Origin of the sequence: Caballeronia sp. Lep1P3 (assembly GCF_022879595.1) — a bacterium.
Lineage (GTDB): Bacteria > Pseudomonadota > Gammaproteobacteria > Burkholderiales > Burkholderiaceae > Caballeronia.
In genome coordinates, this window is record NZ_CP084269.1 from 57475 (window position 1) to 112470 (window position 54996).

General features: G+C 60.3%; 62 protein-coding genes (1 of these 62 only partly in view). 31 read left to right on the forward strand and 31 right to left on the reverse strand.

The genetic code is table 11. The annotated features are described in order from the left end of the window. Nucleotides 1–354: 354 nt before the first annotated feature. The 3 genes from flgM to LDZ27_RS28955 form a co-directional block, all read right to left on the reverse strand. On the reverse strand, nt 355–729 hold the full coding sequence (gene flgM / locus LDZ27_RS26750; protein WP_244818563.1) for a flagellar biosynthesis anti-sigma factor FlgM: 375 nt from the start codon (nt 727–729) through the stop codon (nt 355–357). A gap of 34 nt (nt 730–763) precedes the next feature. Beyond that, nucleotides 764–1210 carry a response regulator gene (locus LDZ27_RS26755; RefSeq protein ID WP_244818564.1) on the reverse strand — a complete coding sequence of 149 codons (447 nt, stop codon included), beginning with the start codon at nt 1208–1210 and terminating at the stop codon, nt 764–766. A gap of 579 nt (nt 1211–1789) precedes the next feature. Continuing rightward, nucleotides 1790–3493, reverse strand: coding sequence for a methyl-accepting chemotaxis protein (locus LDZ27_RS28955; RefSeq protein WP_304657621.1), 1704 nt, complete (start codon nt 3491–3493; stop codon nt 1790–1792). 366 nt (nt 3494–3859) lie between these two features. On the opposite strand from LDZ27_RS28955, the gene LDZ27_RS26770 reads away from it, so the two are divergent. Both LDZ27_RS26770 and LDZ27_RS26775 read left to right on the forward strand, forming a co-directional pair. Continuing rightward, the gene (locus LDZ27_RS26770; RefSeq protein WP_244818565.1) at nt 3860–4348 is read left to right on the forward strand and encodes a chemotaxis protein CheW; all 489 of its coding nucleotides are present in this window, start codon (nt 3860–3862) and stop codon (nt 4346–4348) included. A 34-nt stretch (nt 4349–4382) separates the two neighbouring features. Continuing rightward, nucleotides 4383–5924, forward strand: coding sequence for a methyl-accepting chemotaxis protein (locus LDZ27_RS26775; RefSeq protein WP_244818566.1), 1542 nt, complete (start codon nt 4383–4385; stop codon nt 5922–5924). Between the two features lie 70 nt (nt 5925–5994). Here the strand turns inward: LDZ27_RS26775 and LDZ27_RS26780 are convergent, their stop codons facing one another. After that, nucleotides 5995–6594 carry an H-NS histone family protein gene (locus LDZ27_RS26780; RefSeq protein ID WP_244818567.1) on the reverse strand — a complete coding sequence of 200 codons (600 nt, stop codon included), beginning with the start codon at nt 6592–6594 and terminating at the stop codon, nt 5995–5997. Between the two features lie 240 nt (nt 6595–6834). Here LDZ27_RS26780 and LDZ27_RS26785 point away from each other — a divergent pair, with 240 nt between their 5' ends. The 3 genes from LDZ27_RS26785 to LDZ27_RS26795 all read left to right on the forward strand — a co-directional run bounded on the left by LDZ27_RS26785 (nt 6835) and on the right by LDZ27_RS26795 (nt 9038). Further along, nucleotides 6835–7533: a nucleoside 2-deoxyribosyltransferase gene (locus LDZ27_RS26785; protein WP_370653505.1), complete on the forward strand. Its 699-nt coding sequence runs from the start codon at nt 6835–6837 to the stop codon at nt 7531–7533. Between the two features lie 48 nt (nt 7534–7581). After that, the gene (locus LDZ27_RS26790) at nt 7582–8502 is read left to right on the forward strand and encodes a site-specific integrase (RefSeq protein WP_244818568.1); all 921 of its coding nucleotides are present in this window, start codon (nt 7582–7584) and stop codon (nt 8500–8502) included. Nucleotides 8503–8594: 92 nt separating this feature from the next. Continuing rightward, entirely contained in the window at nt 8595–9038 is a 444-nt protein-coding gene (locus LDZ27_RS26795; protein ID WP_244818569.1) for a hypothetical protein, read from the forward strand. Nucleotides 9039–9170: 132 nt separating this feature from the next. On the opposite strand, the gene LDZ27_RS26800 is transcribed toward LDZ27_RS26795, so the two are convergent. After that, the gene (locus LDZ27_RS26800; protein WP_244818570.1) at nt 9171–9854 is read right to left on the reverse strand and encodes a hypothetical protein; all 684 of its coding nucleotides are present in this window, start codon (nt 9852–9854) and stop codon (nt 9171–9173) included. Between the two features lie 11 nt (nt 9855–9865). Then, a complete protein-coding gene (locus LDZ27_RS26805; protein ID WP_244818571.1) occupies nt 9866–10747 on the reverse strand; it encodes an abortive infection family protein in 882 nt (293 codons plus the stop codon). Between the two features lie 282 nt (nt 10748–11029). On the opposite strand from LDZ27_RS26805, the gene LDZ27_RS26810 reads away from it, so the two are divergent. The 3 genes from LDZ27_RS26810 (at nt 11030) to LDZ27_RS26820 (ending at nt 12357) form a co-directional block, all read left to right on the forward strand. Beyond that, nucleotides 11030–11476, forward strand: a complete 447-nt coding sequence (locus tag LDZ27_RS26810) for a hypothetical protein (RefSeq protein WP_244818572.1) — start codon at nt 11030–11032, stop codon at nt 11474–11476. An 84-nt stretch (nt 11477–11560) separates the two neighbouring features. Next, the gene (locus tag LDZ27_RS26815; RefSeq protein WP_244818573.1) at nt 11561–11965 is read left to right on the forward strand and encodes a hypothetical protein; all 405 of its coding nucleotides are present in this window, start codon (nt 11561–11563) and stop codon (nt 11963–11965) included. 53 nt (nt 11966–12018) lie between these two features. Further along, on the forward strand, nt 12019–12357 hold the full coding sequence (locus LDZ27_RS26820) for a hypothetical protein (RefSeq protein ID WP_244818574.1): 339 nt from the start codon (nt 12019–12021) through the stop codon (nt 12355–12357). Between the two features lie 78 nt (nt 12358–12435). Here the strand turns inward: LDZ27_RS26820 and flhC are convergent, their stop codons facing one another. Together flhC and LDZ27_RS26830 are read right to left on the reverse strand one after the other, a co-directional pair. Beyond that, nucleotides 12436–13020, reverse strand: a complete 585-nt coding sequence (flhC, locus tag LDZ27_RS26825) for a flagellar transcriptional regulator FlhC (RefSeq protein ID WP_244818575.1) — start codon at nt 13018–13020, stop codon at nt 12436–12438. Nucleotides 13021–13022: 2 nt separating this feature from the next. Next, nucleotides 13023–13277, reverse strand: a complete 255-nt coding sequence (locus LDZ27_RS26830; protein ID WP_244818576.1) for a flagellar transcriptional regulator FlhD — start codon at nt 13275–13277, stop codon at nt 13023–13025. Nucleotides 13278–13757: 480 nt separating this feature from the next. On the opposite strand from LDZ27_RS26830, the gene imuA reads away from it, so the two are divergent. Genes imuA through LDZ27_RS26845 form a run of 3 tightly spaced genes read left to right on the forward strand, consistent with a single transcriptional unit; the run spans nt 13758 to nt 19024 of the window. Further along, a complete protein-coding gene (imuA, locus tag LDZ27_RS26835) occupies nt 13758–14465 on the forward strand; it encodes a translesion DNA synthesis-associated protein ImuA (RefSeq protein ID WP_244818577.1) in 708 nt (235 codons plus the stop codon). Further along, a complete protein-coding gene (locus LDZ27_RS26840; protein ID WP_244818578.1) occupies nt 14389–15876 on the forward strand; it encodes a DNA polymerase Y family protein in 1488 nt (495 codons plus the stop codon). The genes imuA and LDZ27_RS26840 overlap by 77 nt, the downstream gene beginning before the upstream one ends. Before the next feature lie 4 nt (nt 15877–15880). Further along, complete coding sequence (locus LDZ27_RS26845; protein ID WP_244818579.1) at nt 15881–19024, forward strand: error-prone DNA polymerase; 3144 nt, start codon at nt 15881–15883, stop codon at nt 19022–19024. Between the two features lie 64 nt (nt 19025–19088). Here the strand turns inward: LDZ27_RS26845 and LDZ27_RS26850 are convergent, their stop codons facing one another. The 5 genes from LDZ27_RS26850 to LDZ27_RS26870 all read right to left on the reverse strand — a co-directional run bounded on the left by LDZ27_RS26850 (nt 19089) and on the right by LDZ27_RS26870 (nt 22569). Beyond that, nucleotides 19089–19658: a hypothetical protein gene (locus LDZ27_RS26850; RefSeq protein WP_244818580.1), complete on the reverse strand. Its 570-nt coding sequence runs from the start codon at nt 19656–19658 to the stop codon at nt 19089–19091. Nucleotides 19659–19792: 134 nt separating this feature from the next. Then, nucleotides 19793–20194 carry a hypothetical protein gene (locus LDZ27_RS26855; protein ID WP_244818581.1) on the reverse strand — a complete coding sequence of 134 codons (402 nt, stop codon included), beginning with the start codon at nt 20192–20194 and terminating at the stop codon, nt 19793–19795. Nucleotides 20195–20464: 270 nt separating this feature from the next. Next, complete coding sequence (locus LDZ27_RS26860) at nt 20465–20998, reverse strand: DUF805 domain-containing protein (protein WP_244818582.1); 534 nt, start codon at nt 20996–20998, stop codon at nt 20465–20467. A gap of 118 nt (nt 20999–21116) precedes the next feature. Beyond that, nucleotides 21117–22271: a competence protein CoiA gene (locus tag LDZ27_RS26865; RefSeq protein WP_370653506.1), complete on the reverse strand. Its 1155-nt coding sequence runs from the start codon at nt 22269–22271 to the stop codon at nt 21117–21119. Nucleotides 22272–22278: 7 nt separating this feature from the next. Next, nucleotides 22279–22569, reverse strand: a complete 291-nt coding sequence (locus LDZ27_RS26870) for a hypothetical protein (protein ID WP_244818583.1) — start codon at nt 22567–22569, stop codon at nt 22279–22281. A gap of 494 nt (nt 22570–23063) precedes the next feature. Here LDZ27_RS26870 and LDZ27_RS26875 point away from each other — a divergent pair, with 494 nt between their 5' ends. After that, nucleotides 23064–23729 carry a hypothetical protein gene (locus tag LDZ27_RS26875; protein WP_244818584.1) on the forward strand — a complete coding sequence of 222 codons (666 nt, stop codon included), beginning with the start codon at nt 23064–23066 and terminating at the stop codon, nt 23727–23729. Nucleotides 23730–23985: 256 nt separating this feature from the next. Here the strand turns inward: LDZ27_RS26875 and LDZ27_RS26880 are convergent, their stop codons facing one another. Both LDZ27_RS26880 and LDZ27_RS26885 read right to left on the reverse strand, forming a co-directional pair. Next, nucleotides 23986–24453: an RES family NAD+ phosphorylase gene (locus LDZ27_RS26880; RefSeq protein ID WP_244818585.1), complete on the reverse strand. Its 468-nt coding sequence runs from the start codon at nt 24451–24453 to the stop codon at nt 23986–23988. Next, nucleotides 24450–24905 carry an antitoxin Xre/MbcA/ParS toxin-binding domain-containing protein gene (locus LDZ27_RS26885; protein ID WP_244818586.1) on the reverse strand — a complete coding sequence of 152 codons (456 nt, stop codon included), beginning with the start codon at nt 24903–24905 and terminating at the stop codon, nt 24450–24452. The genes LDZ27_RS26880 and LDZ27_RS26885 overlap by 4 nt, the downstream gene beginning before the upstream one ends. A gap of 73 nt (nt 24906–24978) precedes the next feature. Here LDZ27_RS26885 and LDZ27_RS26890 point away from each other — a divergent pair, with 73 nt between their 5' ends. The 8 genes from LDZ27_RS26890 (at nt 24979) to LDZ27_RS26925 (ending at nt 30422) form a co-directional block, all read left to right on the forward strand. After that, nucleotides 24979–25194 carry a hypothetical protein gene (locus tag LDZ27_RS26890; RefSeq protein ID WP_244818587.1) on the forward strand — a complete coding sequence of 72 codons (216 nt, stop codon included), beginning with the start codon at nt 24979–24981 and terminating at the stop codon, nt 25192–25194. An 86-nt stretch (nt 25195–25280) separates the two neighbouring features. Then, nucleotides 25281–26384, forward strand: coding sequence for a CAP domain-containing protein (locus LDZ27_RS26895; protein WP_244818588.1), 1104 nt, complete (start codon nt 25281–25283; stop codon nt 26382–26384). A gap of 92 nt (nt 26385–26476) precedes the next feature. Then, a complete protein-coding gene (locus LDZ27_RS26900) occupies nt 26477–26977 on the forward strand; it encodes a DUF2726 domain-containing protein (protein WP_244818589.1) in 501 nt (166 codons plus the stop codon). Between the two features lie 95 nt (nt 26978–27072). Beyond that, entirely contained in the window at nt 27073–28014 is a 942-nt protein-coding gene (locus LDZ27_RS26905; RefSeq protein ID WP_244818590.1) for a hypothetical protein, read from the forward strand. Beyond that, nucleotides 28011–28193, forward strand: coding sequence for a hypothetical protein (locus tag LDZ27_RS26910; RefSeq protein WP_008343302.1), 183 nt, complete (start codon nt 28011–28013; stop codon nt 28191–28193). The genes LDZ27_RS26905 and LDZ27_RS26910 overlap by 4 nt, the downstream gene beginning before the upstream one ends. 381 nt (nt 28194–28574) lie before the next feature. After that, nucleotides 28575–29396, forward strand: coding sequence for a CsgG/HfaB family protein (locus tag LDZ27_RS26915; protein WP_244818591.1), 822 nt, complete (start codon nt 28575–28577; stop codon nt 29394–29396). Nucleotides 29397–29494: 98 nt separating this feature from the next. Next, nucleotides 29495–29689 (forward strand): YqaE/Pmp3 family membrane protein, encoded by a 195-nt coding sequence (locus tag LDZ27_RS26920; RefSeq protein WP_244818592.1) that lies wholly within the window; start codon nt 29495–29497, stop codon nt 29687–29689. Between the two features lie 79 nt (nt 29690–29768). Continuing rightward, nucleotides 29769–30422, forward strand: coding sequence for a hypothetical protein (locus tag LDZ27_RS26925; RefSeq protein WP_244818593.1), 654 nt, complete (start codon nt 29769–29771; stop codon nt 30420–30422). Nucleotides 30423–31082: 660 nt separating this feature from the next. Here the strand turns inward: LDZ27_RS26925 and LDZ27_RS26930 are convergent. Then, nucleotides 31083–31793 carry an SOS response-associated peptidase gene (locus tag LDZ27_RS26930; RefSeq protein ID WP_244818594.1) on the reverse strand — a complete coding sequence of 237 codons (711 nt, stop codon included), beginning with the start codon at nt 31791–31793 and terminating at the stop codon, nt 31083–31085. 190 nt (nt 31794–31983) lie between these two features. Between LDZ27_RS26930 and LDZ27_RS26935 the strand changes: the two genes are divergently transcribed. Continuing rightward, on the forward strand, nt 31984–32934 hold the full coding sequence (locus tag LDZ27_RS26935) for a Ku protein (protein ID WP_244818595.1): 951 nt from the start codon (nt 31984–31986) through the stop codon (nt 32932–32934). A 1-nt stretch (nt 32935) separates the two neighbouring features. Beyond that, nucleotides 32936–33763, forward strand: a complete 828-nt coding sequence (locus LDZ27_RS26940; protein ID WP_244818596.1) for a helix-turn-helix domain-containing protein — start codon at nt 32936–32938, stop codon at nt 33761–33763. 27 nt (nt 33764–33790) lie between these two features. On the opposite strand, the gene LDZ27_RS26945 is transcribed toward LDZ27_RS26940, so the two are convergent. After that, on the reverse strand, nt 33791–34351 hold the full coding sequence (locus tag LDZ27_RS26945; protein WP_244818597.1) for a hypothetical protein: 561 nt from the start codon (nt 34349–34351) through the stop codon (nt 33791–33793). A 161-nt stretch (nt 34352–34512) separates the two neighbouring features. Here LDZ27_RS26945 and LDZ27_RS26950 point away from each other — a divergent pair, with 161 nt between their 5' ends. From LDZ27_RS26950 to LDZ27_RS26970, 6 genes are all read left to right on the forward strand, one after another. Beyond that, a complete protein-coding gene (locus LDZ27_RS26950) occupies nt 34513–34722 on the forward strand; it encodes a hypothetical protein (RefSeq protein ID WP_244818598.1) in 210 nt (69 codons plus the stop codon). A gap of 36 nt (nt 34723–34758) precedes the next feature. After that, on the forward strand, nt 34759–35049 hold the full coding sequence (locus LDZ27_RS26955) for a DUF4148 domain-containing protein (RefSeq protein ID WP_244818630.1): 291 nt from the start codon (nt 34759–34761) through the stop codon (nt 35047–35049). Nucleotides 35050–35142: 93 nt separating this feature from the next. Then, entirely contained in the window at nt 35143–36252 is a 1110-nt protein-coding gene (locus LDZ27_RS26960) for a patatin-like phospholipase family protein (protein ID WP_244818599.1), read from the forward strand. A gap of 4 nt (nt 36253–36256) precedes the next feature. Further along, nucleotides 36257–36652 carry a hypothetical protein gene (locus LDZ27_RS26965; RefSeq protein ID WP_244818600.1) on the forward strand — a complete coding sequence of 132 codons (396 nt, stop codon included), beginning with the start codon at nt 36257–36259 and terminating at the stop codon, nt 36650–36652. A gap of 99 nt (nt 36653–36751) precedes the next feature. Next, nucleotides 36752–37012: a DUF4148 domain-containing protein gene (locus tag LDZ27_RS29165; RefSeq protein WP_370653507.1), complete on the forward strand. Its 261-nt coding sequence runs from the start codon at nt 36752–36754 to the stop codon at nt 37010–37012. Between the two features lie 801 nt (nt 37013–37813). Continuing rightward, nucleotides 37814–38101: a hypothetical protein gene (locus tag LDZ27_RS26970; protein ID WP_244818601.1), complete on the forward strand. Its 288-nt coding sequence runs from the start codon at nt 37814–37816 to the stop codon at nt 38099–38101. Here the strand turns inward: LDZ27_RS26970 and ligD are convergent. Then, nucleotides 38064–40010 (reverse strand): DNA ligase D, encoded by a 1947-nt coding sequence (gene ligD, locus LDZ27_RS26975; protein ID WP_244818631.1) that lies wholly within the window; start codon nt 40008–40010, stop codon nt 38064–38066. The genes LDZ27_RS26970 and ligD overlap by 38 nt on opposite strands. A 96-nt stretch (nt 40011–40106) precedes the next feature. Here ligD and LDZ27_RS26980 point away from each other — a divergent pair, with 96 nt between their 5' ends. After that, nucleotides 40107–40550, forward strand: coding sequence for a hypothetical protein (locus LDZ27_RS26980; RefSeq protein ID WP_244818602.1), 444 nt, complete (start codon nt 40107–40109; stop codon nt 40548–40550). Between the two features lie 39 nt (nt 40551–40589). Here LDZ27_RS26980 and LDZ27_RS26985 read toward each other — a convergent pair whose 3' ends face one another. Together LDZ27_RS26985 and LDZ27_RS26990 are read right to left on the reverse strand one after the other, a co-directional pair. Next, complete coding sequence (locus LDZ27_RS26985; protein ID WP_244818603.1) at nt 40590–40805, reverse strand: hypothetical protein; 216 nt, start codon at nt 40803–40805, stop codon at nt 40590–40592. Further along, nucleotides 40795–41100, reverse strand: coding sequence for a hypothetical protein (locus LDZ27_RS26990; RefSeq protein ID WP_244818604.1), 306 nt, complete (start codon nt 41098–41100; stop codon nt 40795–40797). Before LDZ27_RS26990 ends, LDZ27_RS26985 begins: the two co-directional genes overlap by 11 nt. Nucleotides 41101–41375: 275 nt before the next feature. Here LDZ27_RS26990 and LDZ27_RS28910 point away from each other — a divergent pair, with 275 nt between their 5' ends. Together LDZ27_RS28910 and LDZ27_RS28915 are read left to right on the forward strand one after the other, a co-directional pair. After that, the gene (locus tag LDZ27_RS28910; RefSeq protein ID WP_255751476.1) at nt 41376–41780 is read left to right on the forward strand and encodes an MASE4 domain-containing protein; all 405 of its coding nucleotides are present in this window, start codon (nt 41376–41378) and stop codon (nt 41778–41780) included. Next, nucleotides 41735–42793, forward strand: coding sequence for a sensor domain-containing diguanylate cyclase (locus LDZ27_RS28915; protein WP_255751477.1), 1059 nt, complete (start codon nt 41735–41737; stop codon nt 42791–42793). Before LDZ27_RS28910 ends, LDZ27_RS28915 begins: the two co-directional genes overlap by 46 nt. Here LDZ27_RS28915 and LDZ27_RS27005 read toward each other — a convergent pair. The 11 genes from LDZ27_RS27005 to LDZ27_RS27055 all read right to left on the reverse strand — a co-directional run. After that, the gene (locus LDZ27_RS27005; RefSeq protein ID WP_244818605.1) at nt 42790–43065 is read right to left on the reverse strand and encodes a hypothetical protein; all 276 of its coding nucleotides are present in this window, start codon (nt 43063–43065) and stop codon (nt 42790–42792) included. The genes LDZ27_RS28915 and LDZ27_RS27005 overlap by 4 nt on opposite strands. Before the next feature lie 453 nt (nt 43066–43518). After that, nucleotides 43519–45423, reverse strand: a complete 1905-nt coding sequence (locus tag LDZ27_RS27010) for an ATP-binding protein (protein WP_244818606.1) — start codon at nt 45421–45423, stop codon at nt 43519–43521. Nucleotides 45424–45567: 144 nt separating this feature from the next. Continuing rightward, nucleotides 45568–47376 (reverse strand): phosphoadenosine phosphosulfate reductase family protein, encoded by a 1809-nt coding sequence (locus LDZ27_RS27015; protein ID WP_370653508.1) that lies wholly within the window; start codon nt 47374–47376, stop codon nt 45568–45570. Nucleotides 47377–47450: 74 nt separating this feature from the next. Further along, nucleotides 47451–48266, reverse strand: coding sequence for a hypothetical protein (locus tag LDZ27_RS27020; protein ID WP_244818607.1), 816 nt, complete (start codon nt 48264–48266; stop codon nt 47451–47453). Further along, nucleotides 48263–48448: a hypothetical protein gene (locus LDZ27_RS27025; RefSeq protein ID WP_244818608.1), complete on the reverse strand. Its 186-nt coding sequence runs from the start codon at nt 48446–48448 to the stop codon at nt 48263–48265. Before LDZ27_RS27025 ends, LDZ27_RS27020 begins: the two co-directional genes overlap by 4 nt. A 91-nt stretch (nt 48449–48539) precedes the next feature. Continuing rightward, nucleotides 48540–48785, reverse strand: a complete 246-nt coding sequence (locus LDZ27_RS27030) for a hypothetical protein (RefSeq protein WP_244818609.1) — start codon at nt 48783–48785, stop codon at nt 48540–48542. A 452-nt stretch (nt 48786–49237) separates the two neighbouring features. Continuing rightward, nucleotides 49238–51559 carry an SMC family ATPase gene (locus tag LDZ27_RS27035; protein WP_244818610.1) on the reverse strand — a complete coding sequence of 774 codons (2322 nt, stop codon included), beginning with the start codon at nt 51557–51559 and terminating at the stop codon, nt 49238–49240. Next, complete coding sequence (locus LDZ27_RS27040; RefSeq protein ID WP_244818611.1) at nt 51547–52095, reverse strand: hypothetical protein; 549 nt, start codon at nt 52093–52095, stop codon at nt 51547–51549. Before LDZ27_RS27040 ends, LDZ27_RS27035 begins: the two co-directional genes overlap by 13 nt. A gap of 227 nt (nt 52096–52322) precedes the next feature. Continuing rightward, entirely contained in the window at nt 52323–53747 is a 1425-nt protein-coding gene (locus LDZ27_RS27045) for a metallophosphatase family protein (protein ID WP_244818612.1), read from the reverse strand. 81 nt (nt 53748–53828) lie between these two features. Continuing rightward, complete coding sequence (locus LDZ27_RS27050) at nt 53829–54311, reverse strand: NADAR family protein (RefSeq protein WP_244818613.1); 483 nt, start codon at nt 54309–54311, stop codon at nt 53829–53831. A gap of 165 nt (nt 54312–54476) precedes the next feature. Then, a protein-coding gene (locus tag LDZ27_RS27055; RefSeq protein ID WP_244818614.1) for a hypothetical protein crosses the window boundary here: on the reverse strand, nt 54477–54996 show its 3' end. The gene runs 806 nt beyond the window's last position; the window shows 520 of its 1326 coding nt (coding positions 807–1326); its start codon lies beyond the right edge, outside the window; the stop codon is at nt 54477–54479.

Here is a 54996-nt window from a genome sequence, read left to right on the forward strand (position 1 = left end):
GCACACGGGCCCGTTGTGGCGTTATCCGTCCACTGGGCGACCGGCTCAAACCAGTTCGACAGCGGCCGCTCGGCCGCAGACGATAGGCGACCGCAACTGGCCGGACTGAGACCTTGCTGCCCTGCTTGTCGCCCAACCCTGCCGAACTTAGCTTCGCTGGTGACACAATTATTTCGCTCCGGGAAACCTTTGTCTCGCAAGGCCGAGCGGGCACGGGCATCGGTTCCCACGGCGAGTTGACAAAATTATTGGCGCAAGAGTGACAGATTTAATACGGTCTACGGCATCTGACCGATCAAACGCAGCCTACACGTCGACACAGTCGAATGCATGTGGGCGTGCTTTCGCCGATGCTCAGCCTGCCGTCTTTTGCAGTAGATCGCGCGCCATGCCAAGCATTCCGTCGGCGATGCTGGCCGAATCGATACTGTAGGTGCCGTTGCGCAGCGCGGCTTTGATGGCTGCAACCTTGTCTGCGTCGATGTCGGTCGCGCTCGACGTGCCCAACGCGGAAGTCGACGAAAGCCTAACCGCCGAGCTAGCGGCGGCAACGGCGTCGAAGTGCTGCAGAGTGGCGGCGTAGTCTGTTTCTTTTGTCCCACGCCGGACGTTGATCGGTTCCGGCATGACGGAGTTGTTCGTCGACTGATCTTTATGGTTTCGTTTTTCGCTTGCATAAGTCCTTAACGGTGCGAGCGTTGAAATCTTCACCATGCGGGGGGCGGTCATTTGCAACAAATTGAAACAGTGTGAGCGGTAGACGTCACATGGTCCTTTCGAAGACCGCGGCGAATACGTTAGCGTCCTGATCTGTCGGGGCGGCGTCCACTGCAGGCGGTGAAATTTGAGCCAGCTTGTCTGCGAGCGCAGCCTCAGAAAACGGCTTCACGATATAGCCGTTAGCCCCGGCCTGAATCGCCGCAAGTACGTTTTCGCGCCTCTTCTCAGCGGTCACCATCAAGACCGGCAGTTCGGCAAAATCCTCCGACTTGCGAATCTCCTGCAGGAGCGTCAGCCCGTCCATATTCGGCATGTTCCAATCGGTGATGACCAGATCAAATTTCTGTGCGCGCAACTTCTCGAGCGCTGATACTCCGTCCTCTGCTTCGTCGACGGTCGTGTAACCGACCGCCCTCAGCATTTTGCGGATCAGATTGCGCATGGTGGCCATGTCATCGACCACCAACAAACGCGTTTGAGCAGTTACCATCGGTGAATCCTTCCTTCTTTCCCTTCTGCGCAAAAGCGCACTTCGTTCAGGCGGCTACTGCGCTTGCAAGCAACGCACGACACATCACCAAAATGCGTTGCGGTCGCGGTCTAATACGGCCCGCCGCGCCAGGCGGCTGACTGTCAGGCCGGGCCCGCCGGCGACAGAAGATATTGAGCGACCACCCATTGCAACGGCCGCTCCTCGAAACACCGCTGCTCCGCGAATCGCAAGATAGCGTCGAGTTGTTGCCCGGTGCAGCGAAACGCCTCGCGGCGCAGGGATGGGCTTTCGTCATTAGGCGTTTTCATTTCCTGGTCCTCTAGCGCGGGACATCCGACCGAAGGAACGCGTCGAGTTCGAGACAAGCTTTCACCACGGATTCAATCGCTTCCAGAGACGCACCGCTTTCTATACCTGCGAGTCGCCGACGAAGCTGGTGCAATTGGATGACCATATCGCTTACCTGCTTGCGAACTAAACGCTTTCCGTCCGTGCTGTCGGCGACCAACGCCGGTGACGTTCTGTCTGCTGTAGAGGGCAACGCGTTGACTGTCAAGGCCGGGCCTCCTGCCGCGATCAGAACGTCGACCAGTCGCCGTCAGCGGCCGCAACAACTGCTGCCTGCTTGGGCGCTACTGGCGGCTTCGATACACGCGTCGCTGCCCCACTCTTTTTGGCGACTTCATGTTGCGGCGTCGGGGGCGCGCGGTGATAAGTTGACTGGAGGGCGAGCGTCTGGCCGGTCCGGAACTCGCCGACGGCTGCCGTCAGTTGCTTCGCTTGGTCTTCCATCGAACCGGCTGCCGCCGCTGCTTCCTCAACAAGCGCCGCGTTCTGCTGCGTGACTTCGTCCATCTGCGAGATGGCTTGATTCACTTGCTCGATGCCACGGCTCTGTTCGTTGGACGCGGACGCGATTTCACCCATGATGTCCGTGACGCGCTGAATGGCCGTACCGACGCGCTGCATCGTCTCGCCTGCCCGCGCGACCAGTTCGGTCCCCGCCTGCACTCGCCCGCCGGACATTTCGATGAGCTCTCTGATCTCTTTGGCTGCAGTCGACGAGCGCTGTGCCAGGCTGCGGACCTCACTCGCAACGACCGCGAAGCCGCGACCCTGTTCTCCCGCGCGAGCCGCTTCAACGGCGGCGTTGAGGGCGAGGATGTTCGTCTGGAAAGCGATGCCTTCGATAATGCCGATGATCTCCGCGATCTTCGCAGAGCTATGCTCAATGCCGGTCATTGTGTCGACGACCTGACTGACAATCGCACTTCCCTCATTGGCGACTGCGCTCGCGTTGTCCGCAAGCCCGCTGGCCTGTTTCGCGTTCTCGGCATTCTGCTTGACCGTCGCGGTCAGCTCTTCCATGCTCGCCGCAGTTTCTTCCAACGATGCGGCCTGCTGCTCCGTGCGTGACGAAAGGTCCGTACTGCCCGCCGCGATCTCGCCCGACGCCGTTCTAATGACGTCCACCGACTCTTTGATGCCGTTCGCGAGCGAGGAAAGCTTCGCAAACGCGGCTTGCACTGCGAGCATCAACGTCGCGAGTTTATCGCGGCCATTTGCGTGCACTCGGTGCGTGAGGTCGCCTTGCTCCAGCGCCTTCATTGCCTCGAGCGCGCTACCCAAGGGCTTTGTCACCGAACGAGTGATGACAAGCATTGCCGCGATAGCGACGAGTACAGCCGCGATCGTCGCCGCCAACGAGAGAGCCACCGCGCGATCGTAGGCGGAATGCGCCTGCTTGGCGGATTCATCGACGAGCTCGAATTGGTATGCGAGAAGACCGTCAAGAGCCGCAAAGTATTTGGCCTGTGCGTCGGCAACAGGTCCCGTAATGTGCGCACGAGCCTCTTCGATCTTGCCCGCCGTCAGGAGAGTGATTGTCTCGTTACGGGCAGCGGTGTTGCGACCACGAGCTTCGACGAGCGCACTGAACATTTCCCGGCCCCGTGGCGACGTGATCATGCGATCGACACGTTCAAGGCGCTGCGATGTGGCCTTTGAGGCTTCAACGACACCGGCCTTCATTGTCTCGATATCTTCTGCCCGTCCGGTGATTGCGGCTCGCTGCAAGCGCAATACGGTGAGGCTTGCGGCGTCTTTCGCTTTGCTGACTTCGGCTGCCTTGACCAATCGGTCATCGGTGATCAGCGTGAGTTCGCTGTTCAGACCGCGCATGCTTAGGAAGTTGATCGCCGCGATCACGCGTAGCAGGACGACGACGATGCCAAAGCCGATAGTCAGCCGAGCGCCGACCTTGAGGTTGTGCAGGTTCATTAGGGATACGAGGGACCGGTTGTTATTGTTCAAGACGTGCATTTGGGAAGGCGTCGCTGTAAGTACTGCGGGCACGGCCGGTCGCCGGTTGCTTCATCTCCCAGGGATCGCCTGTGGAAATCGAATAGCTGCCTAATGTCACCTTCCTTCCCCGCTCTATGGGCAAAAAGCGGTCGACCTTAACGCGAGATACTGACTATTTCCCACTGCGATAGGTAGAACCTACCGGTATGGAGCTAAAGTCGGTCGACGACACCAAATACGTAATCCGCTGTTCAGTTTTTTTCCAAGCTGCCGTTCTATGCCGGGAACGCAACACGGCAGCTGTCCAGTTGCGAAGAAACGAACTACTGGTTTTGGAAAGAGATGAACCGCGAACAAAGACACGGCGCGCGTGAGGCCGGCAGCAAGGAATTCCTCGTCTTCACGTTGGGCGACGAGCACTACGGGATCGACATCCTGAAAGTCCAGGAGCTTCGAGGTTACGACGCAGTGACTCGCGTGGCCAGTGCGCCGGCGTTTATCAAAGGCGTGATCAACCTCCGCGGCGTGATCGTCCCGATCGCGGACATGCGGCTGAAGTTTCAACTGGAACGCGCGACGTATGACGACCAGACGGTCGTCGTCGTGCTCAACGTAGCAGGCCGTGTCGCCGGCATCGTCGTAGACGGTGTCTCAGACGTCCAGACGCTCGCTCCCGAGCAAATACGACCCGCCCCCAGCTTCAATTCGACGCTCGCCACGGACTACATCACGGGCATCGGGACAATCGACGACCGTATGTTGATCTTGATGGACATCGAGAAGCTCATGACGAGCGAGGAGATGGCGCTCATGGAAAGCGCCGCCGTTTAACGCACCGCCCGCCCAACACCGACTGAACAACGACATGACCTTTTCTCGAAAACTCTGGCTTCCTCTCCTGCTCAGCCTTGTATGCCTTGCAGGGATCTCCATCGGCGACGCCTATCGCATGCGCTCGATCCGAACAGAACAGACGCAGCTGGACCTCAGGCACGCGACCGAGGTCGCTAACAGCATCGTCCGCGAATTCGCACAGCAGGCCAGTACCGGTGCGATGACCCAAGAGCAAGCGCAAAAAGGTGCGCTGAACGCGATCAGCGGCATTCGCTTTGGCGACAACGGCTATTTCAGTGTTTTCGACTCGCAGGCGAAGGTGCTCGTGCATCCGATGAAGCCCGAATTTGTTGGTAAGACCATGATGGACTTCAAGGACCCGAACGGCGTCTATCTATATCGCGAGCTCATTGATGTAGGCAAGCGACAGGGAGTGGGGTACGCGTACTATTCGTTCGCGAAGCCCGGTACCAGTGAAATCCTGCCGAAAATGTCCTACGTATCCCTGTATCAGCCATGGGACTGGCTCATCACAACCGGCGTATATATCGACGACATCAATGCAGCGTTCTACACGTCGCTTGAATGGAGTCTCGGTGCCCTCGTCGTCATTGCAACCGTGCTCAGTTTGATCGTGGCGCGGCTCAATCGCGGCATTCTTCGCTCGATGGGCGGCGAACCTGCATACGCAGCCGAAGTGGCCAATCAGATCGCGGACAACAATCTCGCTGTGGACGTGGCCACAGTCGCGGATGACCGCTCCAGCCTCATGTATTCGATGGCCCGCATGCGCACGCAACTGCTGTCAGCCGTTGACAGTGTGAAGACGTCCGCTAATACGATCGCCAATGCCAGCCGCGAAATCGCCGTGGGCAACACGGACTTGTCGTCGCGCACCGAGCAGCAGGCAGCGTCGCTCGAAGAAACAGCAGCCAGCATGGAAGAGCTGACGGCGGCCGTGAAGCACAACTCTGAAAACGCTCGTCAGGCAAGCGGCTTGGCCGGCAATGCGCGCGACGTTGCCCAAGAAGGCGCGACGATCGTGACGAACGTCGTTGGCACGATGGCAGACATCGAGCAAAGCTCGCACAAGATCGCTGAGATCATCGGCATGATCGAGGGCATTGCGTTCCAGACGAACATCCTGGCACTCAACGCTGCGGTCGAGGCCGCGCGGGCCGGCGAACAAGGACGCGGTTTCGCAGTGGTCGCGGGCGAAGTGCGTAGTCTCGCGCAACGGTCTTCGACGGCCGCCAAGGAAATTCGCGAGTTGATTGAGGCGTCCAGTTCGCGCGTCCACGCTGGCACCGCACTCGTCGGGCAGGCCGGAGAGACGATGACCAAGATCGGCGCAGCCATCCAGAAGGTCACCGACATCATGGACGAGATCGCGTCGGCTTCCAACGAACAGAGTCGCGGCATCGAGCAGGTGAATACGGCGATTGCCCAGATGGACGAGGTCACCCAGCAAAATGCAGCGCTCGTCGAGCAGGCAGCCGCCGCTGCCGGTTCGCTTCAAGATCAGGCCGAAACGCTGCGCGCGACGATGGCCGTGTTTAAGACGGAAGCGTAAGCAGGCGTTGGCGAGCGGCTGCTGACGGCTCGGCCTTCTTTAAAGAAAGAAGACGCCCCACCCTGCGCGGCTATGTCCGCTTCGCGCGGGGCGCCTTTGCCGCGATGGGCGTCTTTGCGGCCTTAGTGGAGCGCGCGGGCGTCGCGTTTGTTTCTGACTTCGGCTTCTTAGTGCCAGCCGCTTTGGTATCAGCAGCGGAGATCAGAAACTTGGTTTTGTCCTTCACCGATGCCAACCATCCCGGCGCCTTGCCGCGGCCGCTCCACTCTGCTCCCGATTTGGGATCGCGGTACTTCGCCGGTTGGGGACCGCGAGGGTAGTTGCCGGTGCGCTTGCCCGAGTCGCTATCGTTGGACTCGACGGCCGCAGAGACCAGGAATCTCGCACGATTCTTAGCGTTCGCTATCCACGCCGGCGCTCGGCCTCGACCGCTCCACGTTGCGCCCGTTTTCGGATCGCGATATTTGCCGGTCGCAGCTAGCGCAGCGTTGGCCGAGTCCTTTCCTGCGTCGGCTCTACCTCGACTAGTCAGGTCGTCGATTGTCAGGCCGTGCTCTTTCATGAGCGAATGAATTTTTGCGACGGCAGCAATGGCCTGCTTCTTTTGAATCGCGTCTGCTCGAGCCTGCAATTTCCTAATCCTTTCTTCGATGTTCGAGAGGGTCGTCATTTTCTCCCCTGGGTTTTCTGACGTTCCGCACTATGCCATACGTCTCTTCTTACAGGCTGGGAGACGCAGGCCAACGAACTCGAAACCGCCGTTGGTCGGTTCCGCGTAGCTTGGGGCGGGAGAAGCGAGTGACTTGACTACGCGGGGTTATTGGTAAGCTCATAGGCGTTCCAAAAGCCCTGCAGTCGAAGCCACGAACCGATGTCCAAAAGAAATCCGACGAAGTCGCAACGCGCCGTGATGGATCTGCTCGATCAGGGGTTACCGGTTGAGCAGATCGCAAACAGTCTCGGCAAGAGTGCCTTGGCCGTGAAGAAGCAGCTAAACCGAATCAAACGCCGGGTCCGTGAAGGAAGGATCGACCCTTCGCCTCTGCCGATAGAGCGCGCCGCGAGCGAGCCGCGCATCTACCTCGCGGGCTTCGATGTCTTCCGGCGCGACGCGAAGGAGCACGGCGAACGCCTGAAGCAGCTCTGCCGCGATCGTGGCTTCGTTGGGCTTTATCCGCTGGACGGCGCGGTCCCCTCGTCTCTCACACCGCAGGATGCTGCGCGCTACATCTATGCGGCGAACGTCCAATTGATCAGGTCGGCCGATATTGTGATGGCGAACCTCGATGACTTTCGGGGCGCGGGCGAGCCGGACAGCGGCACGGCTTTCGAAGTCGGCTTTGCGGTCGCGCTTGGCAAGGCCGTGTGGGCATATCGATCCAGTGAAGCGCCGCTGGCTGCGCGCGTTGAGGCGGCGGCGACCGAAAGCAACGGTGCCTTTTGTGCGCGGGGCTACCTCATTGAGGACTTCGGCCTGAGCGTTAATCTGATGCTCGCGTGTTCCGCACGAATCGTCGTTGGCGGACCTGCAGCTTGCCTTGACGCCATCGAGAGCGAGATTGCCGCGAGCGCCCCCTCTTTTGGTGGCTCGGGGTTGGCGAAGCGTTAGCTTCGCTGTAGGGTATGGGAATAACGTAATTTCAGTATATCTACTTTTATGCCTGATGACCTGTGGCTCGTGGCACCGGAAGACGCCTATGCCCAATGGCAACGCGAAGAAGCCACCGGCGCCGGTCGACGCGCGTTCGCCGACCAGTCGATCGTCCAGCACCGTTCGATGTTCTCGCGCTTCAACCAGTATCTGGCCGGCCACCGCGCGACTGTGGCCAGCTACGGAGCGGACCACCTCGACGGCTTCTTTACCGACCTTGCGCAGGACTGTGCGCCCGGGACAACGACGCGCCTACGCTATCTGAAGCTGATTGACCGGTTCACGCGTCACCTCGTAAATCTCGAGTTGCGCGCCGATAATCCGGCCTCGCAGATGCTCGTCAATGAAAGCTGGCCAGAGGACGAACCCACGCCGCTCTATCTATCCTCGGACGACGACGCACGGCTTCAGGCGGTCTGCGTTGCGCCGAAGGGCGCGGCCTTCAAGGAACTCAGGAACACGGCTATCGTGGCGCTGTTTCTTGCGTCGGGCGTCACTGCGGCGGAACTCCGAAAAATGCGAGTCGACGAGCTGGATATGGATGATGAGCGCCCTACCGTATTCGTGGAGAAGCACGGGCCTCGCATCGCACGTAGAGTGCCGATTGATGCTCTCGCTTTTGATGTTCTACGTAGGTACCAAGAGGTCCGCCGAAGCATCCCGTGCGCTACGCAATGGTTGTTCATTGCCACGGCAGGCGGAAAACCGATGCAGCCCTACACGATGTTGAAGTGCGTTCGCCAGGCCCTTCACCGCGCGGGCTTGTCCGCGGCCGACGAAAGTCCGCGCTTGCTTCGAAACACATACGGTCGCAGGCAGATCATCGCGGGCAAGTCCAACGAGCAGGTAAGCAACCTCATGGGCCTGTCTAGCCACCGCACCGCTGCGCGCCTTCGGCAAACCGTTGATGCCGACGCGAGGATGTAGCGAGTTCTGGCGGCTTTCGAGTCAACGAACAGTCACTTAGCTTGTCGTCTCGGGCACGGTTTCAAGGCAACGTTCATCAAAGGAATCCAGCAATGGCCGTCACGTCGAAATTCGAAGTCGCATGTGAGCTACTCAATGAAGCCTTGCGCCTTTTTCTCGAGGGAAAGTCGTACTTCGCCTCGCTCAACCTGGCAGGGGCTGCCGAGGAAATCCTCGGCAAGTTCATTGAGAGCAACGGTGGTGTCCCCGCCTTCAAAAACATGAGAGACACCGCTGTGCTCTTCTTGCAGCGGGATGACGATGGTGAGTCGGCTCCCCATGGAGACGCGCAAAAAGATATCGCGGATCTCATAAATAGCGCGAAAAACAGCACGAAACACGGCATCACCGACGTTAAATTTGACCCAAAAGAGGAAGCGCAAGACCTAATCGACCGTGCCATTGAGAACTACTACACATTGCAATCGCAGTTCGATCTGCGTCAGATCGACCAGTTGCATCAATATCACGAGATCCGCGATCGAAGAGAATTGTAGCTAGGCCCCTAACGAGGCCGCTGTGGTGTCCGCGACCGGCCACCTCGACCAGTTACGGTGCTTCCCTACCTACGCCATCAGCGTGAGTCTCGTGTTATCGGTTCGGTCGCACAGGCTCATGCTGGTGGCCTGCTATTGCGTTGCATACTTTGCCTGGATGGCCGCATCGATATCTTGGAAGTGCTTCTTGAAAATGCTGAGAGTATGGCTGAGGAAGTTGCCGCCGATCATGACTTCATGCCGCGTATTCAGGCTGAGGTCGTTACATGAATTGATGTAAGCGAGTTCGGCCTTCCGCTGTGTATTCACTCGCCCATCCGCATGAACGAAGAGGTTGCGGATACTCTGAATGTTTTTTATTTCCATCCGGTGAGGACTATCACGCTGCACCGGTAGCTGAGCGACCTTCTCCAAAAAGAGAGTGGCTCGCTCCAGCCCGTTACCTCTGACATCTTTTAAGCTCAAAGTCAGCTTCTCGGCTCGGTTGAATCGCTGGCAGAGCGAATCAAGCTCGTGCTCGTAGAAAGAGAACAGAGTGATGAAGGCTGAGCGACGCTGGAGATTTGGAAAGAACGCTTCGAAGATTTCGTTCAGATCCCAGGTCTGGTCGTCCAAGCCCAGATGATGTTCAACGAAGACGTTGGCAAACTCTTCTTCATGGGGGTTCACCACGTCGACCACTTTCTTCTCATGGAAGTCTTGGATGCCTTGTGCTACCTGGGTTTCTATATTCTTCGCGAAGGTGTCCATCAACTCCATCTCGGGTTGCATGTGGGAGTCGAACCAGTGGCGGGGATGGAACATGTTCTTGAGCATTGTCTTATTTTTTACCAATTGTTGGTGTCGGCTTCTTTCGTCTTGAGTATGCCCTTTTTCTGCTGATAGTCCTTCGTCTCAAAGAGGAAGTCAGCCAAAGTCTTCGCAGAGTTGACGGCAAGCTTTGCGTGGTGCCGCTCGGGGCGGTAGGTCTTCCCGTGGCTATCCGACATCTTGTTTCTCATCGCAGCCAGCCCCATGACGATGGACGACAGTCCATTTATGACCTGCTTGAGGCTGTCCGAGATATCCTTTCTGCTCGCATCCATGTTGAGCAACGTTCGCACGCGATTGAAGAGCTTGGGAAGTTCCCCATCAAAAGTTGCTGGAGCTTGGTCGCTCAGTTCGGCCTCAATGGCAATAAGCACGTGTTCTATGAGAGAGCGCGCGTTTGTGATTGCCCCGTCATAGTCCTCGGAATCGATCTTCTGCCGACACTTGACGATTTGCTCTCCAATGAACATTGCCGTCAGCTCGGGAAATGTCGTGGGCATGGACTCCACGGTGATGAGCGAGCCGGATGTAAAGACGACCTTGTGAAAAATGCCTTGCCTGCCCATCGGAACCACTTCATAGCTGTCAAACGCAAGAAGGTTATTGAGCCTATCTAGGCATTCCTTGGGAGTATGCAAGACGGGCTGCTCCAGCTCGATCCAGTTGGCTGGGCTCACCAAGTCACAGATGAACCTCTCCATTGCTTCTTGAGGAGCCAATTCGGTGATCTTCTCGCGAGCAAAGGCGGTTCGTGACGAGGCAGAGTATGGATACGTCTCTTTGAAGCCGTATCGATTGAAAAGGGCGATCAAGGCTGAACCCGTGCGATACGGCCAGCCATTGCCGCCTCCGCATGTGAAATCAGCGAGTATTTCGATCGTTCTAGCGGTGAGATTCATAGTGTCACGGGGCGGAAGAATCGGCCTCAAGTTTACAGGTGTAGCGTCGTTAAGTCGTGTGAGCCAACAGAACAACGACAACATAGTTTCTTTTCTTCACCTCTTGTGCTGCATCCATTAGGACTGGGCAGGTCAACGGCTATGCTGGCACGATGAGTAGTTCGCCTTCATGGCGCACGTTGTTCACGTCGCGACTGACCTCGTGACTTGACTTCCGCAACCGAAAGGTAAGGTCACAGCTTGAACCGCGACGGCCTGTCGTGGATAGACGCTGGAGCCAACGTGACCTATAAAGGCAAGTTCAAGGACGCAGTGTTTGCAAGCGCCGATCGCGAGGCGCGCGTTGCCCGCTACCGGCTTTTGCTGACCGATACAGACGGACGCGTCTCTGCAGTCATTCATCTTCGTCGTGCGAAGCAGCCGCGCACCTACCAACTTAGCAGTGAGCGTGAGTTCGACGTTGCGGTCAACAGGATCGTCGACACGGAACTTCGCGGCATACGCGTCGATTCTATGCGTCTTGTGGTCGAGTCCGACCAGTCGTCCATCGAATACCCGCTCGATTTCAACGCAGCAGATATTCCGGCCCGCCGAACACGTCTGAAGCCGTGGCTGGATGCGGCCGACCTCCGGTCGCGCGACATTGTGGGCGGCCGCGTTGCGCTCTTCGTGGACGTCGATGCCGGTCGGCCTGCTGACGCGTGGCTCACGGAACTATTGCGCGACTGATTAGAGGAGCACGCCTGTTAGGCGAACTCTTAAGAATGGCCGTTTTCAGCCGCTAATAGGGTCTACTGTAAGACGCTCACCGCCATGTACCAAGAAGAACCAGTGCTCTCCGAATTCATTGCTGCCGGTGACGAGATCAACCTCGCGCTGCTGGAGATCGATTCCAGAAAATTCGCTACTGCTGAGGATCGCAATCTCGCGCAACGAGCAGTGTTTACTGACGTGATGGCTAAACGTGGCTTGCGAGATCGTCGGGAAGCGATGCTATGCCACGAGATTAGCGCCCTAGTCGCGAATCGGCCAATAATGACTAGCCTCTTCGACTTCATTGAGTTGAAGGCGTTGTGCATGCTCCGGGTTGCGCCTTCGCTTGTCGACCGGTTCATCGCGGTAAAACGTGAAAATCCAGCGTTCGGCCTAGGCGAGATCATGGCGGTGGCCATCGAGGCGCGCGAACGCCACCAATGGGGACACTATTGGCAGGAGTGAAGCAACGATATGCGGTCGGGGAGTGGGACTCTTTATGGGCCAGCGACCCGTACATGAAGCACCGGTTCGTGCTCGACCTCGAATCGCGCACCGTGATCGCCGGCGAAGACCGCGTTCGCCGTCACTGGTGGTCGATGCGTCTCGAGCACGTCGCCTATATGCAGCAAATCCTCAACGAGACGTTCGATTCCATATGGGACGAGCCCGAGGAGTTCGGCTTCGTTCGTCAGACCGAGATTCCATCGTGGGCGACTGGAGCTTGGCCGTGGCCGCCGTTGCCTGAGGTGGAAGAGGTCGAGAAGCTGCTGGACGGTCCGGACGTTCCGCTTGAGCGCGATGACTTGGGCCGTATTGTCTTTCCGCCCCGGTTCGCCGCCGACGGACGGAAGTAACAGCGGAGCACCGCGCGGCTGGACGTCAGTCGAACTTGCGGCTCTTCAACGTGCCGAAGACCGCTTTCGGACGAACGGTCAAGCCGCTTGTGCTTGCAGAGCGGCGTCGCGCTCGAGCGCTGCTTTCGCGGCCGCCTTGGTCTTGCCTGCGCGCGACGGCGGCTGGCAGATGCCGCACACCATCGAATGCGACGGCTCGTGTGCGTGCGCGACGAACTTTCCGCGGCAATGCGTGCAGCCCGCGAGACGGAGGATTCCGGCGTCCTTGAAACGGATATACGTCCAGGCGCGCGTCAGGTCCATTTGCAACGCCTCCCCGTTCATCGTGAAGTGCTCGGCATACAGCGCATAGGCGCGCGTCAGCAAGTCGACACGATCCAGCCCTTCGGTATTCGCTTCGAGGAAGGCATAGACGTTCGCGAACATCGACGTGTGGATGTTCGGCGCCCACGTCAGGTACCAGTCCTCCGAAAACGGCAGCATGCCCTTGGGCGGCGATGCGCCCTTCACTTCCCGGTACAGGCGAATCAGGCGCTCACGCGAGAGCGTCGGGATTTCCGACTCAAGAACCTGCATGCGAGCGCCGAGCTTGATCAGCGCAATCGCGCGCATGACCTGAGCAGCTTCCGCAGCGAGGCTTTTCGAAGGCGTGGTCGTGGTCATCTTTAGGCCGCCAGAAGGGCGTCGTGAGCGACGGCCGACGTGTCAGCTTCGCTGCTGCGGCCGGCGAGGCCCGCCAGCATTGCATCGGTGCTCATGCGAAAAAAGCACAGCACTTGTGACGACGATGCAAGCTTCTGCGTCTGCTCAGGCGAGAGCTTGAGCAGCAGGTCCGCCATGTCCACCGAGAGCCCCAGATGCGACTGTGCTGCTTCCCGGTCGGACGCCAGAACGCGCCGCGCGAGCGTGAGGTACGACAAGTTCAAGTCGCGGATGGAAGCAAGGTCGTGGCTGGCGTGTGTCATGGCTGGCGTACCGAAGTGGCTGTGACCGTAGTGAGCGTCGGGAGCGCCTAGGGACAGCGCGAGCGAATTGTCTGCTTAAAAAGGGGGGCGTCTGCAACAAAAAGTTACAGTCGCAAACCTTTGCCGCACCAACTATCGCCGTCGCAAACGTCGGAAAATGCGGTGCGCTTCTGAGCGCGCGTCGACGCTACGCGGGCCACGCACATGTTTGCAGCGAAAAGACACCTCTTTTCGCTCAATCAGTGCATCGCTTGGTTCTTTTTTGCGGGGGATTGCAGCTGCATTGAATACGTAACACTTACCTCGTTACGGTTTTACCGCGGCTATTGGGCGACAGTGTTACCACCGCTTAACTTTGTCCGATGGATATGGTGGGACTAAAGCGCCGCCGCAATGGTGTAGACTACTGTACAAACATACAGTACGGGGTTGAACATGGGAGCGTTGGCCCTCGAAGACCTGCATCCATCGATTTGGCGCGGCTCGCAACTGTCGTCTGCTCGCGTCAACGTCGTGCCGTGTGGATCTGAGACGCTTGCCGCAGAACTGCCGGGCGGCGGTTGGCCCAAAGGCGCGCTGACGGACTTGTTGGTGCAGCAGCCGGGCGTTGGAGAAATGCGATTGCTGCTGCCAGCGCTGAAGGCTGTCGCCCAACGGCGCATTGCTTTCCTGCAGCCCCCTCATCGCTTTCAACCCGAAGCGGCGGCCTACTGGGGCCTGCCTGAGACGTCGATCAACGTCGTGCGCGCCCAAAAGACCGCCGATGCGCTGTGGGCGGGTGAGCAGATCCTTCGCGCAGGGACGTTCGGCGCGCTGCTCTTCTGGCAAACGCATGTGCGACCGGAAGCGCTACGCCGCCTGCACCTTGCCGCGCAGACCAGCGAGTCGCTGTTCTTCATGCTGCGGCCGCTCGCTGCTGCGAGCGACACGTCCCCTGCGCCGCTTCGCATTGCTGTGCGCCCTGCGCGTGACAGCGTTTCATTGGAGTTTGTTAAGCGCCGCGGCCCCGCGCGTGACGAGCCGCTTGTCGTTGGACTGACCCATTCGCCTATCCTGTTGAATCGCCATGCAAGTGTGGATCGGCGTGTATCTGCCGCACCTCAGCCGAGAAGTCTTCCAGCCGAACTGGTCGTCCACGAGTGAGGCTGCCGGCTTCGCCTCGAGCTTAGGCTTGGTCGTGCTCGACCATGAGCGTGTCGTCGCGCTCGATCAGGCAGCGCACGAGGCGGGTGTTCGAATGGGCATGCGCAAAGGCGGCGTTCTTACGCTCGCGCCCGATGCGCGCATTCACGACAAGGACGAACTCAAGGAGCAGCAGGCCGTCGCGGACGTCGCTACCGCCCTCATGCAGTTCAGCCCGCAGGTTGCGATCGCTGAGGAGCAGACGGTATTGGTCGACGTGTCGGCGAGCTTGCGGCTATTCGGTGGCGTGCGCGCGCTTAGACGCGCGATCCGCGCCTCGCTCGCGGCTTTCGGCTTCACGGTCCGGATGAGCGTCGCGCCCACCGGCCAAAGCGCGTGGCTGATGGCGCGTTATCGCGGCGGTCACCGACTTTCCATTCGCTCGCTCATGCGCCAGTTGCCGCGCTTTCCCGCGCTGTTGGTACTCGAAGCCCGGCGCTATGCCGACTGGTTCGATGGCCTCGGATGCACGAGCGTGGCGGACCTGCGGCGCTTGCCGCGCGCCGGTCTGAAGAAGCGCTGCGGTACCGCGCTGCTGGATACGCTCGATCGCGCAGTTGGCGAAGCGCCCGAACTGTATGAATGGGTCCAGACGCCCCCGTCCTTCAACGCACGTATCGAATTGCCCGATCGCGTCGAGCATGCGGAAGCCGTCCTCTTTGTCGCGCGGCGGCTTATCGTGCAATTGACCGGTTGGCTCGCCAGCAAGCAACTGGCGCTGACGCGCTTCTCGATCGAACTCGAACATGAGCGCGGGCGCGCGGCGTTGCCACCAACGACGATTGAGGTGGCGCTCGCCGAGCCGACATGGCACGAGGAACACCTCACGCGCTTGCTCAAGGAACGGTTGGGGCGCGTCGAGCTCGCGGCCGCGGTCATCGCCGTGCGTCTAGAAGTGAATGACGTCGAAGCGGCCGAGCCGCCGTCCGACACCCTATTCCCCGAGCCAGGCGGCAGCGCAGCCGACCATAACCGGCTGATGGAGTTGCTCGTCGCGCGTCTTGGCCACGAGAATGTCTTGCGCGCCGCGCCCATGGCCGACCATCGGCCCGAGATCGTGTCGAACTGGGTGCCGGTGACAAGCGACGTCAAAGGCTGCCCTCTGCCCGGCGACCAGCCGCGCCCCTCGTGGTTGCTGGAGACGCCCATCCAGTTGATGACGCGCCAGCACCGGCCGTTCTACGGCAGTCCGTTGCGCACGGTATCCCCCGGCGAGCGCGTCGAAGCGGGATGGTGGGGCGGCGAGCTCGTCACGCGCGATTACTTTGTCGCGGAAGCCGACGATCACACCTGCTACTGGATCTACCGCGAGCGCGTCGGCAGCCGCGCCGAAGAAGATCCTCGGTGGTTCCTGCACGGTCTGTTCGGCTGAAGCGATGGACGTGTACACCTCCATGCTGCCCGGCTATGCCGAGTTGCAGTGCTTCTCCAACTTCACGTTCCTGCGCGGCGCCTCGCACTCGGAAGAACTGATTCTGCGCGCTGAGCAGCTTGGCTATCTCGCGATCGCCATCACCGACGAATGCTCGCTCGCGGGCATCGTGCGTGCGCATGTCGCCGCGAAGGAAGCGAATATCCGGCTCATCGTCGGCGCGCATTTCCAACTCATGAACCCGGACGGGACGCCCGCCCTTGCCTTCACGGCGCTGGCCATGAACCGCAACGGCTATGGGAACCTGTCGGAACTCATCACCCTGGCGCGCACGCGCACATCGAAGGGCACGTATCTTCTGACGCCGAGCGATCTCGCGTGGCCTCAAGCGCCCTATGACCACCTGACGGGTCTGCCCGACTGCCTCGTCATCCTGTCGCCCGAGTATCCGGCAAAGGAGGAGCGACTGGATGCACAGATGGAATGGCTCGCGCGCACGTTCGAGGGACGCTGCTGGGCGGCGCTGACACTCCACGCCCGCGCGATGGACGACATTCACCGCGGCATCGTCGAATACGTCGCGGATAAACATGGTGTCCCGGTAGTCGCCACCGGCGGCGTCACCATGCACGTCCGCTCGCGCAAGCCGCTGCAAGACACACTGACGGCTGTGCGTCTGAACCGGTCGATTGCCGAGTGCGGGTTCGAACTGGCTCAGAACGCCGAGCAACACCTGCGCGCCCGGTTGCGGCTCGCGAATCTCTATCCGGAACGGGCGCTCGCCGAGACGGTGACGATCGCGAGCCGCTGCACCTTCTCGTTGGATGAACTGCGCTACGAGTACCCTGACGAACTGATTCCCGAAGGCACGACCCCGACCGCCTACCTGCGACAGGAAACCTATATCGGTGCGCATCGACGCTTTCCACAAGGCATCCCGCACAAGGTGCAGACGCAGATCGAGCACGAACTCGCGCTCATCGCTGACCTTCGGTACGAGCCGTATTTCTTGACCGTGTACGACCTTGTGCGCTTCGCGCGCAACGAAGGAATCCTGTGTCAGGGGCGCGGGTCGGCGGCGAACTCAGCCGTCTGCTACTGTTTGGGCGTAACCGAGGTCGACCCCGCGCGCAGCTCGATGCTCTTCGAACGTTTCATCTCGAAGGAGCGCGGCGAGCCGCCCGACATCGACGTGGACTTCGAGCACCAGCGGCGCGAAGAAGTGATCCAGTACATCTATCGCAAGTACACGCGCACCCGCGCGGCGCTCGCGGCTGCCGTCACGACCTACCGGCCGAAATCTGCACTGCGGGATTCGGGCAAGGCACTGGGCGTCGATCCGATCATCGTCGACAAAGTAGCCAAGTCGCACCACTGGTTCGACTCCAGTGCGGACCTGCTCAACCGTTTCGTTGAATCCGGCCTCGACACGTCGACACCCATCATTCAGCAGTGGGCGAGCCTCGCGTCGCAATTGCTGAATTTCCCGCGTCACCTCTCTCAGCACACTGGCGGCTTCGTCATTGCGCGCGGCAAGCTCTCGCGACTGGTGCCGATCGAAAACGCCGCAATGGTCGATCGCAGCGTGATCCAGTGGGATAAGGACGACCTTGAAGCGCTCGGGCTTCTGAAGATCGATGTGCTCGCGCTCGGCATGCTGTCGGCTATTCGGCGCACGCTCGACCTGATCTCTAAGCAGCGCGGCGAGCCGTTTGAGTTGCAGGACATACCGGCAGAAGACGCGAAAACCTACGAGATGATTTGCCGCGCCGATACCGTCGGCGTGTTCCAGATCGAATCTCGCGCGCAGATGAGCATGTTGCCGCGCCTGCAGCCGCGTCAGTTCTATGACCTCGTGATCGAAGTCGCGATCGTGCGGCCGGGCCCCGTTCAGGGCGGCATGGTCCATCCATACCTGCGTCGGCGGCAAGGACTGGAAGCTGTGTCGTTCCCCTCGCCCGAAATGGAAACGGCGCTCGCTCGCACGCTCGGCGTGCCGATCTTTCAGGAGCAGGTGATGCAGGTCGCCATGCTTGCCGCAGGCTTCACCGCCGGTGAGGCCGACCAGCTCCGCCGCGCAATGGCCGCGTGGAAACGAAAAGGCGGACTGCAGCACTACTACGACCGCATCGTGAACGGCATGCTCGATCGTGGCTACGACCGCGAGTTCGCTGAATCCATCTTTGCGCAGATTCAGGGCTTCGGTGAATACGGCTTTCCGGAGAGCCACGCGGCGAGCTTTGCTCTCCTCGTCTATGCAAGTTGCTGGCTCAAGTGTCATGAACCAGCGGCATTTCTGTGCGCAATGCTCAATAGTCAGCCGATGGGCTTCTACTCGCCGTCGCAGCTCGTACAAGACGCAAAGCGCCATAAGGTGCGCGTGCTCCCGATCGACGTCACCATCAGCAACTGGGATTCGTATCTTGAAGGCGACGGCTCGATGGCGCGGGTGCGGCTCGGAATGTCGCTCATACGCGGCATGCGGGATGAGTCGGCTGCTCGCATTGAGGCCGCACGGGCGGTGCGCCCTTTTGAATCGGTCAACGATCTTGCCAACCGTGCACGGCTCGATCGTCGCGACCTCCAGTTGCTTGCGGACGCGAACGCCCTTTCCGCTCTATCGGGAAATCGGCGCGAGGCTCTCTGGCAGGCGGTGGCAGCCGTGCCCGACAAGGACCTGCTGCGCGCTACGACGCGCGAGGAAGAACTGCCGCTGCTTGCCGCACCTAACGAGGCGCAGGAGATCGTGAGCGACTATCGCTCGACGGGCCTGACGTTGAACCGGCACCCTCTCGCGTTGCTGCGCGAACGGCTCAACGAGAAGAAGATCTTTGCGGCCTCGAAGCTCGCCACCTATCCCAACGGGCGGCTTGCCAAGGCGTGCGGGATCGTCACCGTGCGTCAGCGTCCGGGCACAGCGAACGGAGTGTTATTCATCACGCTGGAAGACGAGACCGGCCAGATCAACGTGATTGTCTGGCCGTCCTTGGTCGAGAAGTTCAGGAAGGAAGCGCTCGGCGCTTCCTTGCTCGGCGTCTATGGCGTTTGGCAAAAGGAAGGCGAGGTAAAACATCTCGTTGCCAATCGACTTGTCGACATGACGGCGCTCCTTGGCACCCTTGCCACGACGAGCCGAAACTTCCACTGAACTTAGCGCCGCTGAGGGAAATCGACCCGTAGCCTCCTTTCGTGGCCATATCTCGCCCCCCGCCTCACCGACTTAAATCCCAGTATTCCTCGACTTGGTACAGGGGCTTGCCGGCCATCAGCAACTTGATCGCGTCTATGTGCGCCACGTAGTCAATCTTAGTGAACGTAGTCCATTTTGAATTGCGATTTTGCGCTGCGGTGAATGCCGACCACGCCTCACCCATCGCCGTGTGGTTCTTCGACAGAAAACTGCGTATCCCTCCGAAGAGCTCGCGGTCTAGCGGCGGATGGAGCAAGGCAACGCTCGGATGTCGGTGGTGCCCTCCGCATACGAGCACCGTTTTCAAGTAGATGTTGACTAGCTTTTGAGCACGACCAAAGGAGAAGCCGCTCACGCCGGATTGCAAAGCCGCGGCCTCGATCGTCTCCATAAAACTCATCTGCCATTCATCGACATTCTGGCCGATGTGTTCTGGCCCGGTTACCTCGCTTAGGCCACTTCCTTCTATCAATTCGAAAGCCAAGGAGTTGTTTGCGCCGGGTAGGCCACGGCGATACGCGGCGGCCGCGCACCACTTCGCGTACATGTGTTTGTGTTTCTCGATGGAATACTGGGTTACAGGCGCAGCCATGTAGTTTTTTGCTCACGAATGGTTGAGCGGCTTTCCTCTGAGCAGCCTACTCATAGGCCCCGGAACGTCGGCTATTGGGCCGATTGGCGCAGTTGGCGACTCCACAGGCGTGCGGCCCGGACCGGGGGCGGCAGTCACCCCGGATAATCGCAGTTTCCTTTAAGTAGCCACCAGCCTGTACGGTCTTCAGCGATATAGCGGTTGCCGCGCTTCAGGATGGTCGGATTGCCAAGGATGCGACATCCGCCGGCATCCGGGTCGCCCGTGGTGTAAATGTGAATCTCAACGTCGCCCGGCGCAACGTGCATTGGATCTTCCGCGACGTCCTCTCGCGTTATCGGGCGAATGTAGATGCCACTCACGCCCATCCCGCCGGCGGAGAGGCGTGCACCAAGGTCGGCGCGAAATGCTGGAACGCCGTGAACAATGCGGCTAATTTCGACCGGGTCCTTCACCTCTCGCGCAATATCGCCTTTCCCGACGGCAAGCAGTGGGACAGCGGCCAGCGCCAGTGCGAATTTATTCCTAGAGTTCACGTGTGGTCCTTTTTAATTCTGAAAGATCGTGCACGCGCTTAAGCGGCGCGATCCAATAAAAGATAACCAGATAGGCCGTCACGCCGGAGGTCAATGCGCGAAGTACATGACCATCGCAAAAAAGAACGCGGCAAACCACAAAGGAACGAAAATGATCTTTTGCCGCGCTGTCAGGTGGTACTTCGCTTTCTTTCGTCGTCTAGCCATATGGACTCAGTCGTGGCACGCATCGTTGAGACAAAGACATGTGGTCTGAGGACCGTACACCAACTACTTGGTGTTATCCCCAGTCACTGCGGTCAGCAGCTTCGCCTGGCCATCAGCATATGCTTCCGCAGTCAACAATCCTCGATCGAAAAGCGCCTTGAGCCGACGCAGCCCTTCCTCAAGTGACTCGTCGGATGTCCCCTTTGTCGGACATGACGACCAGCTCGGTTCTTCTTGCACCTCAAATTGTTCACCTGGGCCGTCGAAGCGGTTGTACCCGTCCGTCCCCGGGCGAAAAAGCAAGACTAGCCCCATGATGATGTTCAGCACCGGTATCCACAAAAGAATTAACCACCAGGCAGATGTGTTGAAGTCATGGATGCGCTTCACCGCCGCGAACATCTGTGCCGATACCAAGAAAAGCGCTACAACGACTAGGACGACTGCGCCGGACGGCCCGGCAATCAACTCACTGAGCAGTGCGGCGAAGGCGTAAAAACAACTTAAGCCTAAGATGGTCAGAAAGTACCGCATCCGCCCAATGCGCCCATCAGAGTTGAAAAGCTCTCGCACGAAACCCTGCCTATTCGCCACCATGGTCGCCTCCGACTCCTGAAGGCCTTACTAACGACCACTTTGCGCGCTTCTTTAGGGCAGGTGCCGCATGAGCGCTCGAAAAGGCAGTAGTAGCTCCGGCGGCTCCGGTGGTATCTCGTCAATCTTGTCGATAAGTATCTTGCAGACTAGCGGACGAGCGCTGCGGAAAACGTCCCTCGTCGAACCACCAGCGATATGTGTATGCAGTCGCCGAAGGTAGCGCACGCACCCATTCGGGCTTGAATACGGCTTCGGTGGCAAACTCCGTTTGAGCCTCAAACGCTGACTCAAAAAACCTTCCCTGCAATGCATCGCAGTGGACGCATCCATTCGATAAGTACGTTTCAGAGGCGGCCTTGCTCGACCGAGGCTTCACTACGCCTATTCCATGTCGCATAAGGACAGATGGTGGAAGGATTGACATTACCTCCGCCACCCCGTCCGGCATCTTCGCCATGTCGTGAATCGATGTATGGAAGTCGTCGAATCGAGGGAATATGCGGCTGGCCGCGAAGGTCAAACCAGCGACCACACCCGTTTCTTTTTTACACCTCCAGCACCGAATTCGGGCAATATCCACGTCGACCGGCATCCGACAGCCGAGAGTTGGCGCAAACCGCAGCCGGCCCTTTAAGGCACCCTTTATGAAAGTTTGCAGCGGGATCGTCTGACTCCATAGAAGGTCGTCGTCTTTGCTGATGCTTACCCACTTCGGATCGTAGTAGGCCGATGGGATGAGCACATTGAACAGCCCCGCGCGTTCGTCGAACATCAACCTGAAAGACGGGATGTCCTTTCGCGACGGGAAGTTTTTTTGCCTGAATAGCCACAAACCGCGTACGCCGGCTTCTGCGTACCTCGACTGTCGCCGTTCAGTCTCGTCGGTATCCTGTCTGCTCCATTGGATTTCGATGGCGACTCTCGCGTTGCCTTTGACTGCTAGCACGTCGGCCCGCCATTGGTGACCGGTCGGTGTACTCCCAGCCTGCTCAGGTATCGCATCCCACTCCGTGCCCTCCACTGCGTCGATGACGGCCATCTTCGCCAACAGATGCTCGGCCGTCTCCGGAGCCGTTTCGCACGGGCCACGTCTCGCGTGGGCGAAGTGCCTAGTTCCCAACTTGCTCGTTCGTAGTACTGCGCCGGCCCCGCAGCATGCCATTCGCAGAGTTTTACGATCTTTCGCTCGGTGACGAAGCGCTAGCCACTCTTCGGTGGACCTGAATTGAAAGGCGAAGATCTCACGTTCGCCGTCGAGGCATTTCAGCGGCATGTCAGCGTCACCCGGCTAACGCGCGCCCTATGAGCCGGACCTGTTTCGATCCAGAAATGCGCTCCCATGCAGTTTCGATTGCAACTTTGAAGAAGGCCCCTACCGCTTCACTAGCGCACTCTGCGGTCAGTACACCGCTGTCGTTATGAAGTCCGGTGATAGCGAGGCCAAGCGGAGGTGGCGCGCCGTCCGCTTGTTGCAAGGTCGCCATGAGATATCCGACGAGCACGAAGACCTGTTGTTTCCCCCACTCGTTGTCGGACACGGTTGCGGTCACGCTTAAATTCGGCGTTGTCATAGTAGTCTTGGGTTTTCCGTTTAGCGTTTGAAGGTGTCTTTGTAAAGCAATTCAAAATACGACACGCTTAACCGCGTTCGCGGAATCAGTGATGTCCCGCCCGAAACCGGCGACCGTATTACAAGCTGTCAAGCCGACAACCGCGGAGACAAGTGCGAACAAAAGTGCAAAACGCCCGACCATTTCCCATCTTCCATGTGCAGTGAATGTCAAAAACGCGCGCCGACTACCCGTCGTTGAGTCCTTCATCTGTCGGTGCGCCGGTTAGATACGTTTATCGGCCGGCCGGACCAGTCACTTTAGTAAGTGTCCGCTCATGCACGCAGAAACGCCGAAGGCAGCGGGCGCTAGTCAAGCCAACCGCGGGCGGCGCTCTTCCAGAACAACAGCCAACGTTATTTGCGCTGTCCGATTAGGTTGTCTTGGAATCTAGGGCAGTCAGCAGTTCCGGCTCCTTATACAATTGCCGCGGCGACAACATCCGGGAGTGGGAGATGGCGCAGGAGTGGATGGCGGAATTAGTGAAGAGCGGTTGGCTGGACATTGCGAAGGTGGTTCTCCCGTCGAGCGCGATCAGTTCCTTGATGACGATAGGATGGAACAGCTGGAGGGACGCAAGGCTGCGCAGAACCGACAGGAAGGATACGGCGCTGTCGGTCGCTCTTTCCTTAGAGAGCTACGCTCGCACGTGCAGGAAAATGATGCACCGTGCAGAGTGGGCGTCCAATAGTGCGATGCAGACCCAGAGCTACGACTCCATTCGTAGTGTGGAGCTCCCCGTCTTTTCATTTCCCGAAAAGCTGGAGTGGAAGTGGCTGAGCACTAAGGTAACTTCGGGGCTCCGGGAATTCCCCGCCGTGATTCACTCGACCCGCAATTTTCTGGATTCAGTGTGGGAATATGGCGATCCGCTTGAGTTCTGTGAGGAGGTGGCCTTCGAAAGCGCGAAGGCCGCGAAGCGAGCGCTGGAGCTGGCGCGGATGACCCGTCGCAAGTATGGGGTGGTGGCTTGGCAGCCTGGCGGCATCGACTCGAACCTGCACAATGAACTATCCGAACACATTTCACGGACAGAGGAAAGTCGCCGCAAACTACGCGAGCGCCGTGACCAATTCATGTCCGATCTGAAGGCGGAAAAAGCGTTGGTTGAGAACAAGTGAGCAATTCAATGGACGTCCGCTCTTGGCGGACACCTAACGTTTTGATTGCGGCGAACCGCGAAGCCTCAGGGTAATGCCGCTCGGACGGCCCGTAGATCATGGCAAGCGCCTTCGCCGCCGCACCTATATGGTCAACCAGAAGCTGGCCTAGCCCCTCGACGAGACGGGCATAAGCGTCGCGGTTGTCCATGGCACTTTCCTGTTTAGGCGCGAAGCAACATCGTTGTCTTTCGCATCATCATGTTTTCCAGTGCGTTCAGCAAAACAGTCGCGGATCGAGTCCAAACGCCTCTTGACGAATGACTTTCAGTTCGCGGTAGTCGCTGTGAAGAGGGTTGAGGATAAGGTTCCAGTCAGCCGGACACACTACAGAAGGCACTTTCATCGCGACCGACGTTCCTTGCATAAGCCAATGGCGGCCGACGTCGACGGTCGACGCAGGTATTGGCAACGCGGTCCAGTCTGCAGGCAGAACTGGTTCATAGCCCTCGTCAACCAGATGATCGGAGATTTCTAGCTCCACGAGAAACAGGTTTCCCGCCGGAGGAATGCCCGACGCATGCACTCGCACCTCAAGGACCGCCGTTGCCGCATTTAGACTCGTGTACAGGGCGGGCATTCCGACCGGATTCCAGCGTCCGGCAGCTATTGCAGCGCCATTGCCGCTCAGATCGTCAGCGCGATATTTTCCGGGCTTATCCTTGGCCAAACGAAAAAGCCTCATACGCCGACGCCGAACTCAATCCGCTGGAGGATTCTCTGCACTTCATCGTACCCGGCCTGCGTGTCTAGCATCGAGACGGGACTTTCGCCGCCCAATTCCGCGTGGGGAGTCTGCATCCATTTTGCAGCAAGCTCGCCGCTTTCGAATACGTCAGCGGCGTGTGCGTGGATCAGGATGACTCTCGACACGCGATCAGACTCTCCGCTACTCAGGCGGTCGCCAGCGGCAAGCTTTCGCGTCACGGTGCTCGACGGAATACGCAGGCTTGCAAGCAACGATTGGATGCTGGTGTTCAAGACCTCGGAAGCGACAAGACCGATGATGTTCGGCTCCAGCCCCAGCCGGATCTCGCGGCTTTGCGCTATCGGGTCGAGTTGAATAAACGCGGCCAGTCGCGAAGCGCGTTCGCCGCTTGGCGTGCCCTTGTTGGGCGAGGATCGAGTTGCAGGCATCACAGTCTCCAAATGGGTATGGCCATATGCCCATTATGGCGAATTGCCCATTTGGTGTCAAGGCGACTATCAAATGAGCAAAACGACATGGCACCGGCGTTCGTCAGCTCTCGGCGAAAGGCGCGCGAAAAACCTCTGCTTTCGGCTGCGCAACAATCCGCTTTCTGTTCACCATGGTTCTGCTGTTCCGGGCAGGCGTGCGCAACTCGCATCGGGCCGCAACGCGCTGGTTCCCGTGCACTATTCCGTTGCCTTGACAAGACGCTTCTCGGACAAGACTGGTTTGTAACGACCGGCTCGTCTATGGCGGGTCGGTGAATAGAAAAAACGATGAAAACGCCTGCTCAGGCGTCCACGAACATAACGAGGTCTGGTTTGAAACAGTCGTCTGTATTGCCGTCCATCCGCCTTTCCGCTTTGACGGCCTTGACCGTCGCCGTGCTCGCCGCATGCGGCGGCTCGGGTTCCTCCGATTCGAACAGCACAGGAAGCTCGACCGGCACCGGAGGCTCAAACAACACAGGGAGCCAGAGTGGCACGCCAGCCGCGTCGCAGAAAGCGAGCTTCCTGCCACCGGCATCCACGGCGCAGAGCGTTGTTGCCACAGGCGACCCCATCGCCGACAGCGTCGCATACCTCAACGCCATACGGCATAACGTCGGCTACACGACCGCGCTGTTGGTCGATAAAGGGCTAACGACGTCGTCGCAAAACCATGCTGTTTATCTTGCGGACAACTCGATTTTGAGCCACAACGAAACGGATGGTCAGCCTGGATTCACCGGTGCATCCCCGGGAGTCCGCATCAACGCACAAGGCAGCTACACGACTTGGGGCGAGGTCACAAGTGCCGGTGATGCACGCGCATTCACCGACTCTCTGGTGGGCGTCAGGGGCCTGTTCGACGCGCCCTATCACCGAGTCATCATGCTCGACAACTTCGCCAGCATGGGGGTGGGCAGCGCCTCCAGCTCGACGTGGGGGGCGTTTAACATCGACTTCGGCAATCAGACCTCGGCCCTCAGCAGCACGCAAGTCATCGCTTATCCGTACCCGAACGAGACGGACGTTCCGACTGATTGGTATGTCAACGAGATCCCAAGCCCCTTCGCCTCCGCCCCGCAGTACGACCAGACGTACACCGGGTATCCGATCACCATTCAGGGGAGCATGTTTTCCAAGTTGAGTTCCGTGAGCTATACGGTCACGGACAGCGGCGGGAATGCCGTGCCGTGTCAGCTTCAAACTTCAGCCAACGATACCGCGCTGACGAACGCCGCGATGTGCGTTCCTTTCAAGCCGCTCAACTCAAGCGCCACGTACACGGTGCATGTCGTCGGCGTTCTAACCGCGACGGGCGTGACCGGAACGCAGAACAGTCCGCTCGATCTCACATGGTCGTTCACCACCAAGGCTGCGAGCACAGCGAAGGCCCAGGGGCTGAACGGTGGCGGTGTTCGTCCGCCCGCCGTCCTGTAAGAGCCGCCTTGGCAAATTCACGGCGTTCAGCGAGGCCCACAGCAACCGGCCTCCTGCTTGCCGTGCTCAACCTATAACCGCATCGAGGGCACATGCAAAGCCACATTGCGCCAGTTGTAGTCATCGCCCTATTGGTTGGCATCGTCGCAGTCATTGCCAGCAAGGTGGCCGCGAAGCCGCGATACAAGGCCGTTCCTCTGCTGACCGCCAACGAGAAGGAGTTCTTCGAGCGGCTTCGCCGCGCGCTTCCCGAGGCGTTGATCTTTCCGCAAGTCGCAATGTCAGCGATCATCCAGCCGATCTCCAACGGAAAGCAGCGCACCATCGACTTCCGACGCATCTCGCAGAAGCGCCTGGACTACGCGGTCTACGACAGACAGCTTGCTCTCGTTGCTGTTGTCGAGCTCGACGATAAAACGCACGACGCCGCGCGTGACGCCGTGCGCGACGGATATCTCGCAAGCGCGGGCATCCGGACCATCCGTTTCCAGTCCAAGGCGAAGCCGGACGAAAACGGTATCCGGTCCGCGCTATTCCCCTCCGAGACGCGCGTCCACGCAAGCGAAGGTTCCTCTCTGTTTTCTCGGGTCTGACGCGGCGGCAGGTTCCTTGACTTCGCGGTGGTGTCGATAGGCTGGGTTGTGACGCGAACGAATTCGCGTCGCTATCGTCACCTAAGCGAGGTCCCATGGAACCCAACAAGAAAGAACCCGTCGACGCGATTAAGCTGGTCAAGTCGCTCATCGACGTCATTCAAGCATCCTTTGCGACCGCGTGGAAAGCGGTCCTCCTCCTCGGCGGTGCTGTCTTGATCGCCTACTGCTATTTCGAAAGCATCGTGCCCGAGGGTTTGTCGCTCGGTGATGCCTTCTTCCTCGCCTCCGCCGCGTTCTCATTCACTTGCATTGCGCTGATTGGCATCGGCTTCGGTGCCTTCGCGGCGTTGTGGGTGCTCAAGCTTGTCGTCGTCGCAAACAACTTCCGCCTCAAGCGCCGCGGGGAGCCGCCGGCAGCTTCGCTACATCAGGTAGTCGATAACGGAGCAATGGTCTTCATGTCGTTGATCGCAACGCTCGCATTTGCCTCCGCGTTGGTCTTTTTGAAAGATCAATCGCCCGATGCGCGCATGCACGCGACGTTGCTGTTCTTCGCGGCTGCTGGCCTAATCGGCGGGATCCTCCTGCTCATCGTCCCCACCACGGCACAGCGACCCAGCATTCGCCTGACCGTGAGTTTTCTTGCGATGACGATCTTCGGTTTGCTCGTCGCTACCCGGCCCGCGTTGCTCAATCTGGCAATGGTCAACCTTGGCGTGCGCTCGGCGCCCGGTCAAGTCGTCGTCTTCTCCGACGCCGAACACACGCAGTTGGCTGCGATCGCGACGGCGAGCGCAGTGAAGGTGCAGTTCTGCAAGCTTCCGACCACTGATAAGTGGGGGACGCGCGATGCCCGCGCCGTGTGGCATGGCGTGGGCGGCAGTTCCTACGTTCGGCTCTTCGACGAAACGAACGGGTCACGAGACGTTCTTGTGCGGGCGAACCGCGCGGATGTTGAGGTGATCCGCGGCGAGCGGACCGGCTTCGACTGCCCTCCGAAGGTGGCCGCTGCTTCGGTCGGGAAGTCGTCATGACTCGCATCTACGCGACGCTGAGAAAGCGCTACACCACCGAGGCATTGAAAGCCATGGGTTTCGTCAAGGACGGCGGGCTGATGGTGAAGCGAGGGGCGATGCGTCGCATCCGTGCGCAGGCATCAAGCCTCGACGGAGTGTGGTGGCGCGTGACGCCCTTGGAGCGCCGATGGCGTTAGCGGTCGGCGAGACGGAAAAGAGCATCAAAAAGACGCCTCTTTCCAGTCCTGCCATCGTTTCTCGGTCGGTAGCCTTGATATCGCCTTGGGAGGGTTGGCGCCGCGTCGCCAATGACCTCCCCGGCACGTAGCACCCCTGCCCCTTGACTCCCGGCTCCAGACGGCGGGCGACACTTCCCTAAACGCGCGCAGGACCCGGCTCGCTGGAGCGAGCCGGTGTAGTACCGAATTCTGGGAGCCTTCGCACTCCGCCGCTGCCCTGGCTGACACACGACGCCAGACACGCTGATCGAGATAGCGAGGCACCGAAGTGGTTTTTATAAAGGTCCGTTTGGCATTGATGCCAATACAAAGGACCACACGACACAACAACGAGGAAACATGAAGCTCAAAATGATCGGCGTGGCCGCCCTGTCCGTTTTCGCGCTGTCCGCTTGCTCACAGATGCAGCCGGGCGCGCAATCCGCCAAGACGGCGGCGACCGGTTCCGCTGCCGGCGAAGCGTCGCAGAACGCCAACGCAGGCCTGCAGCACTGCGCGGCGCCGCTCGGCACCGTGGCCATCGTCGAAGATACGGAAGCGCCGTGGTACGGCCTTCTCACCGGTCAGTACCAGCTCGGCTCGACGGTTCCCGTCCTGAAGTTGCTCGTTCAGCAAAGCAACCGCTTCGTGATCGTCGATCGCGGTCGCGCGCTCGGGACGGCGATGGGCGAACGCGCCCTGAACTCGTCGGGCGAACTGCGCAAGACCTCGAAGATGCACAAAGGCCAGATGGTCGCGGCCGACTACACGATCAGCCCAAGCGTGACGTTCAGCAACCGCGACGCGGGCGGCGGCGCAGCGGGCCTGCTGGCCTTCGTGCCCGTGGTTGGTGGCGCCCTCGCGGGAGTCGCGGGAACGATGAAAGCACAGGAAGCCTCGACCATGCTGACGCTCGTTGACAACCGGTCCAGCGTCCAGTTGGCGGCCGCCGAAGGTTCGGCGCGCAACGTCGACTACGGCATGCTCTCAGGCGTATTCGCTGGCGGCTTCGGCGGCGCAGGCGCTGCGGGCGGCGGCGCCTACGCACGCACGGCGCAGGGCAAGGTCGTGGTCGCGGCGTTCACCGACTCGCTCAACAACCTCGTCGGCGCAGTTCGCCAGTACCGCGCACAGAACGTCAAGGGCGGCCTCGGCAACGGCGGCGCTCTCGTCGTCAACTGATCGAGCTAGGGCGGGAGACTGACGCCATTCCGCCCAGTTAAGGATCCATTTAAGTGAGCCGTTATTACGGTCTCATCGAACCAACAAAGGAAGCTCACATGCGCCTCTTTCTCGCCATCATCATTCCGTGGCTCCAGTTCTTCACGATCGGCCGCCCGATCGCCGGGATCATCTGCCTGCTCTTGCAGCTCTCGATCATTGGCTGGCTCCCCGCAGCAATCTGGTCCGTCTTTGCGTTGGGCCAGTATAAGACGGATCGCAAGATCGAACGCGCACTCGCGAGCCGCGCCTGAGATAAAGACTCATCGCCGCCGACGCTTGCCTCGCTCGGCGGATGCATGCCATCAAAGCACAAACCGAATTCAAACAACGATGAAGCAAAAGTTGATTGCACCTGCCATCCTTGCGTGCCTCCTCGCGGCCTGCGGGTCGCCGAAAGAAGCCAGCAACTCCAACTTCGAAAAAGCGATCAACAAGCACTACGCGAAAGACTGCATAACGATTCATCCTTTCGCCGCGTCGGCTGACGGTCGTAGCTACCCGATCACCGTCGCGCTACAAGAAAAGGCGCCCTATCAGCAGCAAGCGCAGGTTGACCAAAGCAACGCGCTGACGACTAGCTCGTTTGACGCCCTCGTTGATGCGGGCGTGCTGTCAGTCGCCACGGGCACGAAGCAACGAAAGGCGTGGTTGAGCGAAAAAGAATTCACCGTGCCAGCGAAAATCTACTCATTGACGGATGCGGGCAAGAAAGCTTTGGTTCAGCCTGACGGCGCCGACCTCTGCGTTGGTCACTACAAGGTGGACGACGTGACGCGATTCTCCGAGCCTAGCAATGCGCTTGGCCATACCATTTCGGAAGTCGCCTTCACGATGAGCGCCGTCGATGTTCCCGACTGGGCGAAGAACGACAAGGTCGCGAAGCAGTACCGCCTTGACCAAGCACTTGCACCGCATATCAAGGGGAACCGGACGCTGGTGCTCGCAAGCGACGGCTGGATCGACTCGGCCGACTTCAGCAATTAAACGCGTTACCGCGGCCGTCACCTGCAACGGCGGCGGGGCGTGGGCCCGCGAGGCGACGCTTTAGTCGCATCACTCGCTCCAGTCGCCGATCTAGTGTCCAGCTTTCGTTGCCTAGGCCACACTTCCCGGCCTACTGGTCGATAGATGCAGGCCGCGAACTATTTGTCCGCGCCGAACAAAAGACCTGATTCGCGACGTTTAGTCCCACGCCGCTGTTCCATACGGTAGTCGTCGCGCCATCTATTGGCACCGCCTCCCCGATGGACGCCATGCTGTGGCCTATCAAAAGGTTGGCCCGCCGCTCGCGCCCATAGCCGCGCCCACCTACCCGCTTCGGCTTTCTGCATGGGGGTCGTTGCCACGATCAACCGATTGACCGCCTTGTCGAGGTGGCGCAGCGCATACGCTTGGTGTGGGATGCGTCTAGGCATGGCGTGTCGCTCCAGTTTGCCCCGTGCTAGCTAATCTTTCGCGTAATCAACTCACGCAGGAGCTTCGCTATTGTCGCGCCTGTCTTGCTTTCAGCATAAGTTCGTCGTCAGTGAAACTGGACTGAACCTTCGCGTCAGCAACACGGAATCCGTTTAAACCGGCTTGCTGCCGGACATACGCGGCGCGATAGGTAGCCATTTCCTTACTCCCGTTTCGACTCAGCATTGCTCAGCCGCCGTCGTCCGCAAGCAGGGACGCTTGAGCCAGATCGAGGTTGGGCATCGCTTTAGGCTTGGCGCTGCGCGGCGGCAGTGGGAACGGCTCTGCGCGCATCGCCTCAACCGGATAGAGCTGCAGGAACGAGCGCGCTTCGTCCGTGCTTTTGCAAGACAGCCAGTCCTCGTATTCCGTCGGCGGGATGATGACAACCGACCTCTTTTCCGCTCCCGGCCTATGGAACCGCTTCATCAGCGGGTGATCGTCGGCGTTGACCGTCAACATCGTCATCGAAAGGCTCATTGAGCTATCGGCCGGATCTTTCCATGCACGCCAAAGCCCAGCGATCGCGAGCGGCGCGCCATCGGCCATGCCGATTCGCCAGCGCACTGCCTTCCCAGTCTCATAGTCCGGCTCGTAGAACCGGCGACAGGGGATCAGCGCGAATTGCAGCTTGTTCCAGGCGGTGCGAAAACTCGTCTTCTGGCCGACTGACTCGGAGCGCGCGTTCATCGTATCGAATGCTTTCACGCCCTGCGGGATGAACCTGCGCGGGACCATGCCGAACGTCGCGGCGTCAGTCAAATACTCACCATCGACGCGGCGGAAGATCGGCGCAGCATAGTCCTTGTAGATTTCCGGCTTGTAATCGAAGTTCGGCACCGGGAACAGACTGAAGACGTCAAACGCGTCTTTCGGATTAGACTCGTAGCTCGTGCACACTTTTTTGCCCTCCGTTGCCGAAAATATACACGGAGGCGCAGCGTCGCCCGCCTTGCCGTTGCCGCAACCGGGGTCAGCGGCGTGGCACCCGGTTTGCACAGAACGCCCGTTGGCCTTGCCGCGTGACTGCGTTGTGCCGCCAAGAGCGGCATCGACTGTGGCCGGCCAGATAACCTACGCGAGGTTTCCTATGGCTGCCCGCTCGATCGCTTCAATGACGCTGAGTTTCGGTCTCGTCTCTGTGCCGGTGAAGGTCTACACGGCCACCGAGAGCAAGTCCGGCGTCGGTTTCAACCTGATGCATAAAGAGTGCGGCACCCGGCTCAAACAGCAGTACGTCTGCCCGCAGGACGGGAAGGTCGTCGAGCGCGCCGATATGGTCAAGGGTTACGAGTTCGAGAAAGAGAAGTACGTGATCTTCGAAAAGTCGGAGTTGGAAGCGCTGGAAGCAAGCGCGAGCCACACGATCGACATCGTGTCGTTCGTGCCGACGGAGGCAATTGACCCGATCTACCTCGACAAGCCCTACTACCTCGCGCCCGACAAGCGGGGCGGAAAACCGTACCGGTTGCTGCAGGAAGCCATGAAGGACAGCGGCACCTGCGCGGTAGCCCGATGGACGTGGAAGGGCAAGCAGCACATGGTGCAGGTGCGCCCCGGCAACGACGGCTTGATCCTCCAGACGTTGCTCTACGCCGACGAAGTCCGCTCCCAAGCCGATATCGGCATCGAAGAAACCGACATCCAGCCCACGGAACTGCAGCTCGCCGAACAACTGATCGAGCAGTACCGCGTAGACAGCTACGACGCGACGGCCTACAAGGACGAAGAGAAGGAACGCATCCTCGCCGAGATCGACAAGAAAATCGCGGGCAACAAAATCACCGCCGCGCCCGCCGTCGAACAGCCCGGCGCGCAAGTAATCGACCTCGTTGAAGCCCTGCGCGCCAGTCTGAAGAAAAAGCCCGCCGCAGCGGACCAACCGACGGCTGCACCGCGCGCCGCACGGAAGACAGCCCGGGCCGCCGCACCGATTCCTGAACCGGCGCAGGAAGCACCGGTTCAAAAACGCCGCTCGGTTCGCCGCGCGGCCACCGAAGATCAGCCCGCACCAGCACGCAAGACCGGCACAAAGAGGTGACATGCCCGACCATGGCTACAGCCTGCGAGAAGTCCAGCGCATGCTGGGCGTTTCCCGAAGCGTCGTAGAAAAGCTGGTTGCGGCCGGCTTTGTCTCGCCGAGCGGCGAGCGGCGCGACTGGCGTTTTACCTTCCAGGACGTCGTCATGCTCCGGACCGCACAGGCGTTACGCGTGGCCGGAGTCACGCCTTTGAAGATCGTCCGCGCGCTCGATCATTTGCGTAAGAGCTGGGGCCACGAAGGGTCGCTTACCGGTGTGCGCATTGCGGCAGTCGGCGACCGTGTCGCGGTCAGGGATGAGGCCAGCCATCAGTGGGATGCGGAGACCGGCCAACTGCTTTTGGACTTCGACGACAAACCCGCCGCGTCAAACGTCGCTTCGCTGCAGGCGCCGCTGGCAAAAAAGACTCGTGAGGCGGCGACCGACCTCTTCTACCGCGCCCGGTCGTTGGAAGACGAGGACATTGACGCCGCCGAAGCTGCATATCGGGAGGCGCTTGCGCGTGCGCCCGACTATACCGACGCATCGTTGAACCTTGGCGGCATCCTCGTCGACACCGAACGGTTCGACGACGCGATAGCGATCTACCGCGACGCGCTGCGCTATCGACCAAACGACCCGGTGTTGCTCTTCAACATTGGCGTCGCGCTGGAAGACTCGGGGCGCTTTCGCGAAGCACTTCGGTCATACGAGCGTTGCGTGGCGCACGCGCCCGACTTCGCGGACGCCCACTTTAACGCTGCGCGCATCCATGAAGAACTCGGTGAAGCGACCAAGGCGATTCGCCATTTCAATGCGTACCGGGTAATCATGAAGCGCCAGGATTAGCGTCCGAGCCGCTGCGGACTGTCGCGGTCACTTGTCCGGGCTGGTCGGCGTCCAGCCGAACACCGACTCGAACCGTTCTCGAAACGGAGTCCTCAGACCGGGTGGCGAGTGACGAATGTAGCTTTCAGCCCGGCTCCAGTCGTCATCAGTCAGCGAGTGCAGATACTGCACAGCCTCGTCAACGCTGGGCAGGCGACCGTTGCGGTCTCGCGACTTGGGCGGTAGCGCGGTCCACACAACCGCGTCTGCACCATTGCTTTTCAACCATGCGGCCATGGCCTCCGAGTGCAGGTAGTCGATGCCGTTGGGTTGAGGAATGCTCCCTACCCACTCGGTCGCGTGATTCCGCACATCCTCCCGCTCACGTAACGCTTCTCGCGCTGCATCGAGTGTCTCGACAGCGACAGGTGCCCAAAACGTTGGTTGTAGCGGACCGTCCTCCATCAGCACAAGACTGACGATCTCACCGTCCGAATGGCGAGCGAACTCAAGGGGCAAAAGCGGACCGCCTTCCTGCCATTCACCGACGATAGGAAAGCCTTTCAAATCCCACAGAAGCGAACCCCAAGCTACACATACGACTTTCATAAAGTACCTCCTCCCTTACCTTATGCGTCAGCAGAAGGCGTGCCGTTGCCTGAGAACCGCTCGCGCGCCAAGGCCGTGCTAGCCCAGGAGAAGCGCGCGAGACGGTGCTTCGTGATTGGAACGGGCCTTGCTCGGTGCTATTAAAACTGAAAGGAGCCAACATGGCAGAGCAACACAAGCCCGGTGAGAAGGTGCAGACCTCGGGCATCTACAAGGTGGTCAAGGAAGGCGACGGCGCCTCGGGGTTTGAGGTGACGTGCGTGGAAGGCGAGCATTTTCCGCCGACGAGGAGCGGCAAAGGCGCTCACTATGAACTCGTCCATGCTGCCACGCATTCACACAAGCACAGCGAGCTCGGCAGCGGCGACTGATTGCAGAGGGCCATCGTGGGCGCGACACACAAAAACATGCTGCTTGGCTTCGCTTCAGCATGCCTGCTTGCCGGATGCGCCGTCGGCGAGATGCCGCCGCCAGGAAGGCACCTCACTGACGGCGAGTGCCGCGACCTAACTGCATTAAAGACAAATGCGAACCCCACGATGGCTCAGCACCAGTCAGAGTTAGCCGCGCTTCGCAAAGCGGGTTACGACCCATCTCCCTTCTGGGACGACCCCTACTATCCCGAGGACCTGCAGGCTGCGCAGCGCCTTGTTGACTACTGGTTCCAGACCGAGTGCGCCTCAGCGCAAACCCAGTGACGTCAGCACCGTTTAACCTAGCTCAATCACTCGCGCACCCTTCGCCGCGTGCGCACGACCGCCCGCGGCGCTCGTACTAGCCACGGAGTATCAATGACCGAGCAAGACATCAAACCAGGCAAGTCGCAGCGCATTGCTTTCGCGATGCAGGGTGGCGGCGCCGTTGGGGCTTTTCAGGCTGGCGTGCTCGAAGCTCTGCACGAAGCCAACGTTGAAATTGACGCGTGTTGCGGATCGTCGATCGGCGCGATCAACGCAGCGATCTACTTTGGCAATACACCGTCGCGTCGCATTGATCGTCTCAGGGAGTTCTACGATCGAGTCTCAGTGCCCGGTACGGCGATGCCGGATCAGATGCTTGCCTTCAACGGCGCAACGATACTTGGGGGCGACGACTTCCGCCGGGTGCTCGCCGAAGCCGACCAAAGCTATGCGATGAGCGCAGGACTACCTGGGTTCTTTACGCGCCGACTAGCGGTGCCATGGACAAACGGCACCGGCGCGCCCGAACTGGCCAGCATCATGGATCTTTCGCCGCTCTACCGGACCCTTGAGAGCGTGTGCGACTTTGAAGAGCTAAATCGGAGCGGGACGCACGTGAGCGTCATCGCGACAAACGTGGCGACGGGCAAGGCACACTACTTCGACAATCGCGGAGGCCGCCTAGTTGCCCCGATGATTGTTGCGTCGGGCAGCTTGCCGCCATGGTTCGCCCCAGTCCAGGTCAACGATGAGTGGTACTGGGACGGCTCGCTGGTTTCAGCTGCGCCCCTGCACCGTCTCATTGAGACTGCCCCGGCAGACGTCGAGACGACCATCTTTCGGGCCGACTTGTGGACCCCGGACGGCCAGGTGCCGGACAACGTGAGTGATGCGGAGATCCGTCAAAAAAACATCGAGCACGGAAGTCGCGCTGCGGCATACCATGAGACGCTCGATGAGTCACACCGCTTAAAGTCGCTACTCGCCTACGCGCTGAACTGCATCGACCCGGCGCAGCGCCAATCTGATCCGCAACTGATGAACGCGGCTGCAATTGCCAGCGTTAAGCCAATCCGCATGGTTCCGATGGACTATGAGTCGTCGCAACAGGGATCCCACTTCAAGGACGGGCAGTTCAGCCCGGCGGCCATCAAGACTCATTGGAGTTACGGTCGCGAGGCGGCGAAAGCCGCGCTCGAGCGAATGAATGGTACGGCATAACGCGATGAGACAAGTCGACGAAGCCCAGCCGCGGAACGTCCTAGAGCGTCCGAAACTGCGTATCGTCGTCAGCAGCGCGAGCGTGATCCCAGGCATGCCAGCGACGGTCGTGATCGTGCTGAAAAACCCGTGCGACTGCGACTTCGAGGTCGTCAGTAGCGCCTTCGAGGTCAAGCGCACGCCGATCGGCGCACGACATTCCCTGCCCAAAGCCGGATGGGGTTACGCCGTGACCGACGCGGTGAGGCCCCGGACGTGGCTGCCGGCTGCCGAACGATGCCGCGCTCAACAAGGAAGGCGCTGTCGTTTTTCAAGCTGCCTGATCCGGCGCTCAGCCGCTCGCGTCCGCCCACCGAACTGCATCTCGGTGGGCGGCAAAGCGGTAAAAACAAAGCGGTAAAAGACTGGCGCGGACGACTGCAACCGGCACAAGTCACCCCAAGGTATGGCGATTGCCGTCGGATGAGCAACCACGTTGCCCTTACTAACTGGAGACTCGATGCGTGATAGCCAATTCACCCGCTCGCTTGAAGCAGTGCTCACGGCTGCTGCGACTCTGTGCTTTGTCACAGGTTGTGCAACTGGCGCAGACGACTCGACGCGCGCACATGTGCAGAGGGATCTCGCGACGTATCGCTGCGCCGGATTCGATCCGGTCGCCGACGAAATCACTTATCCGGCCGACGTTGAGAGAGCTGAAGCCCGCGTCGCCGCGGGAAAAGGCTGCGTTGCTGATCAACATCCGCCGACCCGCCCATGAGGAGGAGGTCCATCTCGAGGCCAAGGTCGGGCGCCAGCAATGCCGCCGTTGGTGACGTGAGCTAACTAGCGGCAATGCAGTAATGGGCAGCGCATACCTTATTGACCCGTTGGCACGGACTGTCACCATTATCGAGCGCGAAGACCGAGCGTCGCTTTCATCGGTCTACGCGCTTCTCAAGTGCGCGAGCGTAGCGCGGTACTCCTTGGGAGGCGGAGACCTGCTCTATGTGGACGAACACCGCCCGGCGGGCGGCGGCGCATTCACGTGTAAGCTGTACCCAGACACCGCGTTTTTCGGCCGCGCACTGTGGGTCGGGTCAAGCGCCGCAGGAGAGGAAAAGCCCCCGATATGTCGCTAGACGTCGCGTCCGAACTGATCGTTTTCGTTAGCGGTGACTATCTTGATCAGCCGCCCGACTGACTGCCGTATTTACAGACTGACGATGGGCGCATATCGCTACCTTGTGTGCGATGCAGCGAGCTCTGGACGACGTTCGAGGCGGACAGGCGCACCAAATTTCATCGAGCCGTCCCAGCGAGCGCCCCACCTTCCAATGAGCCGTACTACGACTTCGCTGGACGCCTGCTGTACCGGCGGTTTCGCGGCGAGGTGATCGAGACCAGCTTCTATCGTAGGCTCTGCATACGTCATGCCGTGGTCGCGGGCTTGTCACGTTGATCGCGTTCAATACCGTGCGAACTTGCAGCAGGCGAGTCAGGACCAAGGTTTGCAAACACGGCACACCGGCGCGTCGCGACAGACGCTGCCGCCTTAGGCGCTAAACCGGAAGAGCAACAGATGAACACAGCAACGAAATGCATCGTGACGACCGCTTTTGCGTGGGGCCTTTCGACCGCCGCGCTCGCCCAAGGAAACGCCGGCGGCATTGCCGGTGGCAACGGCGCGGGCCGTGGAGGTGTCGGCATTGCCACGCCCAACGGAAATGGGGAGACCGGTACGCCGGGCGGGCCGACCAGCAAGCACTCCACGCTCCACATCAAGCCGCATCACAAGGCTAAGAAGCAAAGCTCGGCTGACGCCAGACCGGTCAGCGCAGACCGACCGCCTTCCGCATCGCCGCAGTAATGCCTTGCCGCGTGCGGTGAAAGCCCTTCCAAGGGTCGGCTTTCAGCGAATGCATGCGCTGCGCGGCTGTCTTGATCGTCCACTGATCGGCGCGGCCGATGTCGCTCAACTCGTCCCACGCGATCGGCATCGACACGCCCATGCCCGATCGGGCGCGTGCCGAGAACACGGCGACGGTGCTCGCTCCTTTGCTGTTGCGCAGATAGTCGATGAAGATCTTCTTCACCCTGTTTTTGGGCCCGAGGACGGCGGAGAAGCGCTCGGGCATCAGTCGCGCCATGTAGCGCGCGACCGCGTGCGAGAATTCTTTCACTTCGTCCCATTGCTGCCGACGCGTGAGCGGCACGACGATGTGAAAGCCCTTGCCCCCGCTCGTCTTGATGAAGCTTTTGAGTCCGATCTCGTCGAGCAACACTTTCGATAGCGTCGCGGCATCGACCATCATATGCCACGACAGCTCGGGGTCCGGGTCCAGGTCGAGGATGAAGCGGTCAGGATGATCGAGGTCCGGCTGCACGGCGTTCCAGCTATGCAGTTCGACGACGTTCATCTGGGCAAGGCCGATGAGCGCTTCGTGACGATCGACGACCAGCAGCGGCGGGTGGCGAGGATGCAGTTCGACCGGCAGCCGGGTAATGCCGGGGATCTTTGAACGCTCCTCGTGCTTCTGGAAGAATAGCTCGCCGTGGATGCCTTCCGGCGCGCGCACCAGCGACACCGGCCTATCCTTCAGGTACGGCAACGCAAACTCCGCGATCTCGTCGTAATAGCGAACAAGGTCGATCTTTTTCATGCGCGTCACGTCGTCAATGACGCGCTCGGCGTTGGACACTTTCACACCCGCGATGACGAGTGTTCCAGCCCGGCCGGGTGATACCCGCGTGGTTCCCTTCGCTTGAGGCAGGCTCTCAGGTTCGTCAACGTCGACGACCGTCTCTTCCGTCACGGCTGTCGCGGGCTTGTCCTCACGCATGCCTTGGAAAACAGAATGGCGCGCCTCGCCAGCAGGCGTCCATTCGAGGAATGACGCTTCAACGACGAGTTCGGGAGCCAGCCACACGAAGTCGCGATCTTTCTCTCGCGGGGGCGGGTTGTAGAACGGCGGATCATCGCGAACGAGCTTTACCGCCTTCTTTTCGAGCTTGGCCAGCGGGCGCGGCTTCAGTTCCGCTTTCACGGTGCCGGCGAAGCGCAGGCTGCCGTCGCGCTCGTGCACGCCGAGCATCAGCGATCGCATCCCGCTCTTTGCGCCGACGAGTCTTGTGTACCCGCCGACGACAAACTCTTGGCGCTGAAGGCACTTTAGTTTTATCCAATCGGTCGAGCGCCCAGAGCGGTACGGCGCATCCGCGCGTTTGCCAATGATGCCCTCCAGTCGCATCCGGCACGCGGACGCGAGTAACGATTCAGGGTCTTCGGTGAAGGACTCGCTAAAACGGACGCGCTCGCTCGACGTCTGAGCGATCAGCTCGCCGAGCAGCTCTCTGCGCTGGGCAAGCGGCACTTCCCGCAGGTCACGTCCGTTGAGAAACGGCATATCGAACGCGAAAAAAGTCAGCTGCGCCGTGCTGCGACGGTCAAAAGCATTCTGCAGCGCGTTGAAGTCGGGGACGCCGCTGTCCGTCAATACGACCACCTCTCCGTCCAGCCACGCGTTGTCGACCGGCATGTCCTCTATCGCGGTCGCGAGCGTTCGCATCTTCGCAGTCCAGTCGTGTCCTCCCCGCGTGATGAGCTTCACTTGGCCCGCGCCCAGCCTGCACATCAGGCGATAGCCGTCGAACTTGATCTCGTAGAGCCAGTCGCCGCTCGCGGGCGGCCGGCGCGCGAGCGTGGCGAGTTGAGGCGAGATCGAGTCGGGTAGCGCATCGCTGGGCGGTGCGCTTGCGTGGTCGGGACGCTTGGCCATGGGGTGATCCTCCGACGACCGAGAGCAATCTCTGCTCCACGCAAATGCTGTGAGGGCGCGCACGAACACTGCTCTCCTGTGAGGAGGAGGCTTCTTATGCGTGACATCGTGTTATTCGATTTGGATGGGACGATCGGCCTCATCCAGCACCGCGAGCATTTCATTCAGGGCAAACGGCGAAATTGGCGCGCATTCTTCGCTGCGTGCGGGGACGACCTTCCCAATACGCCGGTGATAGAGACACTGCACGCCCACGCGGCCCGTCGTCAAATCTGGATTGCGTCGGGCCGCAGCGACGAAGTGCGCGCCGAAACGGAAGCTTGGCTCGACTTGCATGTCGGAATGCAGCATATCGAGAAGATTCTTATGCGACGCGCAGGAGACAGGCAGGCGGACGACCGTCTAAAACGGGGATGGCTGCTGGACGGATCCATCCCGCGGGAGCGGATACTCTGCGTCTACGACGACCGGCAGCGCGTCGTTGATATGTGGCGTTCCGAAGGGCTCGCCTGCTTCCAGGTTGCACCCGGTGACTTTTAGTGTCGCAAACCAGCCGCCCGCGTAGCCGACGAGCGCTCTTCAGAAGTTCTCGTCGAGCCAGGCTTTTGCCCACGTGATCGCCCGCTCGTGTGCAGCTCGCTCAGTATCGAAGTAGCCAATGTCCGAGAAATGGAAGATCTGGCCGTCGTCCTCGTCTTCCCAGGGCGGGCGCTCCACCTCGCACCAAGAATGCCAATGGTGGCCGATTTGCTTCGGGCGGGAATCAATCGTCCATTCTCGGTGCTCAACCTTCATTTCTGCGGCGTCCTCCGGTAATGCGGTTTTGTGGCCAAAGCGCGTCGCGGTCGTACGAGTAGACGCTGTTGTTAAGCGCGTCGTAATCGTCGCTGCGAGCGGCCACGATGGCGCGCAGCATCTTGATAACGGCGTCGACCGCACGCAGGTTTTGGACGATGACACGGGCGGTGCGCAGCGACACAACATGAACTGTCGCAAGCACCGAATCGCCATCGATTCGAAACCGGAAGCGATGCAGCTCGAGCGGGGAGTCCCGAGGCGGCGGGCCCTGAGAAATAATTGTCGCTTTCATGGCTTTCTTCGATATGCCGGCCGTCTGCGACAATTCGAGCAAGATCCGAACCACAAAACTGTGACAGGGTTCGGTCCGCGCTACGTGTTGTTTAACGCTCGATTCAAGAGCTGGCCTGTCAAGCCGTAAACACCCGCAAGCGGTTTGCTTTTGTGTCGCGCCGGCGTGCCCAGCCGCAGCTACATACGGCCTAGGCGGCAGTTCATTCGCCTAGTCGCAGTGCCTTTCGCCATCGCCGCACAGCGGCACCCGTCGCCTATCACATACCCTCGCCGATGCAACCTTCGCTGATCCACCTGCAATCCAGTCCGCGCCACCGCCTCACCGCCGGTATCGCAGCAACGTTCGCGATCGTCGCCGCAGTTCTCGTGTGGCCCTATGCAAAGGAAACGGGGCCGATCATCCAGCCCTTCCTGCCAATGTTTGCGACGTGGGTGAGCTTGACCGAGGGACTGACGGCGCTCCTGCTCTGGACGCAGTACGGCATCTCCGGACGGCTGCTGTTTGCGGCGCTCAGCGGCGCGTACGCGTTCACCAGCGTCATCGCCGTGATCCAGTTGGTGGTCTTTCCGGGGGTGTTTTTTCGCCTACCGGCCTGCTCGGCGCTGGGCCCCAGACAGCGGTGTGGATTTGGGTGTTCTGGCACGGCGGCTTTCCCGCTCTTGTCACCGCGTCCCTGATCGCCCGCTCGGTTCCTCCGAGCCTGACTGGTCGTGCGAAAGGAAGGCTAGCCGCCGTTGGCGCGGTCGCGTTGGCAGTTGCCTTGTGTGCGCTGGCCACTGCCGGTCAGTCGTACCTTCCCACGTTCGTCGCGAAATCCGGTTCGTATGCGCAGCTATCACAGAGCCCTGCGGGACTGATCGTCGAGGCGATTTGCCTTGCGGCGCTCGGCATGCACGTTTCCACGACACGCTTGCGTTCGTTGATGGACCTGTGGCTGGCTGTGGCGCTTCTCGGTGCGCTCATTGACGCGACGCTCACCCTGTCGGCGGGCGCCCGATACAGCGTTGGCTGGTACGCCGCGCGTGTGGCCTCCATTGTGTCGTCAAGCGCGGTACTCGGGATGTTGGTCTACGAAACGACGGGTCTGTACCGGCAACTGTCCCAGACGCACCGAAAGCTGGTCGAGACCTCGGCACGTGATGGTTTGACAGGCGTCTTCAACCGCGCGTATTTCGACGAACGCTTCGCCGGTGAGCTTTCGCTTGCTAGCTCGACGAGCCAGCCGTTTTGCGTGCTGCTTATCGATGTCGACCACTTCAAACAATACAACGACACGTTCGGGCATCTGGCCGGCGACGACTGCCTCAAACAAGTGGCGCACGCCCTCGCAAGCAGCTTGCAACGGAAGGGCGATTTCGTTGCGCGCTACGGCGGCGAAGAATTCGTCGTTGTTCTGCCCGGCTGCGAACCGGCGGCAGCACTGCGCGTCGGGGAGTCGGTGAGGGCGGCAGTCGAGAACCTCGGGATTCCGTCAGCATCGACAGGCGGAGCACCCGTCACCGTATCGGTCGGTCTTGCCTGCACTTTCCCTACCCCGCCTGAGTCGGCGCCCGCGCTGCTGAACCTCGCAGACGCCGCCTTGTACCAAGCGAAGGCGCGCGGCCGCAACCGCGTAGTCGATGCGGTTGACGTTGTTCAACGCGCGATCGCCTCGAAGACCGACAGCAACCGGTATAGCTTCGGTCGCTAAACAGCCTTTGCCCGGTGCGCGAACTGACGCAACTCTATCCGGACTGGCCAGTCTGGAAGCGGCGGGTCACGGTGGTCGACGTCTGCCATTCCGCAGGCAAGCGCGTATTGCCTAGCGGATAACGCGCACGCGAATTGTCCGAGCGCACCACTGGCTCGTTGTTCGCCGTCGGGCGTGCCGATGATCACCATCGCGGTGTAAAACTCCCCGTCGCCGAATGCAATCGGCGACAGGGTGCAGCCTTTGTAGCGCACTTCGTACTCAGCTTCCATACTGCTTCTCTCTCAGGTCTAGTGTTATATGAACTAGATATTAGACAAAAGCAGCGGTAAGTAATACGTTTATTTGAGCACGCTAAGTAACTTCTTCATACACAACCGCTAGCGTGTCGACGGTCGTCGCTGGATCCTGCGTCATCTGTTATTTCCGGTGGCTCTTTGGCGGGCGGAAGTTGAGCGGCTATATACGCCAGCTTGGCCCAAGCGAATGCGTCCGAGCCGACTTTTGCCGGATCGCAGCCTGAATATGCGCAAAAGTGTTCGAAGTTATCGAGCGCAGTGTGACCGTACTGATCAGGCTCCAGTCGCCGCACGTTCAGTATGTCCGCTAGCATCTGTTGCGGGTTTCCGTAGCACATTCGAGCCTCCGGTCGTCTCAAGTGCTCGAAAAACGAGCAAGGTGCAGTCCACAGGACAGGTGCGTGCGCCGCAGACTTGTGCCTCCAATTAAACAGCTGCGACCGCGCTCTCGATTGCGCGATTGAGCTGACCAACGTCGACGGGCTTCGTGAAGTGGAAATCGAAACCGGCGTCCGCTGTCCTCTCCCGGTCGTGAGGCTGCCCCCAGCCGGTGATCGCGATCATCGTGACGTCCTTCGTCGCAGGCGTTAATCGAATACGCCGCGCGACATCGAGTCCACTCATGCCGGGCAACCCAAGATCGAGCAGGACCACTTCGGGGCTGTAGTGACTGAGGATGTCGACGGCTTCCTCACCGGAATAGACCGTGCGTACTTCGTGTCCCTCTAGCTCGAGGAGCGCTGTTAGCGCGTCGGCCGCATCGACGTTGTCATCAACGACCAGAACTCGACGTTTTTCGACGGATGCTGCAACGGCCGGTACATCGCGCGTTGACACCGGCTGGGGCACCACCCTGCATTGCGCCGGGAGATGAATGGAAAAGCAACTCCCTCGATCTTTTCCAGCGCTTGACGCGGTCAATCGGCCCCCATGCAACTCGATCAGCGACTTCGACAGCGCGAGTCCGATACCGAGCCCGCCCTCGCGGTGATGATCCGGGTTCACCTGCGAGAACATCGAGAAGATCGCCGACAGCTTGTCGGGTTCGACGCCGATGCCGTTGTCAGCGACTGAGACTACGATCTCAGCGTCGTCCGCAGTCCCGGCCAACTCGATGCGCCCGCCGGGTGGCGTGTACTTCGCGGCGTTCGTCAGCAGGTTGCCGAGTACCTGCGCGAGCCGCAGACGGTCCGCCTCGATATGCAATGGCCGGGCGGGCGGCTTGATGACAAGCTCGTGGGCCTTGCCTTCGAAGATCGGCCTCGCGATCTCAACCGCTTCATCGACCACTTCTCGGAGCGCAACGGCTTCTTTGCGCAGTGTCAGCGCTCCGCGGGTGATCCGCGACACGTCCAGTAGGTCGTCCAGTAGAAGCGCCATCGCAGCCGACTGCCGGCGCAGCACTGTGATGCACCACTTCCTGCGCTCGTCCGTCAGTCCGGGTTGCTCCAGGATCTCCGCGACCTGCCTGATCGGCGCGAGCGGGTTGCGCAGCTCGTGCGCAAGCGTAGCGAGGAACTCGTCCTTGCGACGGTCGGCGTCTGAAAGCGCCTGCTCGGCGCGCACGCGGGGCGTGATGTCACCGAACCACGCCACGACCGCCCCTTCCAGCGACGCAGCCACGACGTGAAACCACTGCTCGCCATGCTCGCCTTGCACCCGTACGTCAAAGGCATCGCGACCCTCCTGTTCGGCAAGTGGCGCCAGGCGCTCAAGCAGAAGGTCGGCGTCCCAGCCCGAGGGGCGTACATAGGAAGTCGAGCTGCCCACGACGACCCCTGCGGCGGGGCTGAATAACTGCGCGGCCGCCTCGTTCAGGTAGTCCCAACGCAGCTCTGTGACGTGGCCTTCTCGCACGACCGGGGTGACGACGAAAAACGGCACGCCGGCACTGTTCAATGCGACGTCAAACCGATGACGGGCGTCGCGCTCAAATTGCAAAAGGCGCTCCGCCGCTTCCCGTGTAGCCGCTTCAGCTCGTCCCGCCCGCCGAGCCACCTTGGCCAGTTGCTGTCCTGCCACCACCAAAAGAACGCCGACGACCACATACACCAGCAGCACGATCCGGTCGTCCGGCTGCTGTACAGCCAAACTGCCAATCGGCTTCATCCATAGCACCCCGAACACAAACCCGGAAACTAGCAACAAAGCTCCCGACGCTTCGCCAAATAGTACGGTGATTAGGGGAAGCGAAGCACTGATTAGTAGGAAGGTCAGCCGACCATGGGCAATCCATGTCAGCAACTGCTGGGCTAATAGGACGCCTGCCGTGGACGCAATGCCATATAACAGGCGCTTTCTCAATGGGAACTGTGCGATGCGAACGATCATGTGCAGGGACTCCATTGTTCCGGACGGCTTTCTTCTGCATTATGCATTCCTCGTACTTATGGGAATGCGAATCAGTTCGTTACCGCGGACGAATAAAGTCCCGGGGTTGTTGGCCCCGGGACGTATTCGAGCTTACTTTCGCGGCTAGGCCGCTTCAGCAAAAAGGCTTAACTGCGTTGGGTCGAATCCCAACAGCGCGTCATGTGCGTCGTCGCCAATCGCGTTCCCGATCAGATGGGCATCCAGCTCGGCCGGCGTCAGATTCAGACGCTGAGCGAGTCGTGAGAAGTACTGCCCCCGCTTGGCCATATCCTGATACCGCTGGGCCATGCCGGTCGGCAACTTCACGATGCCCTCGTTCAGCCAGAAATGCGCTGAATCGATGGCGTGGCGATGCTGCGTGTGCAGCATGAAGGCCGTGTCGTACGTGCAGGTGACGAACAAACACGCTGCTTGCGCATCGACGCTGAACTGCGAGGTCTCCTCGAAATACACCGTCTGCTCACCGCCTGTCGTCCTCGCATACCGCCCTGGCCGACCGGGATGCCGGTACGGATTCCACTGCTCGGCATCGAATGAGCGCAGCCCGACCGACGGTGCTTCCCGGTCGTACTGCCCGACCGGATACCAGCCGTGCAGGATGATGTCGGTCTTCGGCAAGCCGTCGAGCTTTCGAACCGGATAGCGACGGCCGAGCACGTTCACATCGTGCCAAACCGCAAGCGCCGGGAACGCGTGCGGCGCATAGTGATGCATCGACAGGAAGAAGTCGATGGCCACCAACTGCTGCGGCGTCACGAACTCGAACTGCGGCTCGCACAGCAGCCGATTTTCTTCGGTGTCGGGAATCGATCCAGTCGCCAGTGCCCCCGAGTGCGCTTCGGCACGGTCGCGTTCGGCCGCGTCGATACTGCAGAGCTTTTTGAGAAAGTCGACTCGCGTCGCGAAGCTGTAGGTGTCTGCCTGGATGCGCGTGTAGCCGGCATCGCTCAGCGAACGTCCCACCAACTCCCGGCGCGACATGTCCCACTGGATCGCAAGCAGATAATTGCGAAAGTCGTTCAGCGGACGAAGATGCCCGTACTGTTCATCCTCGATGATGGCCTCGAGTGACTTGTCGCGGTCACCCGCGACGCAACAGAATGCACACCCGAACCTGCTACCGCAAGCTGCACGCGCACCCGATTCGCCCACAACGACACCGCACATTCCTCCATTGCCAGCGCGGTAGATCTCCGACAGGCGGTGGATCGTGCTAGGTGCCAATGGCGAAAGAAACGTCAGGTTCCGAGCATCGGCCAGCAGCGCGAGCATCGTCCAAACATCATCGGACGTCCAGTCGCTGAGGGGAGAGATCGTAAGCGCCCCTGTTCTGCTTCTAACCGCATGATCGGCGCTATCGCGTCTCTCAGCCATTGCGACCGCACGGGAGGTGCTCTCGTCCCTGCGCAGCCCCAACACCGTTAAAACTTCGCGAGCACCGTCATCCGCCGCCCGTCGTTCAAGCAGTGTTCGAAGCCGACCTCCCGGCCGTACCTTCCATTCGTCGGCGCACGCTCTCGTTCGTCTACCGTCACGCACGCCATTCTCAGGCGTACGTACCAAGGTGCCGCGTCCGATCGTCGAGACGACAAACTGACTTGCTAACGAAGGTGTCGTCACGTGAACCTGTACGGCCAACGCCGACGCTTCGATATACAACTGCAGCTCCTCCAGCACTGAGTGCAGGAAGTTCGCGATCGTTGGGTTTTCGATGGTCGTGTCGGCCGACTGCACATGGTGTGTGATCGTCGTGCCGCCCGAACGGCGAATCGCCTCAAGCATCAACACCAGCGTACACGTGCTGTCCTTGCCGCCCGAATAGGCGCAGCTCAAGCTATGCCCAAGTTCGATGTATCGCTGCATGACGCTGATCGCAGCTTCCATCTTCGAGAAAATTTCCTGTTCCATCATGCTCGCTCCGAAAAAAATAGGAGCGACCCTTTCGGGATGCGCTCCCGAAAGGGTTCAAAGGGTCAATGGCTGAATCAAATCAAAAGGTCAGCCGTCGCACGTTGCGCCTCTTCCAGACCGTCGTGCGCTGCGGCAAACATGTCTGCTTGCCGTGTTGCTCTATCCAGCCGAGGAAGCGTCTTTGCATACCGGCTCACGCTAGTACCGTCGAAGCTATCCGCACCGGCGGCCGCGCAGATGCGGATGCGCCGCGCCGAGTTCACGCGACCGACGTGCAAGTAGCAGTGACGCCGTCGCGCGAGGGACCCCCACACGTGCGCCGTCTGCTCTTTCCACTCTGTCGAACCGCCAATGAAGATGCCGACAGCAGGCGACAGAAGTGATGCGAGGTCATCGACCTGCATACCGTTCTGAACTGCGATCAGCATCCGGCACGGCATCCCGCGAAGTCGTTCCAGCCACTTCAACGAGTAGTCGAGCGAGGCCATGCCGCCCATGACGATGTCCGGAAGGACAAGCCAATCGGCCCGCTCGCGAAGCCGTTCGACAGCAACAGAAAACGCGTGCTCGTCGAAGGGCAGGCCCTGCTGGTAAGCGGTCCATGCGCCGTTATCCAACGCATAGCGATCGAAGCCCTCGGTACGCAACTCGCCCTTAGCCGAGACCAACAAGCGCCAGTCGGCACCCTTGAGTGCGGCCAGGTTGCGGCGGGTACCCGTGCGACTCGCGTAACCGACGAGCGGCTGCCGATGCATGGCGATCCGCTCTTCAATTTCCGGGTCATCGTCAGCAGATCCATCGACTCCATAGTAGTCAGCGTACGCCATCAGGGCTTGTGCGTAGCCGGTCCTCTGGCCACTGGCGTATTGCTCCAGCCACGGCGGCGTCATTGACGCACCCCGCTTTGGGGTTGCACTCTGCCGCCGATGATCAGGAAGACCTTCGTATCGACGTCGCGGACCCACGGTCGAACTTCGCCCACGTGCGTCGCGGTTCCGGCAATGTAGCCAATCGCCGCTTCGAGGTTGGGAAACCGCTCGGGCGATGCACCCAGCTTGGCTGCTTCAAACATAAAGACACTCCACACAAAGAATGCGGAGCGACCCCAGCGGGTCGCCTGCCCGCAAGGGTTGAGAAAAAAAATTAAACGGCGTTTTTGCCGCTTACTCGATCAGCTTGACGCGTTGCCACCAGCGACCGCCCGAAGGCAGGTCCCTGACGAAAGCGAAGTTCTCCGCTTCATCGCGCGTGAGCTCGATCACGCCGCCCTTCAATATCGCCGTCTGGAGATAGACGACATTCGCGAGGGCGAGCGCGCCATGCTGTTCGGCGATGGCGGTCAGTGTTTCGACGGCATCCAGCAGTTCCGCATGGAACTGCTTCGCGTCAGCGGCGAGGCGCAGCGACACGTCCGCGTCGCTAATCGCCCCCAACACCGCATCACACTGAGCTTGCGGTTCGTCAGGCCCGTACTGCTCGGGCTTGATCCAGCTTCGGAATCACCATGTCGTTGAGTACGTCGTCGACGAAATCAGTGCAGGAATAGGCCATGGAAGGCTCCAGTCAAGAAGTGGAAGACAAAAAGCCGGTGTCAGATGCGACGCAGACGGCCGTTATCAAACGCAGATGCGCGACGCAGGTACGGCGGGCGCGGCGGCTGCGATTGAGCAGTAGCCGGTGCAGCTTCCTGCGCAGGCGGCTGGTGCGGCGCCGCTTTCGAATGGGACGGGCTGCCGGCTGCCGCGAGCAGCAGCATGAGAACGTTTGCCATAGAGATAGCGCCGGAAGGCGCGAGACAGGAGTCAGAAAGACGAGAAGCGCCCCTTGTGGGGGCGACTCCCCACAAGGGTTAATAGAAAGATCAGGCGGCAAGCGCCTGTACGTCGATGACTGCGTCGGCCTCTGCCACAAGGTCGGGCGTCTGTGAGATGAAGAACTCCCGTTGATACCCGCCTTGGCGCAGCACTTCGCGTTTCATGCGCATGAACTGCACTTTGCGCTCGGGATCGAGCGGGCCGTCTGACTCGTCGCTGAACAAGGTCCGATACGGCTGACCGGTGTTCTGCGCGAGATAGAGCGCGATGCCCCGCGTGAGGCACTCGTTGATCCAGACCTTCTGACCGCCGGACATGACGGAGACCGACTTGCTGCTGTCGGACTCGGCGTCGTGAACCAAAATCTCGAAGCCCTCACGCAGTTCGCCGCTTGCGAGCGTGCGCTGCGTGCGGATCTCCACCGTGAAGCGCATGCCGTAGCACGCGAGCAATAGCTCGTTGACGGTGTGCGTCAGCGCTGGACCCGCGTCATCGATGGTCAACGCGATCACCCCGTCGTTGCCCAAGCCCTTAGCCAGCAGCTTCCATTGCGCGATCTCGTCGGAGAGGCGATCGGCACGCATCTGCGTGGCCGAGAACTTCTCCAACTCCAACGCCAACGCTTCCGCTTCGGCCTGCAAGACACTCTGCGCGCGGATCGATTGCTCGATTCGACCATCCAGTGCCGCGACGGTCTCCCGGTTCGCTGCAATGTCGCGGCCCAGCTTCGCAACGGCGGCTGTCACATCGACGGCGGCCAGTCGCCCGACCTCCTCGGTAATGCGAGCAAGCTCCGCTTCAATACGCGTCTTCTCAGACTGGTACTTGGCGGTACGTGCGGCACTTTCCTCGGCGATCGAACGCAACTCAGCTTGCGCGGCTTCAAGTCCCGATACGGCGGCCTCCAGCAATGGCTTAGTGGCGGCAAGCTCTGCCGCCGCCTGCAAGGCACGGCGCAATTGCGCCGCCGCATCGGTGATGGCGAGCATCTCGACACGCTTCGCCGCCAACTCAGCCGGCACAAGCGCCAAGGCTTCGGCATGCGCTTTTTTCTCGCGATACTCCGCGCGAAGATTCGCCACCGAAACACGCTGCACTTCCGCTTGCTCTTTCGCCTGGAACGCTTGCGCGAGCAGCGGACATTGCGCATGCATCGAATGACCGACGCACGGCACTTGGTCCGCAACAGCCGCCTGCTTGCTCAGCGTCTCGAAGTGCGCGGCTTTCGTCGTGCCCTGGTTCATCAAGCTGGTGAGCGTCGCATCGAGCGTCGTCAACGTCGCGCGTTTGACCTCCAACTCGGCAATGTCGCGCTGCAAAGGAGCAAACCTCGCTTCCTCCCGCGCAATCGCCAATTCGGCTTCCTCGCGTTTCGCCGCCGCACCGAGGATCGCCTCACGGCGAGCCAGCGTTGCTTGGTGCGTGGTCACTGTTCTACTCAGCACGGAAACGCGCTGCTGACAGCGAACCGCCGCTGCCTGCTCGTCGTCGGCCGCGCTTCTCAGGGCACGCCCCAACTCGTCGCGGCGCACGCCCAGCTCTCGAAGGCGCGCCTCGGTCGTGGCCGATTCACTCTGCTTGGCCGCAAGGGTCGCGCGCTCTTGAGTCAGCTTGCTCGCATGCTCAAGCGCGGCATCGCGTTGCTCCCGAGCGGCACGCAGGGTGTTGCCCTGCGCGACGATCGACCGCTCAGCGTCGGCTTTACGTTGCCGCTTTCCTGCAAGCGCGCCAAGCTCAGACTGGATGCCTTCTAGCGACTTGCCGAGCACCTTCGCGACCTCACCGGCTTTCGCCGACAATGCCTTCAGGTGGTCGATGCCAAGGAGTTCGGCCAGCAGCGTCTTGATTTCGCCCGCACCGTAGGACGCGAGCGGCCGCCGGTTTTGAGCCGAGAACACGCTCGTGAAGAACGTCTCCAACGAACCGTTGATCGCTTCGACACAGCGGTTATACGACTCCGCCTTGCCGTCCGACACCGTTCCGTCAGGCAGCGACACCGGACGCCACGTACCGTCGACGCCGCGATAAGCAAGGTAATACTCCGCCTTGCCTGTCTTGCCGGGCTTGCGGAACGCGAAGGACGAGCGATAGCGGATGCCGTCGTGCTCCCACTCGAGTTCCTTCAGCGCACTGGTGCCCCCGATGTGATCCCAGTACGAAAAGGCGTCGACCGACAGCTTCGAGGCACGCGACGGCATGATCGGATACGGATGTAAGTTGTCCATGATCGTGGTCTTGCCCGCCCCGTTAGGGCCGGTCAAGGCGATTAGGCCATCCGGCAACGCTTCCAGATCGAGCGTCACGCTCTCGCGCTTCATGCCATCGCGCACACCAACGAAGCCTTCCAGTGTCAGTTTCAGAGGCCGCATGACAGGTCCTCCGACACAGTCATCGAAGCCGACATAGCGGCCATCTGCGAGTAGAACGCGTCGTCATCCTCGTTGGGAAACGGCTCGTTCATCACGACAGACGGCACAGACTGCACCGCTGCTTTGGGCGCGTGGAGCGTTCCGTCTAGTGCGGCCGCCACGTTGCCGCAGACTCTGCCGAACTCGCGACGCGCGTTCGTCAGAAGCTCGGACCAACCGCTATAGCCGGTCAGGCTACGGATCTCGGCAGCAGACCACTGACTTGCATAGCCTTCCTGGTAGGACCAGAGAAGGTGCTGCATTTCGACCGTGGGCGTGACTGCAACTTCGCACGCGCCGGGCGTCGTGGCGATCAGCAACAGCGTCTGACCGAACTGCGCCAGCACTGCGCCGCGGTACTGGCCGAACGGCTGATGCTGGATTGCAGCGGTAAAGCCTGCCAAATCGACCAACGACTTTTGAAGATCACGCGATGAGCAGTCGCCCACCGCGAACGTGCGGACCCAGGTCGGGCCAGCGGGATAGAGACCAAACATGATGCACTCCGTTATGGTGGGCGGAGTGCGGCCCCGGTAGGGATCGCTCCCCGCCAGGGTGAAAGAAGAAATGAACTGCTAGAGAAAGGCCCTGCCACTACGAATCGATGCGTCAAAGACGCGGTGAAACCTCTGTTTCGATAGCGACGATCAAAATCGGCTATCGGAACACGGCTCGCGTGTCCAAGCGAAGGAGCCATACTGGCCTCCTCTGCATGAGCGGCTACTTACGCCGCGAACAAATCATCGTTGAGCCACGAAAGCTGACTTGCCGAAGCCGACTCGACGATTTCCACCGTCGCATCGGGCATCGGTAGAGCGTCGCCGACATCGTCACTCGGAGCTTCTTGGACAGTCACCGGCGAAGGCTCGGATATGCTCGACAATGCGGGCAGCCCGTCATTTGCGAACGGATGCGCCGGCTCTGCATCGCTCAGTCGAGCCAGCACGCCAGCAGCGATTGCGTCCGCGTCCCCCGTTTCCAGCAACTGCAGCCGGTCAAGCAAGGGCGCCGGATCGACATCAGCGTGTTCGCACCAGCGCTCGATCTTCCGATCAATCGACGTTTCGAGGCTGATGCCTTGCGCGCGTGATCGCACGACCGGAAGAATGCGAGCTTCGACCTTCAGCTCGGCCGCGTTGCCGAACAGCGCCGCGATCGCGTCGCGGTCCACTGACTGTTTGTGTTCTTCGTCGACCTGCCAACGAATTCGCACGAACTTGTCGGTTGCATCGAGCGCGATTGCCGTCAGGCGTTCCATGTCGGGCGGTCCGTCAAAGTCGACGCAGATCGTCTGCCGAGACGGCGTCACGACCAGATCAGCTTGCGCGCTTCCCACGTCGACATTCCACATGAGGAAGCCCTTGTCGCCTTCCTCGCCGTAGTGGAATCGCCCGATCGAACCGGGATACGCCACAACGCGCCCCGCTCGCTCCCACTGCTGTGCTTTATGGATGTGCCCAAGCATGAACGCATCGCATTCGGCCTCGAATAGACTGCCAAGCGAAAACTCATGATCGAACCCCGCCATCGTCACGCCGTGCTCGGTCGTACAACCGTTGACCGTGCCGTGTGAAACCCCGACAGTCCGTATGCCTGCGGCACGAAGCTGCTGGTTGACGCGCCCTGCTGCGGCGAGATAGTCGCCCAGCACGGCTTCAAGACCCGTCCCGGCTTCCTTGGCACCAACAGCGACCGCCAGCGCCCCCTTATTGACCGTGGGCAGACACGTGAACACGACATCAGCGCCGATTGCCAGAACCTCGCGCAGCTCGTCGTCCGAGAACACCGGGCCGTCCGACGGGTAGAACCGCCCCTCGTGGAGGCTTACCTGCTGCACGCGTTCCGCAAGATAGATTTGATGCGTCGTTGCCATCAGTTCGAAGTTGCGCAGCGTGCCCGGCGGCTCATGCGAGAACGTGCCCTGCAGCATCAGGACCGGCATGCTGCCGCTCAGACCGTTGATGCGGCGTGCGAGGCGGTTCAACGACGGCGCGTGTGCGTCGAGACGATGGTCCGTCGCATCACCCGAGATGACTGCCACGTCGGCATGGGCCAGCACCGCATGGTCGATGCCGAAACCGAAGCATCGGTCCGACTCTTCGATGTTGCCCGGCGCGTAGTGCAGGTCAGAAAAATGTGCGATCTTCAAATCGCCTCCTATAAATGAAAATGGCCACCCGAAGGTAGCCAGTATTTGCCGACGCACCGCTAGGGCGCGCTAAGAAAGGGATTACGTTGACAGCGTGTCGCGGACTTTCATCAGCGCCTCGCCCAGAAGGTTCTGGCCGCGCCACTTCGATTTGTCCGTGATGTCAGGATGATGCTCGCCTAAGCCAACGCCCCAGATCAGATCGTAGGGACTGGCTTCGACAAGCTCGGTCGGTGCCGTTGCGAGCAACAAGGTCCGAAGGCCCGGATGCTGTGCGAACTTCTCACGGCATCCGACGTAGACGATCGACTCGCGCTTAGCCTTCCAGGTATCGAGGTCGAAGCCCCTGACCTTCCGGCCAAGCGCTTTCTGCTCTTTCGGTAGATGCGTGGCAAGTACAGCTTCGGCAATGTCCTCGTCACCGAAAAGCTTGGCTTTCGAAAACATCATGAACTGCTCTACCGACCGGAAATCGACGTCATGGTAAGTAAAGCGGCACGGGTGCCAGTTACTAAAAGCGTCCTCCGCGCCGAAGAACAGCGTGAAGTTGCCGACTCTACGCATTGGAAGCTCGTTCGCGTGAACAAGTAGATGGGCCGCCGAAGCGGACGGATTCGATGCGCAAGTGCAGCGCGGTCGAAAACATTTGAGCAAGCGGTTCTTGCTGAAATGCTCTCATGCGCGAGTGTAGAAGAAAGGATGCCAGCCCCCGAAGGGGACTGGCCAAGGTTAGACGTAGGCGGCTTGTGCAATCGCGTCCTGAATTTCGACGTCGAGCGAGGAGGGATCGTCGAGCGCATTCTTGAGACGCGCATTCATCGCATCTACATCAGCGATGCGTTCGATCCAACCGCGACCGTAAGTCTGGTGCGCGTACTTGCGAAAGCCGTTCTGTCGTTCCGGCTGACTGAGGCCCAGACGATGCAGCAGGTCCGACATGCGGTGACGCTTGTCTTCCAGCGTCTCGTCGGGATCCGGCGAGTCGTCGTCGTGACCATCAGCGCCGTCGATGCCCGATGATGCGCCATCGCCTGTCAGTGCTTCCCCGGTCTGCTGCTCTGGCTGAAGGAGCGGATCGCCCATCGACTGTACCGTTCCGTCCGACTCCAGCAGCGCCACTGCACGACTGGCAGCATCGAGCGCCGGTTGAGCCTCGTCCGCGCCATCCAGCAGCGCGCCTAGGTCGATGTCCGCATCGAGCACCGTCAACATCTGCTTCTGACGCACGGCCTGGCCATTGTCGTCAATC

Coding starts and splice junctions, on each gene's coding strand:
- flhC (WP_244818575.1), bottom strand. CDS start 13,020: ATGACCACGACCACGCCTTCGAAAAGCCTCGCTGCGGAAGCTGCTCAG.
- LDZ27_RS26775 (WP_244818566.1), top strand. CDS start 4,383: ATGACCTTTTCTCGAAAACTCTGGCTTCCTCTCCTGCTCAGCCTTGTA.
- LDZ27_RS26815 (WP_244818573.1), top strand. CDS start 11,561: ATGTACCAAGAAGAACCAGTGCTCTCCGAATTCATTGCTGCCGGTGAC.
- LDZ27_RS26875 (WP_244818584.1), top strand. CDS start 23,064: ATGGCGCAGGAGTGGATGGCGGAATTAGTGAAGAGCGGTTGGCTGGAC.
- LDZ27_RS26795 (WP_244818569.1), top strand. CDS start 8,595: ATGGCCGTCACGTCGAAATTCGAAGTCGCATGTGAGCTACTCAATGAA.
- ligD (WP_244818631.1), bottom strand. CDS start 40,010: ATGGCCAAGCGTCCCGACCACGCAAGCGCACCGCCCAGCGATGCGCTA.
- LDZ27_RS26880 (WP_244818585.1), bottom strand. CDS start 24,453: ATGAGGCTTTTTCGTTTGGCCAAGGATAAGCCCGGAAAATATCGCGCT.
- LDZ27_RS26885 (WP_244818586.1), bottom strand. CDS start 24,905: ATGCCTGCAACTCGATCCTCGCCCAACAAGGGCACGCCAAGCGGCGAA.
- LDZ27_RS26870 (WP_244818583.1), bottom strand. CDS start 22,569: ATGACAACGCCGAATTTAAGCGTGACCGCAACCGTGTCCGACAACGAG.
- LDZ27_RS28910 (WP_255751476.1), top strand. CDS start 41,376: ATGCAACCTTCGCTGATCCACCTGCAATCCAGTCCGCGCCACCGCCTC.
- LDZ27_RS26970 (WP_244818601.1), top strand. CDS start 37,814: ATGAACACAGCAACGAAATGCATCGTGACGACCGCTTTTGCGTGGGGC.
- LDZ27_RS26860 (WP_244818582.1), bottom strand. CDS start 20,998: ATGGTGGCGAATAGGCAGGGTTTCGTGCGAGAGCTTTTCAACTCTGAT.
- LDZ27_RS26770 (WP_244818565.1), top strand. CDS start 3,860: ATGAACCGCGAACAAAGACACGGCGCGCGTGAGGCCGGCAGCAAGGAA.
- LDZ27_RS26920 (WP_244818592.1), top strand. CDS start 29,495: ATGCGCCTCTTTCTCGCCATCATCATTCCGTGGCTCCAGTTCTTCACG.
- LDZ27_RS26980 (WP_244818602.1), top strand. CDS start 40,107: ATGCGTGACATCGTGTTATTCGATTTGGATGGGACGATCGGCCTCATC.
- LDZ27_RS27025 (WP_244818608.1), bottom strand. CDS start 48,448: ATGTTTGAAGCAGCCAAGCTGGGTGCATCGCCCGAGCGGTTTCCCAAC.
- LDZ27_RS26960 (WP_244818599.1), top strand. CDS start 35,143: ATGACCGAGCAAGACATCAAACCAGGCAAGTCGCAGCGCATTGCTTTC.
- LDZ27_RS26990 (WP_244818604.1), bottom strand. CDS start 41,100: ATGAAAGCGACAATTATTTCTCAGGGCCCGCCGCCTCGGGACTCCCCG.
- LDZ27_RS26865 (WP_370653506.1), bottom strand. CDS start 22,271: ATGCCGCTGAAATGCCTCGACGGCGAACGTGAGATCTTCGCCTTTCAA.
- LDZ27_RS27005 (WP_244818605.1), bottom strand. CDS start 43,065: ATGGAAGCTGAGTACGAAGTGCGCTACAAAGGCTGCACCCTGTCGCCG.
- LDZ27_RS26840 (WP_244818578.1), top strand. CDS start 14,389: ATGCAAGTGTGGATCGGCGTGTATCTGCCGCACCTCAGCCGAGAAGTC.
- LDZ27_RS27015 (WP_370653508.1), bottom strand. CDS start 47,376: ATGATGGAACAGGAAATTTTCTCGAAGATGGAAGCTGCGATCAGCGTC.
- LDZ27_RS26910 (WP_008343302.1), top strand. CDS start 28,011: ATGACTCGCATCTACGCGACGCTGAGAAAGCGCTACACCACCGAGGCA.
- LDZ27_RS26965 (WP_244818600.1), top strand. CDS start 36,257: ATGAGACAAGTCGACGAAGCCCAGCCGCGGAACGTCCTAGAGCGTCCG.
- LDZ27_RS26790 (WP_244818568.1), top strand. CDS start 7,582: ATGCCTGATGACCTGTGGCTCGTGGCACCGGAAGACGCCTATGCCCAA.
- LDZ27_RS26905 (WP_244818590.1), top strand. CDS start 27,073: ATGGAACCCAACAAGAAAGAACCCGTCGACGCGATTAAGCTGGTCAAG.
- LDZ27_RS26950 (WP_244818598.1), top strand. CDS start 34,513: ATGGCAGAGCAACACAAGCCCGGTGAGAAGGTGCAGACCTCGGGCATC.
- LDZ27_RS26925 (WP_244818593.1), top strand. CDS start 29,769: ATGAAGCAAAAGTTGATTGCACCTGCCATCCTTGCGTGCCTCCTCGCG.
- LDZ27_RS26780 (WP_244818567.1), bottom strand. CDS start 6,594: ATGACGACCCTCTCGAACATCGAAGAAAGGATTAGGAAATTGCAGGCT.
- LDZ27_RS26940 (WP_244818596.1), top strand. CDS start 32,936: ATGCCCGACCATGGCTACAGCCTGCGAGAAGTCCAGCGCATGCTGGGC.
- LDZ27_RS26820 (WP_244818574.1), top strand. CDS start 12,019: ATGAAGCACCGGTTCGTGCTCGACCTCGAATCGCGCACCGTGATCGCC.
- LDZ27_RS27010 (WP_244818606.1), bottom strand. CDS start 45,423: ATGATCGTTCGCATCGCACAGTTCCCATTGAGAAAGCGCCTGTTATAT.
- LDZ27_RS26785 (WP_370653505.1), top strand. CDS start 6,835: ATGGATCTGCTCGATCAGGGGTTACCGGTTGAGCAGATCGCAAACAGT.
- LDZ27_RS26935 (WP_244818595.1), top strand. CDS start 31,984: ATGGCTGCCCGCTCGATCGCTTCAATGACGCTGAGTTTCGGTCTCGTC.
- LDZ27_RS26845 (WP_244818579.1), top strand. CDS start 15,881: ATGGACGTGTACACCTCCATGCTGCCCGGCTATGCCGAGTTGCAGTGC.
- LDZ27_RS26955 (WP_244818630.1), top strand. CDS start 34,759: ATGCTGCTTGGCTTCGCTTCAGCATGCCTGCTTGCCGGATGCGCCGTC.
- LDZ27_RS26850 (WP_244818580.1), bottom strand. CDS start 19,658: ATGGCTGCGCCTGTAACCCAGTATTCCATCGAGAAACACAAACACATG.
- LDZ27_RS26945 (WP_244818597.1), bottom strand. CDS start 34,351: ATGAAAGTCGTATGTGTAGCTTGGGGTTCGCTTCTGTGGGATTTGAAA.
- LDZ27_RS27040 (WP_244818611.1), bottom strand. CDS start 52,095: ATGTTTGGTCTCTATCCCGCTGGCCCGACCTGGGTCCGCACGTTCGCG.
- LDZ27_RS28955 (WP_304657621.1), bottom strand. CDS start 3,493: ATGAACCTGCACAACCTCAAGGTCGGCGCTCGGCTGACTATCGGCTTT.
- LDZ27_RS26755 (WP_244818564.1), bottom strand. CDS start 1,210: ATGGTAACTGCTCAAACGCGTTTGTTGGTGGTCGATGACATGGCCACC.
- LDZ27_RS26985 (WP_244818603.1), bottom strand. CDS start 40,805: ATGAAGGTTGAGCACCGAGAATGGACGATTGATTCCCGCCCGAAGCAA.
- LDZ27_RS29165 (WP_370653507.1), top strand. CDS start 36,752: ATGCGTGATAGCCAATTCACCCGCTCGCTTGAAGCAGTGCTCACGGCT.
- flgM (WP_244818563.1), bottom strand. CDS start 729: ATGACCGCCCCCCGCATGGTGAAGATTTCAACGCTCGCACCGTTAAGG.
- LDZ27_RS26900 (WP_244818589.1), top strand. CDS start 26,477: ATGCAAAGCCACATTGCGCCAGTTGTAGTCATCGCCCTATTGGTTGGC.
- LDZ27_RS27035 (WP_244818610.1), bottom strand. CDS start 51,559: ATGCGGCCTCTGAAACTGACACTGGAAGGCTTCGTTGGTGTGCGCGAT.
- imuA (WP_244818577.1), top strand. CDS start 13,758: ATGGGAGCGTTGGCCCTCGAAGACCTGCATCCATCGATTTGGCGCGGC.
- LDZ27_RS26800 (WP_244818570.1), bottom strand. CDS start 9,854: ATGCTCAAGAACATGTTCCATCCCCGCCACTGGTTCGACTCCCACATG.
- LDZ27_RS26890 (WP_244818587.1), top strand. CDS start 24,979: ATGAGCAAAACGACATGGCACCGGCGTTCGTCAGCTCTCGGCGAAAGG.
- LDZ27_RS27020 (WP_244818607.1), bottom strand. CDS start 48,266: ATGACGCCGCCGTGGCTGGAGCAATACGCCAGTGGCCAGAGGACCGGC.
- LDZ27_RS26805 (WP_244818571.1), bottom strand. CDS start 10,747: ATGAATCTCACCGCTAGAACGATCGAAATACTCGCTGATTTCACATGC.
- LDZ27_RS27050 (WP_244818613.1), bottom strand. CDS start 54,311: ATGCGTAGAGTCGGCAACTTCACGCTGTTCTTCGGCGCGGAGGACGCT.
- LDZ27_RS26915 (WP_244818591.1), top strand. CDS start 28,575: ATGAAGCTCAAAATGATCGGCGTGGCCGCCCTGTCCGTTTTCGCGCTG.